This window comes from Bradyrhizobium sp. USDA 4454 (assembly GCF_054822705.1).
The window spans coordinates 572,013-629,683 of the sequence record NZ_JBTRCN010000001.1 but is presented as its reverse complement, the minus strand read 5'-3'; the positions used below and the strand labels follow the sequence as shown (position 1 = coordinate 629,683).

Genomic DNA, 57,671 nt, shown 5'->3' with positions numbered 1-57,671 from the left:
CAGGGAGATATCGGACTCGCGTCCGGTTGAGCCGGTACGCGCGGCGACCACGGCGAAATCGGCGATCGCGCCATCCGGCACGGGCTTCTTGACGCCGTTCAGCACGCCGGCATTGGCCGTGACCTTGACCGCCTTCGGCGACGGATTGCCCTTGCCCTCGAACAGCGCCAGCGTGCCGATCGCATCGCCCGAGGCGATCTTCGGCAACCACTTCTGCTTCTGGGCGTCGGAGCCGGCAATGAGGATCGCTTCGGCGGCGAGGTAGACCGTCGAGGAGAACGGCACCGGCGCCAGCGCGCGGCCCATTTCCTCGGCGATCACACAGAGCTCGAGATGGCCGGCGCCCGCGCCGCCGAATTGTTCCGGGATCGCGACGCCGAGGAAGCCCATCTCGGCGAGGCCCTTCCACAACGACTTGTCGTACGGCGCCTTGCCGTCGAGAACCTCGCGCACGGCCTTCGGCGGGCACTGCTCGCTGAGGAATTTCCGCGCCTCGTCGCGCATCTGCTTCTGTTCGTCGGAGAAATCGAAATTCATGGCGGGCTACCTTCTTGGTTCTTGTCGTTTCAATTGGCCGTCATTCCGGGGCGCGCGAAGCGTGAGCCCGGAATCCATCGGGCCGCAGATCATGCGGTACGATGGATTTCGGGCCTGCGCCCAAGAGGCGCATCCCGGAATGACGTGTTGAGAGAGCGTTGGCTTCATCACAACACGATCACCTCATCGCCGGGCTGGTCGGCGTACAGTTTCTCGACTAACGCGGCGCGGCGCTCGAGGCCGGCGCGCTGGTTGATGTAGCCCTTGTCGGTAAGCTCGTTGCCGTCGATCGACGGCGGCTCGGCCATCAGCATCGCGCGCGCGATCCGCATGCTGCTGCCGGTGGTGGAGGCGTTGTGCGCCCGCAAGCCCTTTTCGAGACAGGCGATCACGGCCGGATGCCGGATCACGTCCTCATAGCCGGCGTCAGCATTGCCGACGAGCTGGCGGCAGGCATGCAGGTTCGGCCAGCATAGCAGGCCGATGTACTCACGATCCTGTCCCGCAACCAGCGCATCATGCACGACCGGCGTCGCGGCGGCGATCGCGTCCGTGCGCAGCGAGCCGACATGCACGAAGGTGCCGGTGGTCAGCTTGAAATCCTCCACCACGCGGCCGGCAAAGATGATGCCCTGCAGCGGATCGTCGGGATCGACGAACACGCCGGCATCGCCGATGCAGTAAAAGCCTTCATCGTCGAACATCTTCGCCGTGAGGTCCGGCTGGCCGAAATAACCCGGCGTGACGTTGACGCCGCGCAGCCGCAATTCGTATTTGGCGCCGCACGGCACCATCTTCAGCTCGACGCCGGGAAACGGCAGGCCAATCAGGCCGACGCGCTCGGTGTCCCAGTAGGTGCCGGTCGAGGTCGGTGCGGTCTCGGTCGAGCCCCAGCCGGTGTAGAACACGATGCGCTCGCCTGTCGTCTTCACCGCCAGGGCCTGCATGCGGTCATAGAGATCGTCGGGTAGCCGCGCGCCGCCATAGGCCATGATCGAGAGGTTCTTGAAGAAGCTCGCGCACAGCGCCTCGTCCTTCTCCATGGCGGAAGCGAGCGCAGCATAGCCGGCCGGCACGTTGGCGTAATAGGTCGGCGAGACCTCGCGCAGATTCCGGATGGTTTCCTCGAACTGGCCCGGCATCGGCCGGCCGTCGTCGATATAGAGCGTGCCGCCATCGACCAGCACCGGATTGAACGCGGCATTGCCGCCCATGGTGTGATTCCACGGCATCCAGTCGAGCACGGTCGGGATCGGGCCATCGGATTCGCGCGGCCGCACCTGCATCATCATCGCCGCATTGGCACACATCATCTGCTGGGTGTTGATGACGGCCTTGGGCATGCCCGTCGAGCCCGAGGTGAACAGCAGCTTGCCTGTGGTCGCGGGCGTGATCTTCGCGATGGATTCGCCGACCGCAGCCGTCACCTTCGTTGCCGCGAGCTCGGCGAACGCCACGCTCTTGATGCCCTCGCAGGGACGCAGGACGTGAACCACCGTGATGCCGGTGAGGTCGAGCGCCCTGAGTGCCTTCTGGAAGGCCGGACCGTCCTGCACCATCACGACGGCAGGCTTGATCAGGTTGAACAGATATTTGAGCTTGAGATGATCCTGGCTCATCAGCGAATAGGCCGGCGATACCGGTGCGGCCGGCAGCCGCGCCTGCATCGCGGCCTGCGTCATCAGCGCGTGCTCGATCGAATTGCCCGAGAGGATCGCGACCGGCCGTCCTTCGCCGATGCCGAGATCGAGCAGGCCTTGCGTCAGCGCGTCGACGGTGCGCTTGGCTTCACCATAGGAGACCTTGCGCCACTGCCGATCGGGACCCCCGCGCTGCGCCAGCCAGATGCGATCCGGTGCCTGCGCCGCCCATTTGGCGAGATAGGCCGGGATGTGCGTCTCGTAGGCCTGCAGCGGAATCCGCGACTTCAGGATGACGGTGCCGTCGGCGCGCCGCTCGACCGCGATGTCACGTGCTAGCCAATCCACCTTGCGAAAGGCAGGTTTCGTCAGCATCGCCGCGCCTCCATCCATTTTGCGTCTCCCGGAATTCTTGTCCTTTTGCGGATCTGTTCTCAGCGCCTGATATAGACAGGCTTTCGTTTCTCGAGGAAGGCCCTGATGCCTTCCTGGAAATCTTCCGATCGGCTGCATAGCACCTGATTGCGATCCTCCATCGCAATCACGGCCTCGATCGAGGCGGCATCGACGCTCATGTTGATGCATTCCTTCGAGAGCCGAAGACCGACCGGCGAGGCCGTCATCATCGCCTCGACGTAAGGATTGGCCGCAGCATCGAGATCGGCGGCCTCGACCACCTCGGACACCAGGCCGACGGCAAGCGCGCGATCGGCATGGATGAAACGTCCGGTGAGGATCAGCTCCGATGCCACCGACACGCCGACGAGGCGCGGCAGGAAATAGCTGGTGCCGATGTCGCAGCCCCCTAGCCCGAGCTTGATGAAGGCGCAGTTCATCCGCGCGTTTGTCGCCGCGACGCGGATGTCGGCGGCGAGCGCCAGCGCAAAACCGCCGCCGGCGGCCGCGCCCTGCACCAGTGCGATGATCGGCTGCGGACAGCGCCGCATCAGCATCACGATGTCGGCAATGCGGCGCTGCGAGTCCAGCGACTCGGTGACACCGGGCGGCTCGACCTGCCCGCCGCGGCGGGCCATCGCGTGCTTGAGGTCGAGGCCGGCGCAGAAATTCGCGCCGGCGCCCTTCAGCACCACGACGCGGGTGTCGCGGTTGCGCTGGAGGCCCTGGAAGTAGCTATTGAGGGCGTCGATCAGCGCGGGATCGAGCGCGTTGAGGCTTTCCGGGCGATTGAGCGTGACCCAATCAACCCCGTCGTGATGTTCGATCAGCAGCGGATTTGTCACGCGTCACACTCCTGCATCTACGCTACGAGGTGCTCGTCATTGCGCCCTCTACCCTTGCGGGAGAGGGCATGTACGGCCACGCCGCGTGCTCACTTCGGAGAGGGGTGTTCGCGGAAAGAACCCCTCTCCCGGCAGCCTTCGCTGCCGCCCTCCCCCGCAAGGGGGGAGGGCAAGAGGCGGAAGCCGCGTTTACCGAGGCGCCATGCGGATGGCGCCGTCGAGGCGGATGGTTTCGCCGTTGAGCATCGGGTTCTCGACGATGTGGACGGCGAGGTTGCCGTACTCCGAGGCGTCGCCGAGGCGGGCCGGATGCGGCACCTGGGCGCCCAGGCTCTTGCGGGCTTCCTCGCTGAGACCCATCAGCAGCGGCGTCAGGAACAGGCCCGGCGCGATGGTGTTGACGCGGATCTTCAGGCTGGCGAGGTCTCGCGCGGCCGGCAGGGTGAGGCCGACGACGCCGCCCTTCGACGCCGAATAGGCGATCTGGCCGATCTGGCCTTCATAGGCCGCGACCGAGGCGGTGTTGATCGCAACCCCGCGCTCCTCGCCGATCGGGGCTTCGGTGGCCAGCCGCTCGGCGAACAGGCGCAGCACGTTGAAGGTGCCGATCAAATTGACGTTGATGATGCGGACGAACTTCGCCAGCGGATAGACGCCGTCCTTGCCGACGATGCGCTGCGAGCCGCCGATGCCGGCGCAGTTCATCAGCACGCGCGCGATGCCGTGCGCGGCCTCGGCCTTGGCGATCGCCGCCTTGATCGCGTCCTCGTCGGTGACGTCGGCATGCAGGGCAACGCCCTTCACCTCAGTGGCGACCTTCTCGGCGTTTTCCTTGTTCTGGTCGATCACGCCGATCCTGGCGCCCTTGGCGGCCATGGCGCGCGCGGTTGCGGCACCAAGGCCGGAGCCACCGCCGGTGATGAGAACGGCAACGTCTTTCAACTGCATGGGTACAACCTTTCCTTGGGCGTTTCTTCTCTAGACTTGAACTTGTTATCCAGCGGCGGCCGCTGCCGTTTTCTTATCGGGATTGAGCACGCCGCCGAAGATCAAGGCTTCCATGTGCTTGATGTATTCGCGGCAGACCTCGTCGGTGACCGGACCGACGCCGACCGCGCGCGACATCGCGTGGCGGCCGAAGAACAGGTGATCGCAGGCGCCGATCAGGCTGGTGTAGAACAGCACCGGATCGATCTTGCGGAATTCGCCGGCCTTGATGCCCTCGGCGAGCAGCCGGCGATGAAAATCCAGCAGCGGCGCGACGAAGAATTTCGACACCTCGTCCGCAGCCTCCTGCGAACTCTCGTGCAGGAGATAATGGATCAGCCGGTTCATGTATGGGAACTGGTGATAGGCGCGGATGATGCCGCCGATATGCAGCCGCAGCTTCGCCGACGGCGTGATCGGCTGGCTGATGAGATATTCGAGCTGCGAGATCTCGGTGGCGGCGTCGCGCGCCAGCAGCGCCAGCAACAGCCCGTCCTTGTTGCCGAAATGATATTTCACCAGCGCGGCGTTGACCCCCGACTTCTGCGCGATGTCGGACAGCGAGACCTCGATCGAGGCGCGCTCGATCATCAGCTCGCTGGCTGCGACCAATAGCTTGTCGGCGGTGGCATTTTTGCCAGCCTGAAGTTTCGTCGGTACGCTGGTATTCAACTGCGCTCTGATCCCGCTCTGTGTCCCGAGGCGTTCTCGGCTCAATCTTGGCTCGACGGACAATCGAGGTCGCACATAAGCCGATGGCGGGGCCGCACTCAAGAGTTAATTGATTGATTGACTAAATGCAGAGCCGCCCCTTAAATCCGGCCCAACTTACAAACCGCAATCCAGAAACATCAGGGAGATCAGACATGGCCGAGGCCTATATCGTCGCCGCCGCTCGCACCGCGGGTGGCCGCAAGGGAGGGCGTCTCGCCGGCTGGCATCCGGCCGATCTGGCCGCCACCGTGCTCGATGCGCTGGTCGAGCGCACCGGTATCGATCCCGCGCTGGTCGAGGACGTGATCATGGGCTGCGTGATGCAGACCGGCGAGCAATCCACCAACATCGCGCGGAACGCTGTGATGGCTTCGAAGCTGCCGGAGAGCGTGCCGGCGACCTCGATCGACCGCCAGTGCGGCTCCTCGCAGCAGGCGCTGCACTTCGCGGCGCAGGCGGTGATGAGCGGCACCATGGACTGCGTGATCGCCGCCGGCGTGGAATCGATGACCCGCGTGCCGATGGGGCTCGCCTCCTCGCTGCCCGCCAAGAACGGCTTCGGCCATTACAAGAGCCCGGGCATCGAAGCGAAGTATCCCAATATCGTGTTCAGCCAGTTCACCGGCGCGGAGATGATGGCCGAGAAGTACGGCCTGTCGAAGGATGAGCTCGACGAATTCTCCTTTGGCAGCCATCAGCGCGCGATCGCGGCCACGCAAGCCGGCCACTTCAAGGACGAGATCGTGCCGGTGACAATCACCCGCGCCGACGGCTCGACCGACACCCACCACATCGACGAGGGCATCCGCTTCGACGCCAGCCTCGACGGCATCAAGGGCGTCAAGCTGATCGCCGAGAACGGCAAGCTGACCGCGGCCAGCGCCAGCCAGATCTGCGACGGCGCCTCCGGCGTCATGGTGGTCAACGAGAAGGGCCTCAAGGCGCTCGGCCTCACACCGATGGCGCGCATCCATCACATGACCATGATGGGCGGCGATCCCGTGATCATGCTGGAAGCGCCGCTGCCGGCAACCCAGCGCGCGCTGCAAAAGGCCGGCATGACGATCGACGACATCGACCTGTTCGAGGTCAACGAGGCCTTCGCCTCGGTGCCGACCGCTTGGCTGAAAACCACCGGCGCCGATCCGGCGAGGCTCAACGTCAATGGCGGCGCGATCGCGCTCGGCCATCCGCTCGGCGGAAGCGGCACCAAGCTGATGACGACGCTGCTGCATGCGCTGAAGCAGCGCAACAAACGCTACGGCCTGCAGACCATGTGCGAAGGCGGCGGCATGGCCAACGTGACGATCGTGGAGCGGCTGTAAGAAGCAAAACGCCTCCACATCAATGGTGTCGTCCCGGCGCAGGCCGGGACCCATAACCACAAGTGTACGTGGTTATGGCGGGCTGGAGCCCCAGCTCGTTTCAACAATTAAGATCAGTAGTTATGGGTCCCGGCTTTCGCCGGGACGACCACCTCGTTTTTGGCGAGCATTAATGACGCATCCCTCTATCCACGCGCGCAACACCCCGAACAAGACCGCCTACCAGATGGCGGGGTCCGGCAAGGCGATCACCTATCGCGAGCTCGACGAGCTCTCGAACCAGGGCGCGCATCTGTTCCGCTCGCTCGGCCTCAAGCCCGGCGACCACATCGCGCTGCTGATGGAAAACCGGCTCGCCTTCATGGAGATCTGCTGGGCCGCGCAGCGCTCGGGGCTCTATTACACCGCGATCAGCCGCTATTTGACCGAAGAGGAGATCGCCTACATCATCAAAGATTGCGGAGCCAAGGTGTTCATCACCACCCCGCAATGCGCCGACAAGGTGAAGGGCCTGATCAAGGGCGAGCCCGGCGAGCCGCTGTTCTACATGATGGATGAGCCTGCGCCCGGTTTCCGCTCCTACGACAAGGAGGCCGCCGCGCAGCCGACCACGCCCATTGCCGACGAGGTCGCCGGCTACGACATGCTGTATTCCTCCGGCACCACCGGCCGGCCCAAGGGCATCAAGAAGCAGTTCGAGGGCAATCGAATCGACGTGCCGAACCCGTTCCTGCGGATTCTGACCGCCGACATGTGCGGCATGAACGCCGACTCGATCTACCTGTCCCCGGCGCCGCTCTATCACGCGGCGCCCTTGCGCTTCAACATGATGGCGACGGTGCTGGGCGGCACCTCCGTCATCATGGAGCATTTCGACGCCGAGGAATTTTTGAAGCAGGTCGAGACGCACAAGGTGACGCAGTCGCAGCTGGTGCCGACCATGTTCGTGCGCATGCTGAAACTGCCGGACGAGGTGCGCGCCCGCTACGACATCTCATCGCTGAAGGGCGCGATCCACGCCGCGGCGCCCTGCCCGGTCGACGTCAAGGCCAGGATGATCGACTGGTGGGGCCCGATCCTGATCGAGTACTACGCCGGCTCCGAAGGCAACGGCGTCACGGTCTCGACCTCGCAACAATGGCTGACCCATCGCGGCACAGTCGGCCGCGCCGTGGTCGGCAAGGTCAAGATCCTCGACGAGAACGAGGAGGAGGCGCCGACGGGGCAGATCGGCCAAGTCTACTTCGCCGACGCGCCCGCGTTCACCTATCACAACGATCCCGAGAAGACCAAGAAGGCCTATAACGCCAGGGGCTGGTCGACGCTCGGCGACGTCGGTTACCTCGATGAAGAAGGCTTCCTCTATCTGACCGACCGCAAGAGCTACATGATCATCTCCGGCGGCGTGAACATCTACCCGCAGGAGACCGAGGACGTGCTGATCACGCATCCCGCGGTCTCCGATGTCGCGGTGTTCGGCGTGCCGAACGAAGAGATGGGCGAAGAGGTCAAGGCCGTGGTGCAGCCGCACGACATCGGCAAGGCCGGCAAGGCGCTCGAGGCCGAGCTGATCGCGTTCTGCCGCCAGCACCTGTCGCCGATCAAATGCCCGAAGAGTATCGACTTCGAGCAGGAGCTGCCGCGCACGCCGACCGGGAAACTGGTGAAGCGGCTTCTGCGCGACAAATATTGGCCGAAGGCTCCGGCCAAGGCGTGAATCTCATAGGGTGGGTAAAGGCGCGATAGCGCCGCGCCCGCCCTCCATGCTCCGCTCGAGTTGGTGGGCACGCTACCACTCTACGAAGCTGACCTGGCCCAACAAATCCACTCTGACCTACAACTCCGCCGCCGGCTCGCAGACGGCGGAAGCCGCGGCGCGCAGATGCAGTTGGCCGTGCCTGCCATTGGCCGTGGTGGTCCACTGCGCATCGATCTGCTGAAGATCGTCCGACAGCTTGCCACGATGGCTGCCCTCGGTCTCGAACGCTCCATTGCCGTCGGGCGAACGCTCAAAAATCTCGACCTCGAGATCGGACAGCCGGATGAACATCTCTACAGCGATCTTCGTCACCTGACGGCCGGCTTCATATGAGCCGCAGCCGCGCGCTTCCGCATTCTGCTCGTTCAGAGCCTTGACCTTGTCGAACGTGATGACGACGTTCTGCACCGTGTTGTCGCCGTCCCACAGGAATTCACCGATATAGGCGCGTGGCAGTTTTTCGGTGAGCTCCATGATGTCGGCTGCGCGCACGGCAGACACCAGCGCAAGGCTGGCGGCCACGATCATCAGGCCGAGACGCGACATCGAGCCGGTCAGCTCTGCAATCCTCGCGTGGCGCATGCGGTATGCATCCCCTGGGCAAAGTTGCTATCGTGAAGCAATGGCCGTCAGCATACAGCAAAATGCGCTGGTTCTGCGACGATGCCCAACAGGTGATCTCAGATGGAAACGCTGCCCGACATCCCGCTCCCTTCTACCATCCGCTCGCGTTATGTCGATGGGATCAACGGCCTCACCATGCATGTGCTCGAAGCCGGCTTCGAAACATCGGGCCGGCCTTGCCTGTTGCTGCTGCACGGCTTTCCGGAGCTGGCATTCTCGTGGCGCAAGGTGATGCCGAAGCTCGCCGCGGCAGGCTATCACGTGATCGCGCCGGACCAGCGCGGCTATGGCCGCACCACGGGCTGGAGCGCGGATTACGACGGCGATCTCGCATCGTTCCGGCTGCCCAACCTGGTGCGCGATGCGCTCGGGCTGGTCGCAGCGTTCGGCTACACCCATGTCGATGCGGTGATCGGGCACGATTTCGGCTCGTCGGTCGCGGCATGGTGCGCACTGATCCGGCCCGACGTGTTCCGCGCGGTGGTGATGATGAGTGCGCCATTCTCCGGGCCGCCGTCATTGCCGTTCAACACGGCGAACGTGCCGGCGAAGCCCGCGGCCGAAGACCCTGTGCATCGCGAGCTCGCCGCGCTGCCGCGGCCGCGCAAACACTACCAATGGTACTATTCGACGTATCAGGCCAATGCCGACATGCATCGCGCGCCGCAGGGCGTGCACGATTTCCTGCGCGCCTACTATCATCACAAGAGCGCGGACTGGAAAGACAACAGACCGTATCCGCTGCAGTCATGGTCGGCGGGCGAGCTGGCAAAGCTGCCAACCTATTACGTGATGGATCTCGCCAAGGACATGGCCGCGACGGTGGCCGAGGAGATGCCGTCACGCGAGGCGATCGCCGCCAACCTTTGGCTGCCGGACCGCGAGCTCGCCTACTACAGCGCGGAGTATCAGCGCACGGGATTCCAGGGCGGCCTGCAATGGTATCGCTGCGGCACGTCAGGCGCGTTCACGGCGGAATTGCAGACCTGGAGCGGCCGCAGCATCGATCAGCCCTCGGCATTCATCTCGGGCAAGCAGGATTGGGGCACCTATCAGCGCCCCGGCGTGTTCGAGACGATGCAGACCAAGGCCTGCACCAACATGATCGGCTGCCACCTGGTCGATGGCGCCGGCCATTGGGTACAGCAGGAGCAGCCGGATGAGGTGAGCCGGCTGCTGCTGCAATTTCTTGGCAAGGTTGCCGAATTGAACCATAGCTGACGCCGCCGATATAGTTTAGAATAGTTCTAAACTTATCTTGAGGCGTCATCCCGTGAAGAATTTTGCCGATCTGACCGAGCGCGAGGTGCTGGCGGTCGCGATTGCCTCCGAGGAGGAGGACAGCCGGATCTACATGTCCTTCGCCGAGGACCTCGCTGGCCGCTATCCCGATACCGCGAAGATCTTCGAGGAGATGGCCGAGGAGGAGCGTGGCCATCGTCACCGGCTGCTCGAAACCTACGAACAGCGCTTCGGTCCGCATCTGCCGCCGATCCGGCGCGAAGACGTCAAGGGCTTACTGCACCGGCGTCCGATCTGGCTGACCAAGAACCTGCCGCTCGACACCATCCGCAAGGAAGTCGAGACCATGGAGCTGGAGGCCGCGCGCTTCTACGCCAAGGCAGCCGAGAAGGCCGAGGATACCGGCGTGCGCCGGCTGCTCGGCGATCTCGCCGAGGAGGAGAAGGGCCACGAGAAACTCGCGGTCAAGCTCACCGGCGAGATCCTCAAGCCCGACGTGCGCGCGGAGGAAGACCGCACGCGGCGGCGGATGTTCGTGCTGCAATATGTGCAGCCGGGACTTGCCGGATTGATGGACGGCTCGGTCTCGACCCTGGCGCCGCTGTTCGCCGCCGCCTTCGCCACCCATCACAACTGGCAGACCTTCCTGGTCGGCCTCGCTGCCTCGATCGGCGCCGGCATCAGCATGGGCTTTGCCGAGGCGCTGTCGGACGACGGCTCGCTGACCGGCCGCGGTTCGCCCTGGCTGCGCGGCCTCACCTGCGGATTGATGACGACGCTGGGCGGCCTTGGCCACACCATTCCCTATCTGGTGCCGGATGCCTGGCCGAATGCGTTCTGGATCGCGACCGCGATCGCCGGCATCGTGGTGTTCTTCGAATTGTGGGCGATCGCCTTCATCCGTTCGCGCTACATGGACACGCCGTTCCTGCAGGCGGTATTCCAGATCGTGCTCGGCGGCGCAATCGTGCTCGCGGTCGGCATATTAATCGGCGCGGCGTAGCAATGGTTCATTCTCCCTCTCCCCGTTCTTACGTCGTTCTTACGGGGAGAGAGGCTTCCCTCCGCAAATGTGATGTCGGAGAGACCTGTACCCCCTCACCCGGATTGCATCTTGCGATGCAATCCGACCTCTCCCCGCAAGCGGGGCGAGGTGAGGATGGCAATTCCGATCAAGCACGACGGCGGCGTCGCGGTTACAGCGCTTGCGGGCGGCAGCCAAACTGCCCATCATCGCGCCAACACCAGAACCGGGAGCACGCCGTGGCCAAATCGCAATGGAGTTTCAAGACCGCCGTCGAACTGTCGGCGGCGCTGCGCAAGAAAGAGGTCTCGGCCGTCGAACTCGCGGAAGATGCGATCGGCCGCATCGAGCGCCATGACGGCAAGGTCAACGCGGTCTGCGTGCGCGATTTCGAGCGCGGCCTCGCGGCGGCCCGCGCTGCGGACGCCGCAATCGCGCGCGGCGAGCACAGGCCGCTGCTCGGCATTCCCATGACCGTGAAGGAATCCTTCAATGTCGCGGGATTGCCGACCACCTGGGGCTTCCCGCCGCACAAGGATTTCACGCCGACCGAAGACGCGCTCGCGGTCCAGCGGGTGAAGGACGCCGGCGGCGTGATCCTCGGCAAGACTAACGTGCCGGTCGCCCTCGCCGACTGGCAGAGCTACAACGAGATCTACGGCACCACCAACAACCCCTACGACCTCGGCCGCACGCCGGGCGGTTCTTCCGGCGGATCATCGGCGGCGCTCGCCGCGGGCTACGGCGCGCTGTCGCTCGGCTCCGACATCGGCGGCTCGCTGCGGGTCCCGGGCTTCCACTGCGGCATCTATGCGCACAAGCCGACCTTCAATCTGCTGGCCTCGCGCGGCCACACCGCGCCGCCGGCGCCGCCGATCATCTACGAGCGCGACCTCGCGGTGATCGGCCCGATGGCGCGCGGCGCGGCCGACCTGGCGCTGCTGCTCGACGTGATGGCCGCCCCCGACCCGCTCGATGTCGGCAAGGCCTACAAGCTCGACCTGCCGGCGGCACGGCATACCAACCTGAAGGATTTCCACATCCTCGTCATCGACACCGATCCGGTGTTGCCGACCGACCGAGCGGTTCGCGGCAGCATCGACAAGCTTGCCAGCAATCTCGACAAGGCCGGCGCGAAGGTTTCGCGGTCGAGCCCGTTGCTGCCGGATTTCGCTGCGTCGTCGCGGCTCTATATGCGGATGCTGCTGTCGTTCCTCGCCGCGAGCTTCCCGCCCGAGGTCTATGCCGGCGCCTGCGCGGCAGCGGCGGCGCTGCCCGCCGACAACACGAGCCTGCAGGCCGAACGGCTGCGCGGCATCGCGCTCAGCCATCGCGACTGGGTGCAGGCGACCTACGCCCGCTCGCGGCTGCGCGCGCAATGGCGCGAGCTGTTCAAATCGTTCGACGCGGTGATCTGCCCGATCATGCCGACGCCGGCCTATCCGCACGATCATTCGCCCGACCAGGAGCAGCGCAAGATCCTGATCGACGGCGAGCCGCACGTCTACGCCGACCAGCTCGCCTGGCCCGGCATCGCGACCCTGCCCGGCCTGCCCTCGACCGCGATCCCGACCGGATTCGCGCCCGACGGGCTGCCGGTCGGCGTGCAGATCGTCGGCCCGTGGCTCGAGGACCGCACGCCGCTCAAGCTCGCCGAGCTGATCGAGCGCGAATTCGGCGGCTTCGTGCCGCCGAAGATGTTCGATGATTGATATGTGAGGACAGGAGAGACTGTCATTGGAGAGCGATGACGGTACCCAACCCGGTCACCGTCACCCTGAGGAGGCCGCGAAGCGGCCGTCTCGAAGGGTCGACGGCCCAGCTCGTGGCCGCGCATCCTTCGAGACGCGGCGCAAGCGCCGCTCCTCAGGATGACGGTTCCAGGACCCAGCTAAGCGCAGAGTAATGACGAACAGCAGAACCAGGGAGGGAAAACCAATGAACAACGATCTCGAGGAGCTGACAAAGCTCAACAAGGACTACGTCGATTCCGTACAGAACTGCGACGCCAAGCGCTTCGATGAAATCCTGGCGCAGGACTTCTACTGCACCAATCCCGACAAGAGCTTGGTCGACCGCACCGCCTTCCTGAAACAGACGGCCATCCCGGTGAAGATCAAGGGCCTGAAGGCCGAGGAGGTCAAGATCCGCATCCTCGGCGATTTCGCCATCATCCACGCGAAGACCAGCTACACCAACGCCGACGGTGAGCAGGCCTATGGCCGCTACACCGACTGCTGGGCGCGGCAGAATGGCAATTGGCTCGCGGTGTCGGCGCATGTGGCGCGGTAAGGCGGACGCTCGTAGCCTCACCCTCCGCTGTCATGCGGGGCATCCAGTACGCCGCGGCTGCGGTTGCTTCACGCAACTTCCGCCGCGGCGTACTGGGTCGCCTCAGCTGTCGAACATGATCACGCTGCGCAGCGTCTTGCCGGCCTTCATGTTGGCAAAGCCCTCGTTGATCTCGGAGAGCTTCAGCTTGGCCGAGATCCAGTCCTCGAGATGGAGTCTCCCGCGCATGTAGAAGTCGACCAGGCGCGGCATGTCGACGCGGAAATGGTTCGAGCCCATCGACGAACCCTGGATGCGGCGCTCGCGCAGGAAGTCGAAACCGTGGAGCTCGATCTTTTGACCGAACGGGATCATGCCGACGATCGTCGCGGTGCCGCCCGCCGCCAGCATGGCGAAGGCCTGCTCGGCGGTGTCCTTGCGGCCGAGCACCTCGAAGGAGTGCTGCACACCGCCGCCGGTGAGCTCGCGCACCTGCTGGACCACGTCGCCGCGAGCCGGGTCGACGATGTCGGTGGCGCCCAGTTTTGTCGCGAGCTGCAGCTTGGCCGGATTGGTGTCGATCGCGATGATGCGGCCGGCCCCGGCGATCTGCGCGCCGTTGATCGCAGCCATGCCGACGCCGCCGCAGCCGATCACGGCCACGGTCTCACCCGCGGTGACCTTCGCGGTATTCACCACCGCGCCGTAACCGGTGATGACGCCGCAGCCGATCAGCGCGGCGAGATCGAGCGGCATCTCCTTCTTGATCTTCACGATGGCGTTCTCGTGCACCAGCATCTGCTCAGCGAACGACGACAGATTGAGGAACTGATTGAGCTTCTCCTTCCGGCCCCACGACAGCCGGTTGGAGGCGCCGGGCAGCATCTTCACCGTGGTGTCGGTGCACAGCACGGTGCGGCCGGTGGTGCAATTGTCGCAGGTGCCGCAGAACACCGAGAGACAGGTCACGACGTGGTCGCCCGGCTTCACGTAGTTGACGTCGGAGCCGACCTTCTCGACCACGCCGGCCGATTCATGGCCGAGCACAGCGGGCAGCGGATGCGGATAGAGACCTTCCATGAAATGCAGGTCGGAATGGCAGAGGCCCGCGACCGCGGTGCGGATCAGGACCTCACGCGGCCCGGGATTGGGCACGCTGACATCCTCGATCACCAGCGGCTGATTGACTTCATGCAGGACGGCGGCCTTCATCGGAATTTCCTCTCATGTTTTTTGTTGTGCCCGCTCTCACCTCTCCGATGGGAGAGGTGAGACTGCGCTAGCGGCCGAAGATCAGCCTACGCTGCGAGGAGCAATTCGCCAACCTCGGCCATGCCGACGGCGCGATCGCCGAGCAGGTGCTCTGTGATCCTGCGCTGAACGGTATTTTCCGTTAGCCGGAACGGATCGCCCGGCATCACGCGGTGATCGATCACCATCCGTGACAGCAGCAGCCGGCGCGCGTCGCCGCGCATCTCGTGAATGCGTCCGCCTTCCCACGCCAGCGCCACGGCACTTGCGACATGATAGAGCAGGCTGGTGGCGCGCCGCGCATCGCCCTCATTGTCGATACGGCTTGCGACCTCGCGTGCAAACGCGATCGCGCGGTCGCTGAGATCGCGCAGCCGGCTTCGCCAGGCCTGCGGCACGTTGGCGCTGTCATCGAGCCGCGCGTGCAGATCGGCAGCGAGCGCATTGTCGGCACCGTGGCGCCCAACCGCGCGCTTCAGCGCATCGATCGCGACGATGTTGCCGGTGCCTTCCCAGATCGAGCCGAGATGCGCATCGCGCAGCAGCCGCGGCGTAACGAATTCCTCGATGTAGCCGATGCCGCCGCGCATCTCCATGGCGTCGCCGCAGACTTTTCGGGCATCACGGGTGGCGCGGAATTTCAGGGTCGGGGTCAGGATACGCAGCAGCGCTGCGGCATCCTGGCTGCCGGCCTCGGCGCGGTCGAGCGCGTCCGCGGTCAAGAAGCTCATCGACAGCGCCTGCTCGGTCGGCAGCATGATCTTCATCAGCTGGCGCCGCGCCAGCGGCAGGTCGATGATGCGCTGGCCGAACACGACGCGGCCGCGCGCTACGGTGATCGCGTCATGCCACGCACGGCGCATCAACGCGGTCGACTTCACGCCATTGGAGAGCCGCGACGAGTTCACCATCTCGGCCATCTGCACGAAGCCGCGGTCGAGCTTGCCGACCGCGTAGGCGATCGCGCCGTCGAACTTGATCTCGCCCGAGGCCATCGAGCGGGTGCCGAGCTTGTCCTTCAGCCGCACGATCCGGTAGTGGTTCTGCGAACCGTCATCGAGGAAGCGCGGCATCAGGAACAAAGCCGACGCCTTTGGTGCCCGGCCCCGCGCCGTCCGGGCGCGCCAGCAGCATCACCACCTTGGCATCGGCGTTCGAGCAAAACCACTTCTCGCCGTAGAGCCGCCAGTGGTCGCCCTCCTGCACGGCGCGCGTGGTGAGCGTGCCGACGTCGGAGCCGCCTTCCTTCTCGGTCATGAACTGGCCGCCCTGGGTCAGTTTGCTCATGTCGGTCTGGGTCAGTCCGTCCAAATATTTCGCCTTCAACGCCTCGCTGCCGAAATTCGCCAGCAGCTTGGCGCAGCCGTCGGTGACGTTGATCGGGCAGCCCATGCCGAATTCGGTCTGATTGAACAGGAACGTAAAGGCGTGCTTGGCCGCCACGGGATATTTGTCGGGCCAGCCCATGATGCCCTTGCGCAGCGACAGCGCATGAATGCCGAACTCGCCGAACGCGGCCTTCTCGATCTCGCGATAGGCCGGATGATATTCGATTGTTTGCACGTCGCGGCCGAACTTGTCGCGCTGGTGCAGCACCGGCGTATGCCGGTCGGCCAACCGCGCGTATTCGTCGAGCGTGCCACCGGCCAATCCGCCGAGCCGGTCGAGATGCGGCTCGATGTGGCGGAACAACGCTTCGGGCAGATGCAGTTTCAGAAGATCTGATAGCGCCGGATCGGCCCGGTAGAAATTCATTCCGGTGGTGTCGGGCGCCAACAGACCCGGCTGGCTGGCGGACGTTTTCGGATCCTGCTTGTGCGGCTGCATTGAATTCCCGGCTGCGGTGCTCATTTGTTTGTGCACGACTATCCTCCTCCGGCCGAGCAAAGGAAAGCCCAATGGATATTCCAGAATACAAGATCGCCCTGATCGTCGGCGCCGGCGCGGGCCTCAGCGCCTCGCTGACGCGGCTATTTTCGCGGGAGGGAATTCGGGTGGCACTGGGCGCCCGCAGCATCGAGAAGCTCGGCGCGCTCTGCACCGAAACCGGCGCGAAGGCCTATGCCTGCGACACCACCAAGGCCGAGGATGTCGAGCGGCTGTTCGGTCTGGTCGAGCGCGAGATAGGAACGCCTGATCTGGTGGTCTATAATGCCAGTGGCCGCAGCCGCGGGCCGTTCGTCGAACTCGTGCCGTCAGAGGTCGAGCAGGCGATCGCGGTCTCCGCGTTCGGCGGCTTCCTGGTGGCGCAGGAGGCGGCGAAGCGCATGCTGCCTAACAAGAAGGGCGCGATCCTGTTTACCGGCGCCTCCGCCAGCGTCAAGGGCTACGCACAATCGGCGCCGTTCGCGATGGGCAAGTTCGCGCTGCGCGGCCTGGCGCAGAGCATGGCGCGCGAATTGTCGCCGCAGGGCATCCATGTCGCGCATTTCGTGATCGACGGCGGCATCCGCAGCGCCGCCCGCACCGAGCCTGCCGACAAGCCGGACTCGATGCTCGATCCCGATGCGATCGCGTTGAGCTACTGGAACGTGCTGCAGCAGCCGCGCAGCGCCTGGACCTGGGAGCTGGAACTGCGGCCCTGGGTCGAGAAGTTTTGAGATGACGAATATCATGTAAACGCGTAGCGTAAGCAAAGGCGCGCTTGCGCCTTGCTCACCTTCGGCACTCAGCTCGCGATGGTGGGCACGCTTTGCTTTGCCCACCCTATGAAGCCTTTCACCGTCATTCCGGGATGGTGCGTAGCACCAGACCCGGAATCTCGAGATTCCGGGTTCGATGCTTCGCATCGCCCCGGAATGACGCAACAAACAAACGGGGAGCGACATGACCAGCGAAATCAAAATCGAGACGGGCACCGACGAACTGCTCTGCGTGATCCGCGACCGCGTCGCCATCATCACGCTGAACCGCCCGGATGCGCGCAACTCGCTGTCGGACACGCTGACGCCGGCGTTGCGCACGATGATCCGGACCTGCGGCGAGAACCCCGAAGTCGGCGTGCTGGTGGTCACCGGGGCCGGCAAGGCGTTCTGCGCCGGTGGCAACGTCAAGGGCATGGGCGCCAATCGCGACCCGAAGAAACTCGAAATGTCCTATGAGGACAAGGTCGCGGATCTGCAGGAGCGCCAGCGCCTGCTGACCGGCGCGCTCGCCTCGGTGCGCAAGCCGACCATTGCAGCACTTCCCGGCCCCGCGGTCGGCGCCGGGCTTGCGATCGCGATGGCCTGCGATATCAGGATCGCGGCGCAATCCGCCTTCATCTCGACCGGTTATCTGCGCGTGGCGCTGAGCGGCGATTACGGCATGGCCTGGCTGCTGACGCGGCTGGTCGGTACCTCGCGCGCCCGCGAATTGATGTTCACCTCGGAAAAGGTCGACGCCGCCAGATGCGAGCAGATCGGCCTCGTCAACCGCGTGGTGCCCGACGAGGCGCTGCAGGACGAAGCCTTCGCGCTGGCGAAGTCGATCGCCGAGGGCCCGACATTGGCGCTGCGCTACATGAAGGACAATCTCGACGAAGCGCTGCAATTCGATTTCGCCACCGCGCGCGACCACGAGGCCGAGCGGCTGATCCGCCTCACCACGACGGCCGATCACAAGGAAGCGGTGCAGGCCTTCATCGAGAAGCGCAAGCCGGTGTTTCGGGGGAGTTGAGCGCGTCTGCGCTCTCTTCCCCTTCCCCCTGAAAGGGGAAGGTCAGGGAGGTGAGAGCCTGTAGCCCGGATGCAGCGAAGCGAAATCCGGGGCGGCTTTCTCCATTGTGAGAGCTTTCCCGGATTGCGCTTCGCTGCATCCGGGCTACGGGATCAGGGCAATCACAAAGAAAAGGGCCCGGTTCTGGAGGGGCCAGAACCGGGCCTAGTCAGTCAAACCGCAAGCGAGGACATCGCGGCCAAGCGGGAAGTGGCGGCAAGCCGCCAGCTGGCACAGGGAATGTCTTGCGGTTCGACGTGGATCTCCTTGGCAAAGCGCACCAGCTTCCAGTCGCCGGGGCTCGCCGCAAAGGCGTAATCCGACTTGCGAGCGAGGCCGATCATCGCGGCGTTGGACCGCAGCGTATCGCCGAAGATGCGCTCGGCTCCAAAGGACGCCGCACGGCATTCGAGATTCTTCAATAGCGCCTTGCCAATGCCGTGGCCCTGCCACCGGTCATCGATCGACAGGCCGAACTCGACGCTCGACGTATCGGCATGGAAGGCGTAGCGCGCTTCGCCGACGATGGTCTCAAAGCCATCGACCAGCATCGTCGCGACCACCGTGAACCGGTCAGCCTCGCCGACATGGATGAATCGCTCGAGCTCCGTCTTCGGCAGCTCGCTCAGTGCGCCCAGGAAGCGGTTGTAACGTGACGCCGCGGAGAGCGAGCGGATGTAGCTCTGCAGCTCCTCGCGGTCGCGCGGCTCGACGAAGCGCACCTTGATCTCGCTGCCGTCCTTGGCGCGCAGCAGATCAGTGTATTGCTTGAGATCGTCGAGATGCAGCGCAGTCATGACACGCTCCTCGGGAGAAGAAATTGGCCGGCGCCCTTCGGTGGAAGCAGCGCCGGGCGGCGCATGATCCGCCGAAGTGTGAAGCGGCCGCGGTCATGCGCCTTGCTTAAGTTTGGAGCGCGACCGGACGCAAAACCGGCGCCCACTTTTGCTGGTCGCGCTCTGGCGGCCCATCAGGCCCGCCAGAACGGCTTCTCGGTCTCGAAAACGATGTCGCTGCGGGACATGCCGATGTCGTGCAGATCGCGCTCGGTCCACTGCGACAGCTCGCGGCGACGCTCGTAGCGCTCCCACCACACATGCAGGGTCTCGCCGACCTGGTGCAAAAGGCCCGGCATATGATGATTTGTCATCGATTCATGGGTGAAAATGGACATTTGCGGCTCCTCTCGGTAACCTGTTGGCGTTAATATCTGCGCCATTCGGCCCGCTCACAAACGACACTTTGTACCGTTTCGCATGAATTAAAGTCATGCACTTGGAGGCAAATCAGGGATGACCAGCCGGCTGCCTTCGCTGAACGGCCTGAGGGCTTTCGAGGCCGCCGCGCGGCACATGAGCTTCACGCTGGCGGCGTCCGAATTGAATGTGACGCAGACCGCGATCAGCCATCAGATCCGGCGGCTGGAGGAGGAACTCGGCGTCCGCCTGTTCATCCGCCAGAACCGCTCCCTGAGCCTGACGCCGGAGGCTGCGGAATACCTTCCCGGCGTCCGCGCCGCCTTCAATGACTTGAGACTAGCGACCGATCGCCTGCTGCGCCGCGACGACGATCATGTGCTGACGGTCTCGACCTTGGCCTCGCTCGCCGCCAAATGGCTGCTGCCACGGCTGTCGGCATTCCAGGAGGCGCATTCCGGCATCGACGTCCGCATCACCACCTCGACCAGCCTGGTCGACTTCCAGCGCGACAAGGTCGACGCGGCGATTCGCTATGGCCGCGGCCAATGGGCGGGCCTGCGCGCCGACTGGTTGATGGCGGACGAGCTGTTTCCGGTGTGCAGCCCGTCGCTGCTGCAGGGCAACAAGCCGCTGAAATGCCCCGAAGACCTCAGGGATCACGTGCTGCTGCACACCAGCAACGCCAATAGCGACGACTGGCGGCTGTGGCTGACCGCAGCAGGCCTGCCGACCGATATTTCCAAACAGCCGGGCGTGACCTTCGACCTGCTGTTCGTGACGCTCCAGGCCGCGATCGACGGCATCGGCATCGCGATGGGCCGCACCTCCTATGTGCAGGACGACATCGCCAAGGGCCGCCTCGTGGTCCCCTTCAAGATCGCGCTGCCGGCAGATGCGGGCTTCTATCTGGTCACGCCGCAGGGACGCGCCGATTCACCAAAACTCTCAGCCTTCCGCTCCTGGCTCGCCACCACGGCGCATTCGACGCCTTGATGCGGCGCACGCAGTTTTCTCCTAGGGCTTTTTTCCGATAGCAGCGACGCGATTTCGGGTTGGTCACGCCCAACAGGCGTGCCAAATTGCCGCATATGGCAGTTAACTGCCTTGGCCGGCGAGGCCATTTGCGCCGGCCGTTTTGCCACGGGGAGGAAAGGGCGTTATGTCGCAGTCGAGTTCATCGCAAGTCCCGCAAATCAAATCGCGCCTCGGCGCCATCCTGCGTGCGACCAGCGGCAATTTCCTCGAGCAGTTCGATTTCTTCCTGTTCGGCTTTTATGCGCCCCTGATCGCCAAGGCCTTCTTCCCCTCCGAGAACGAGACCGCCGCGCTGCTCAACGCGTTCGGCGTGTTCTGGCTTGGCGCCTTGATGCGCCCGGTCGGCGCGATCGTGCTCGGCGCCTATATCGACAAGATCGGCCGCCGCCAGGGCCTGATCGTGACGCTGGCAATCATGGCGGTCGGCACCGTCGTGATCGCGATCTGCCCGACCTATGCGACGATCGGCATTGCCGCGCCGATCATCGTGCTGATCGCCCGCCTGCTGCAGGGCTTCTCCGCCGGCGTCGAGCTCGGCGGCGTCTCGGTGTATCTCGCTGAAATCGCCACGCCCGGCAATCGCGGCTTCTACACCTCGTTCCAGTCGTCGAGCCAGCAGGTCGCGATCTTCGTTGCCTCGATCCTCGGCTTCATCCTGAGCGAGAGCATGCCGGCCGCGACCGTTGCCGCCTGGGGCTGGCGCATCCCGTTCTTCGTCGGCTGCCTGATCATCCCGGTGATCTTCTTCCTGCGCCGGACGCTGGAGGAGACCCCCGCATTCCTGGCGATGAAGAAGCATCCGACGGCGCGCGAGGTGTTTGCCTCGGCGCTCGCCAACTGGCGCATCGTCATCCTCGGCATGATGATCGCGGTGCTGACCACGACGACGTTCTACTTCGTCACCGTCTATACGCCGACCTTCGGCAAGGCCGTGCTGAAGCTCTCGACCCAGGACGCGCTGCTGGTGACGCTGCTGGTGGCGGTAACCAATTTCATCTGGAATCCGGTCGGCGGCGCGCTGTCCGACCGGCTCGGCCGCAAGCCGGTGCTGCTGGCGATCGCTTGCCTGTCGCTGGTGACGGCCTATCCGGCGCTGCACTGGCTGGTGACGGAACCGACCTTCGGAAAGATGCTGGCGGTCGAGATGATGTTCTCGTTCTATTTCGGCGTCTACAGCGGCACCATGCTCGGCGCGCTGGTCGAGATCGTGCCGGCGCATGTCCGCACCACCTGCTTCTCGCTGGCGTTTGCGCTGGCGGCCGGCCTGTTCGGCACCTTCACGCCGTTCGCCTCGACTTGGCTGATCCAGCAGACCGGCGACAAGGCCTCGCCCGGCTACTGGCTGATGTGCGCCGCGGTGCTCGGCATCGTTGCCGCGCTGATCGTCTATCGTGGCGGCCAGACCATCGAGCAGCGCGAGACGGTCGCGGCCTGAGCGTCCGCATGCAATCGGGGCGGGACTCCTGATTTGAGCATGATCTATCGGAAAACCGCTACACACTTTTCCGGATCATGCTCATTCGCCTGCCCCTGTTGCTTTCCATGCCAACAACGATAACAAGAGCGCATGGTTGATCTGACGCGCAGGTTCGACGTGCTGGTGATCGGCGGCGGCAATGCCGCGCTTTGCGCCGCGATCAGCGCACGTCGCGCCGGCGCCTCGGTGCTGGTGCTGGAAGGCGCCCCGAAATTCTACCGCGGCGGCAATACCCGGCACACCCGCAACATGCGCTGCGCCCATGACGCGGCGACCGAGATCCTCACCGGCCCCTACACCGAGGAGGAGTTCTGGAAGGATTTGCTGCTGGTGACCGGCGGCCAGACCGACGAGGAACTGGCCCGCTTCATGATCCACGAGTCCAAGGACATCTTGAACTGGATCGTCGAACAGGGCGTGCGCTGGCAGCCCTCGCTCGGCGGCACGCTGAGCCTCGGCCGCACCAACTCGTTCTTCCTCGGCGGCGGCCGCGCCATGCTGAACGCGCTCTATCGCACTGCGGCGCAGATCGGCGTCGACATCCTCTACGATGCCGAGGTGATCGATCTCACGATCGAAGACGGCATGTTCCTCGCAGCGCAGCTGAAGCAGCCGGTCGGCGGCCGGACCGAGGTGCGCGCCTCGACGCTGGTTGCAGCCGCCGGCGGCTTCGAGGCCAATATCGAATGGTTGAAGGAGTATTGGGGTGAGGCCGCCGACAATTTCCTGATCCGCGGCACGCCCTATAACCGCGGCGCGATCCTCAAGATGCTGCTGGCCAAGGGCGTGCAGGAGATCGGCGATCCGACGCAGTGCCATGCAGTGGCGATCGACGCCCGTGCGCCGAAATTCGACGGAGGCATCATCACCCGCCACGACTCGGTCGTGTTCGGCATCGTCGTCAACAAGCATGCCGAGCGCTTCTACGACGAAGGCGAGGACATCTGGCCGAAGCGCTATGCGATCTGGGGCCGTCTGGTCGCAGCGCAGCCCGACCAGATCGCCTACATCATCTTCGATTCGACCGTGGTGACCAGCTTCATGCCGACGCTGTTTCCGCCGATCGCGGGCGCGACGATCGCCGAACTCGCCGGCAAGCTCGAGCTCGACGCGACCGCGCTGGAAAAGACCATCACCGACTTCAACGCCGCGGTGCAGCCCGGCACGTTCGACCACACCGTCCTCGACGACTGCCGAACCGAAGGCATCACGCCGGCCAAGACGCATTGGGCGCGCAGGATCGAGACGCCGCCCTACCTCGCCTATCCGGTGCGGCCCGGCATCACCTTCACCTATCTCGGCACCCGCGTGAACAAGCAGTCGCGGATGCTGATGAAGGACGGCAAGCCGTCCGCCAACATGTTCGCCGCCGGCGAGATCATGGCCGGCAACGTGCTCGGCAAGGGCTACGCCGCCGGCATCGGCATGACCATCGGCAGCGTGTTCGGCCGCGTCGCCGGGCGGGAAGCGGCGAAGAATGCGCGGAATTGAGGGCGAGGCTGGCGCGATGCACGGGACGAGGACATTGCAGGAAGCCGACCGTCTGATGACGGTGTGCAATTCCTGCCGCTATTGCGAGGGCCTGTGCGCGGTGTTTCCCGCGATGGAGATGCGCCGCGCCTTCTCCGACGGCGACCTCAACTATCTCGCCAACCTCTGCCATTCCTGCGGCGCCTGCTACACCGACTGTCAGTTCTCGCCGCCGCACGAATTCAACGTCAATGTGCCGAAGACGCTCGCGGTGGCGCGCGCCGAATCCTATGCCGCCTATGCCTGGCCGCGCGCCTTTGCCGGCGCGTTCGCGCGCAACGGCCTCGTCATCAGCCTGGTCGCGGCGCTCAGCGTCGCCGCCTTCATCTTCGGTTTTGCCGCGATCAACGACCGCGGCGTGCTGACCGGCATCCACAGCGGCCCCGGCGCGTTCTACAAACTGATGCCGCACAATGCGATGGCCCTATTGTTCGGCTTGGCCCTGCTCTACGCCATCCTGGCGCTCGCGATGGGTGTTCGCGCGTTCTGGCGCGATATCGGCGAACCGGTCGGCAGGACAACGGATGCGAAATCGCTGTTGCAGGCGGTGCGCGATGCCGGCGAGTTGCGCTATCTCGACGGCGGCGGCGTCGGCTGCCTCAACGAGGATGACCATCCGACCGATCGCCGCAAGCTCTATCACCATTTCACCTTCTACGGCTTCCTGCTGTGTTTCGCCGCGACCTGCGTCGGCACGCTGTACCACTATCTGCTGGCGCGCGAGGCGCCCTATGCGTGGTGGGACCTGCCGGTCGTGCTCGGCACGCTCGGCGGCATCGGCCTCGTGGTCGGCCCGATCGGACTGCTCAGCGAAAAATGGAAGCGCGATCGCGTGCTGGTCGATGAGCAGGCCATGGGCATGGACACTGCGTTCATCCTAATGCTGTTCCTGACCAGTATCAGCGGCCTTGCGCTGCTGCTGTGGCGCGAGACCGCCGCGATGGGCCCGCTGCTGGCGCTGCATCTCGGCGTGGTGTTCGCGCTGTTCATCACCATGCCCTATGGCAAGTTCGTGCACGGCATCTACCGCTTCGTCGCGCTGGTGCGCTACGCGCGGGAACGGCAGATGATGGCGGAGTGAACTCCACCCCGTCATTCCGGGGCGCGCCGCCCGAACTCGGGTTTACCCGAGTTCGGCAAATATTGAGTGTCCAAGTCGGCAACAGCCGACTTGGATGACGCGAACCCGGAATCCACCGAGCCACATGCGCAGACGGATAAATTGATTCCGGGCTCGCCGCTGCGCGGCGCCCCGGAATGACGAGTGATCAGAGATCCACCACCACGTAATCGCTTTCCACCGCGACCTTGATGGTCTCGGCAACATAAGGACCCTTCACCACATTGGTGCCCGGCTCGACGCTGACCGGATAGGCGCGCACCCGGAAGCGGCGCGGGTCGCAATAGGACTGGCCGGTGCGGATGTCGAACTCCCAGCCGTGCCAGGGACAGCGCAGGATCTCGCCGAGTTTTGTATATTCGATCTCGCCTGGGTCGGATGATGATGCTAACCCGATCAGCGGCCCCTCGCACAGCGCCGCGCCCTGATGCGGACAGCGGTTCAACAGGCCGAAGAACTCGCCCTTGACGTTGAACACGGCGATCGGCCGTCCGTCGATCTCGAGGAACTTTCGCGACCCCGGCGGCAGTTCATCCACCGGGGCAATCACATGACGCGCCATTAGTTGTTCTCACGCATGATCTGATTCGAAAAACCGGTTCCCACTTTTCCGGATCATGCGATACCGTACAGCTGCTTGGCATTGTCGAGATAGAACGCCTGGCGGTTGGCGTCGCTGACGCCGGCCGGCAATACGCGCGACGGCTCATCGTAGTCCCAATGCGGGTAGTCGGTCGCGAACAGCAGCTTGTCCCAGCCGATCCACTCGATGGTCTGGAACAGATGGTCGCGGCTCTCCGGATCCTCCATCGGCTGCGTGGTCCACCAGATGTGGTCGCGGATGTAGTCCGACGGCTTGCGCTTCAGATGCGGCACCTCGGCGTGCAGCCGCGCAAACACCTTGTCGAGCCGCCAGGCCAGCGACGGCGCCCAGCCGAACCCGGCCTCGACCATCACCATCTTCAGTTTGGGGAAACGCTCGAATACGCCCTCGAGCACGAGGCTCGCCAGCGCGGTCTGCTGGCACTGCGAATGCCCGACCATCTCCTCGATGTAAAAGCTCGGCCAGCCCGACGCGGTGATCGGGTTGCCGCCGAAGCCGAAGGCGTGCACGCCGATCGGCAGCCCCGCCTCCTGCGCCGCCTCATAGATTGGCCAGTAGCGGCGCTGGCCGAGCGGCTCGACATTGCGGCTCAAGAGCAGCACCTGGACGAAATTTTTGTCGCCCGCGCGCTTGCGGATTTCGGCCGCCGCCGACACACCGTCCTCATTCGGAACCACGACCGAGCCTTTCAGCCGTGAATCCTGGCTGGTCCATTTCTCGATCTGCCAATCGTTGATCGCCGAACAGATCGCTCCGGCGAGATCCTGGTTTCGCAGGCCCTGCCCGGTGTTGAGCGGGTTGAGCACGCCGAGTACGACATTGTTCGGATCGAGATGCTGCTTCTGCATGAAGGATAGCGACGAGCCCTGCGGGCCGCCTTCCGGCGGATAGGCATCGCGGCGCGACGCGTTCGGCTGCGCCTTCGGATAAGGCGGGCCCTCCATCATGCCCTGATAGGCATGGACGCCAAAGGTCTCAAGATGCGCGTGCCAGCGCTTGGCGAGGTAGGGATACAGCTCGTCCTTGGTCGCGCGTGCCGGATGGATGTCGCAATCGGCGATCGCGGTCTTGATGCTGGTTGACGATGCCGCTTCCGGGCGTTCACGAATCTGGACGTTCATCGCGTCGTCTCCCTTTCTTTAGGCATGATCTGATCCGAAAACCGGACTCCACTTTTCGGGATCATGCCTCACCTTGAGGCGCGGATAGGTCGCATGCGGATTGTCGATCATGATCTTGCGGACCAGAGCCGGCGGCAATCCCTGCGGCAGCACCTCGTCACCGTCGAACTGCCAATGCGGATAGTCGGTCGAGAATAGGATCAATTCGTCCGACTGCATATGGTCCAACACCCGGTTCAGCGTGTCACCGTCCGGCGGCGCATCGACCGGCTGCAGCGAGAAGCGGATGTTGCTCCGCACAATCTCCAGCGGCGGACGGTCGACCCACGGCGTCTCCATCCGCACACCGCGCCAGAACTTGTGCAGCCGCCACAGGAATGGCGGCAGCCAGGTAAAGCCGGACTCCAGCATCACCATTTTTAAGGCCGGATGGCGCGCGAACACGCCCTCGACGATCAGGCTGGTGAGCTGGGTCTGGAACGCCTGCGTCTGCGCGACATAGTCCTCGATGTGATAGGACCCCCAGCCGACCGAGGTCGGCGGGTTATGATAGGCGCTGCCGGCATGGATGCCGATCGGCAGGCCGAGCCGTTCGGCCGCCGCGTAGATCGGCCAGTAGTGCCGCTTGCCGAGCGGCATGTCGCCCATCACGAGCATCAGCACCTGCACGAAGCGCTTGTCCTGCGCACAGCGCTCGATCTCGGCGACCGCCTTCTCGATGCTCTGCACCGGAATAACGATCGAGCCGCGCAGGCGCTCGTCCTTATCGAGCCATTCCTTGGCGAGCCAGTCGTTCAGCGCGCGGCAGAAGGCATCGGCCATGTCCTCGGAGAACACCATCTGCACGCCGTAGAGCGGATTGCAGATGGCATAGGCGATGCCGAACCTGTCGAGCGCCTGGCTTTGCATGTCGGCAAGGCTTGATCCCGGCTTGCCTTGCGCGGGCCGCCAGTCCGGACGCGACGAGATCGGCGAATTGGTCGGATAGGATTGCGAGATCAGATCGGTCATGCCGCGCGTCGTCACCTGGTCGCGCCAGTAGTCGTTCATATACGGCAGCAGGCTGGTGAGGTGAGGCACGGCGGGATGCAGATCGCAATCCACGCCGCCCGCGATCGGCGACGTCATCAGGTTTCCTCTGCGAGTTTCCTCCGCGCGCGCTCGCGACAATCTGCCGGGCGGCGCCTGGTTGTTGTCCGGCATTCAAGCAGCCCGGGAGGCGCGCCGCAACTCGGCAGAGGCCGATGCGGTGTGCTAGGAAGGCAGAACGCCCCACGGGATTTTCATGGCAGTTTTCAAGGCAAGCAACGAGAAAGAGCGCCGATGAACGCACTCACATCCATCGCCGGACAGGTCGCCGCAAAGCTGATCGCCAACAAGCAGACCATTGCGGTCGCCGAATCGTCTACCGGCGGACTGATCTCGGCATCGCTGCTGGCGGTGCCCGGCGCGTCGGCCTATTTCCTCGGCGGCGGCGTGATCTATACCCGCGACGCGCGGCGCACGCTGATGGATATCTCCGACGATGCGATGCGCGGCCTGCGCTCCTCGTCGGAACCCTACGCACAATTGCTGGCGCGGCAGATCCGTGCGCGCCTTTCGACCGACTGGGGATTGTCGGAGACCGGCGCCGCCGGCCCGACCGGCAACCGCTACGGCGACGCCGCCGGCCACAGCTGCATGGCGGTAGCAGGACCCCGGCAGCAGGTGATCACGCTGGAGACCGGCGACAACGACCGCGCCGCGAACATGCAGGCTTTCGCGAAAGCGGCGCTGGAGTTGTTGTTGAACAACCTCGAGCGGTGATCGCGCGTTACACTCGACGACACCGGATCTTCGCCACGGGCTCGACCTCTCCCCGTCATCCTGAGGAGCGCGTAGCGCGTCTCGAAGGATCGACGGCCACCAGCGGGGCCGTGCATCCTTCGAGGCTCGCTTCGCTCGCACCTCAGGATGACGGGTCAATTATCTCGCGTGAGGAATCCTACTTCTCGCGGAACGAGCGCATGAACTGGTCGTGCAAGGGCTTCATCAAATACGACATCATGGTGCGGTCGCCGGTCTGCACGAAGGCTTCCACCGGCATGCCCGGGATAATCTTCACCTCGCTGCCGAGGCGCGCGACCTCTTCCGGCGGCATCGAGACGCGGATGGTGTAGTAGCTCTGCCCGGTGCGCTGGTCGGTGTTGACGTCGGCGGAGACGCGGGTGACGACGCCGTTCAGCTCGGGCGTGGTGCGCTGGTTGAAGGCGGAGAGCCGCAGCACGGTCTTCTGCCCGACCTGCAGCTTGTCGATGTCCTGCGGATTGACCTTGGCCTCGACCGACAAATCGTCGGCCTTCGGCACGATCATCATGATCGCATCGCCCGCGGTGATGACGCCGCCGACGGTGTGCACCGTCGACTGCAGCACCACGCCGTCCTGCGGCGCGCGGATATCGATGCGGCGAAGCTGGTCCTCGGCGGTGACCTTGCGCTCGACGAACTCGCCGATCTTGTCGTTGGTCTCGCGCAGGTCCTTTGAGACCTCGGACAGCATGTCCTTGTCGACCTGGATGATCTGCAGCTCTGTCTCGGTGATCTTGCCCTTGGCCTGCGCGCGCGAGGCGATGTACTGCGCGCGCTCGCCGGAGAGCCGCGCCGCGTCACGCTCGAGCGTGGTCAGGCGGGTGATCTGCACCAGATGCTGCTCATAGAGCTGGCGAACGCCGACCAGCTCCTGCTGCACCAGCGCGATCTCCTTGTCCTTGGCGGTCTCCTGCGCCTGCAGGCCGGAGATTTCCTCGTTGAGCTGGGTGACGCGCTCGCGCAGCTGCGCCTTCTGGCCGGTGCGGCCGTTGACGCGCACCTCGAACAGTTTGGTCTCGCTCGACATGATATCACGGACGTCGGGATCGTTGGTCTGCTCCATGAGCTGCGGCGGGAAGACGATCTTGTTGCGGCCCTGCTGCTCGGCCTCGAGCCTTGCGGCGCGCGCGTAAAGTCCGTTGAGCGTCTTGACCACGATCGCAAGGCTCGCCTTCACGACGGTCTCGTCGAGGCGCACGACGATATCGCCCGCCTTGACCACGTCGCCATCGCGCACCCGCACCTCGCCGACCACGCCGCCGGTCGGATGCTGTACCTTCTTGACGTTGGATTCGACCACCACCGAGCCCGGCGCGATCAGCGCGCCGGAGATCGGCACCGTCGCGGCCCAGCCGCCGACGCCGCCGCCGAGAACAAGGATCACGACGAGGCCGACGATGAGGTGTTTCCTGATCGAGGCATGTGCATTGCGCGGTTGATCGGTCATGGTTTGGCCACTCCCGCATCGGCGACGATCTTGATCGGCGTCGGCACCGGCGGCGCGACCCGTTGCAGCACCTGCGCCAGCACCGTCTCCTTCGGGCCGAAGGTCTGCATGCGGCCGTCCTTCAGCACCAGCAGCTGGTCGACGCCCTCGATCCCGATCGGCCGGTGCGCGACCACGATAACGATCGCGCCGCGCTCGCGGGCGCCCCGCACCGCGCGGGTCAGCGCCTCGTCGCCCTCGCTGTCGAGGTTGGAGTTCGGCTCATCCAGCACGATCAGGAACGGTTCGCCGTAGAGGGCGCGCGCCAGCGCGACGCGCTGGGCCTGGCCGGCCGAGAGCGCGCTGCCCTGCTCGCCGACCTGGGTGTCGTAGCCCTCGCGCATCTTGATGATCATCTCGTGCACGCCGGCTTCCTTGGCCGCCGCGATGATGCCGTCGGATTTGGCGTCGGGATCGAACCGGCAGATGTTCTGCGCGACGGTGCCGGCGAACAATTCGACGTCCTGCGGCAGATAGCCGATATGGCGTCCGAGCTCGTCCGACGACCATTGATCGAGTGCGGCGCCGTCGAGCCGCACCTTGCCGCGCGCCGGCACCCAGACGCCGACCAGCGCCCGGATCAGCGACGACTTGCCCGAGCCGCTCGGACCGATCACGCCGACGCCGCTGCCAGCTTCGACGGTGAAGCTGACGTCCTGCACGATGACGCGCTGATCGCCCGGCGCGACCATGGTCACGACCTCGACGGACAGCTTCTTCTCCGGCGCCTGCAGCAAGGTCTGCCGAGGCCGTGCCGGAATCTGCTGCAGCAGGCGGTTGAGGCGCTGCCAGCTCTGCCGCGCGGCGACGAAGCTCTTCCAATGCGCGATCGCGAGATCGACCGGCGCCAGCGCCCGCGCGCTCAGGATCGAGCCGGCGATGATGATGCCGCCGGTGGCCTCCTGATGGATCACGAGCCAGGCACCGACCGCAAGCACGGCGGACTGCAGCATCATGCGCAGCACCTTGGCGACCGCACCGAGCCCGCCGGTAACGTCGCTCGCATGCTGGTTGCCGGACAGATATTCCTCGTTGGCCTCGTTCCAGCGCTTGTTCATGCGCCCGGCCATCCCCATAGCCACCAGCACTTCGGCGTTGCGGCGGCTGGACGCGGCGAGATCGTTGCGGCGTGCCGCAAGCGACATCGCTTCCTTGGCCGGCGTGCGCGACAGGTATTCGGTGATCAGCGTCAGCATCACCAGGATGACGGCGCCGATCAGCGCGGTGACGCCGAGCAGCCAGTGAAACGCGAAGCAGATCGCCATGTAGAACGGCAGCCAGGGTAGATCGAAGAACGCGCCGGGGCCCATGCTGCCGAGGAAGGAGCGCACATTGTCGAGGTCGCGCAGCGGCTGCAGGCCCTCGCTGCGATTGCCGGCCATCAGCGGCAGCCGCACGATGGTGTCGAACACCCGCGCATTGAGCGCCTCGTCGAGCGAGGTGCCGACGCGGCCGAGGATCCGTCCGCGCAGCAGGTCGAGCACGCCCTGCGCCATGTAGAGCACCGCGGCAATGACCACGAGGCCGACCAGGGTCGGAATGCTGCGGCTCGGCAGCACCCGGTCGTAGACCTGCAGCATGAACATCGAACCTGTCAGGTACAGCAGGTTGATCATGCAACTGATGAGGCCGACGCCGATGAAGGCACTGCGGCATGCGCGCAGCGCCTCAGCCAGTTCGGAACGCCGGACAGCGGGCGCGGCTGCCATAGAAACTGATCTCTGCAAAACAAAAGAGTTACGTGATCACCACGTTGTACAGACGTTTGCGATCACCGTCCATTTCAAGTCGCGCCGACCAGAGCACGGCTCGCGCCCTATTTTTGTGATCCTACAGACAGTTGACGGAATAATTAGGGTTAACCGGCCACGGGACCCGGCGCGGGTGCAGGCGCGCTTCTCGGAAAGGGCACGAGAATGACCGACATCGACACCCGGCCGATCTCGCCATCGACATCGAGCAGCACCCCGCTCCCGACGCCAAGCCCGGCCGCCGCCCGCCAGCGCGCCTCGGCGCGAACCCCGATCCAGGCGCCCCGCGGCGGCCTGAACAGCTGCACCGCGAGGTTCGGGTTGGGGTCGGCCACCACGTTCTGCACCGGGCGCGCGATGCCGTGGGTCCAGTCGGCTGGACCGAGCACCCGCGCCAGCGGGCCGGCATCCGCGATCACGCTGTGATGCATCTGAAACCAGGCGACATCGCCGCCGGCGCGGGCCTCCATCGCGTCCATGAACCAGCTGCGGCCATGCACGGCGTGCAGACTGCGCAGCGGAAACACCATGGGATCGACGGGTTCGGCTGCGCTTTCGTGAAAGCCGGGGATTTCGACCGCGCGTTCGCGCGACAGCGTCACCCGCACCGTCGCGCAGGGCTGCTCTTCGCCCGCCGGCCAGAGCGTGTTGTCGACGACGCTGACCCGGCCGCCTTCGGTCACGACGGAGATTTGCGTGCGCAATTCCGCCATCGGCGTCGGCCGCAGGAACCAGGCTGAAGCCGCGATCGCGGTGCCCCAGTCGCGCGCGCCGGCCATGGCCTCGATTTCGCCGGTCAGCAGGCTCGCGACCGCACCGCCCTGCAAGCCGGCGAACGGCCCCGCCGCCAGCGCCGCGGGTTTCCAGTGATGAGGCGTGGCTGTCGGTTCGAAGATGGCCAAGATGGGCAGTCCGAGAGGTGAGCAGGATTGAGCGTTCGGTCAATCTGATCCAAGAATAGCGGCCATGACAAAAGGCCATTCGTCACCTGAGGTGAGCAGGATTCACCCATTGGATGCCCCCGACCCGCGGGCGATCCCGCCGCTGACGGCGCTGCTCGCCTTCGAGCGCGCGGCGACCCAGCTTAGCTTCCGCCGCGCCGCGCGCGACCTGTCGCTGAGCCCGTCGGCGATCAGCCACCAGATCCGCGGGTTGGAGCAGCAGTTCGGCAGCAAGCTGTTCGTCCGTGGCGCGCGCTCGGTGCGCCTGACCGAGGACGGCGAGCGCTATCTCGCAAAGGTCTCTGTAGCGCTGGCGACGCTGCAGGAGGCGGGCCGTGATATGATGCGGCAGCGCAGCGAGGCCGGCGGCGAGCTCTGGATCAGCTCGCTGCCGTTTTTCACCAGCGCCGTGCTGCTGCCGGCGCTGCCGGAGTTCAGGCGGCGTCATCCGCAACTGACGCTGCGGATCGAGGCCACGCATCAATATGCCGACTTCAACGGCTCGCGCGTCGATGTCGCGATCCGCTACGGGCGGGAACATGCCGCCGGGCTGAAGGTCGAGCCGCTGGTTGAGGTCAAGGGATTGCCGGTCTGCACGCCGGCGCGGGTCAAGGCAGGGCTTCGGGCCCCGGCCGACCTGGCGCGCGAGGTGCTGATCCATGTCACGACGCAGCCGCGGGCGTGGCCGACCTGGCTGAAGGAGGCCGGGCTGCCGCATCTCGCTCCGCGCGGGCACCTCTGGCTCGACAGCGTGCCGGCGATGCTGGAGGCCGCCGAGCACGGGCTCGGCGTGGCGCTGGCGATGGCGCCCCTGATCAAGGCGCGGCCGGGCTTCGGCAAGAAGCTGGTGGCGCCGTTCGCGTTCGAGCCTCTCCACAGCGAGACGATCTATCTGGTCTCCCGCACCGAGCAGGCCCGCGACCGCCGGATCGCTGCGGTGCGACGCTGGATCAGCGATGCGGTCGCGCGGGCGAGCTAGACCGTGGCGGACGCCGGCTCTGCAAGGACGCAGCGCGCCTGATGGCTGGGTGCGACCTGCACGTTCGGCGGCAGGCTTTCGCTGCAACGCGGCTCGGCGAACTTGCAGCGCGGTGCGAAGGAACAGCTGGCCGGTGCGTGGTCGAGCGACGGCGGCGTGCCCGGGATGGTCTCCAGCCGCTGGCCGCGCATCGCGCCGTGAATGGTCGAGGCCACCAGCCCCTTCGCATAGGGATGCACCGGCGTGCGCACGATGTCCCGCAGCGCGCCCTGCTCCACGATTTGTCCGGCATACATCACCGCGACCCGGTCGCAGATCTCGATGGCGACGCCGATGTCGTGGGTCACGAAGATGACCGACATGCCGAACTCGCGCTGCAGCTCGCGCAGCAGCAGCAGGATCTGGATCTGCACGGTGGCATCGAGCGCCGTGGTCGGTTCGTCCGCAAGCAGGATCTTCGGCTTGCAGGCCAGCGCCAGCGCGATCATCGCACGCTGGCGCATGCCGCCCGACATCTCGTGCGGATAGGAGTCCAGCCGACGCTTGGCGGACGGGATCCGCACCACTTCGAGCATCTCGAGCGCACGCGCCGTCGCCTCGCGCTCGCTCTTGCCCTCGTGACGCATCACCGTCTCTGCGATCTGGCGGCCGATGCTGTAGACCGGATCGAGCGCCAGCGCCGGCTCCTGGAAGATCATCGAGACGGTCTGGCCGCGGAATGCGGACAGCGCCTCGTCGTCCATCGCCAGCACCTCCTGGCCCAGCACCTTGACGCTGCCGGAGATCTGCGTGCGCTTCCGCGGCAGCAACCGCATCAGCGCGCGCAAGGTCACGCTCTTGCCCGAGCCGGACTCGCCGAGCAGCCCCAACACCTCGCCCTCGCCGAGCGACAGGCTGAGATCGTTCACGGCATGGACCGTGCGATCGCCGGTGAAGCGGATGTTGAGGTTGTTGATCTCGACGAGATTGGTCATGCGAGCCGCTTTGTCATGTGAGTCTCGGCACCCTGGCGTGGAAATCGGTCGCGCGTTGGAACGCCGCGCCGATCCGAAGCAATGTGGCTTCCTCGAAGGAGCGGCCGATCAGCTGCATGCCGACCGGCAACCCCGCCTTGGTGAAGCCTGAAGGAATCGAGAGCGACGGCAGGCCGAGATAGTTGACCGGTCTCGTGAACCGCGTCAGCCGCTGCAGCACCGCGTCGGCGCCCGGACCGTTGCCGACATCGCTCTCGGCAATGGTCGGCGCCGGCACCGGCGACGACGGCGCGATCACGGCATCGATGCCGCTGACTGCCGCATTGTGCGCGGCGAGCGCAGGGCCGCGCCAGCGCATCGCTTCGAGATAGGTGACCGCCGGAATGGTCAGGCCGTTCTGCAGCCGCATCAAGACCTGCGCGCCGTAATCCTGCGGCCGCTCGATCATCCAGCGCTTGTGGAAAGCGGCGGCCTCGACCGCGAGCACCAGTTGCGAGGCCGAGGAGAGCTGGCGCTGATCGGGCAGCTCGACCTTGACGATCTCGGCGCCCTCCTTCTTCAGGGTGGCCACCGTCTCGTCGAGGATGCGCGCCACTTCGCCATCGAGATCGTCGACATAGAACGCGGTCGGAACGCCGATCTTCATGCCCTTCAGCGACTGTCCCGTCGCGGCGATGTAGTCGGGCACCGGCTGCGTCGACGCGGTGAGATCCTCGGGGTCGGCGCCGGCCATCAGGCCGAGCAGCAGCGCGCAATCCTCCGCGGTCTGCGCCAACGGGCCCACCGTGTCGAGCGACTGCGACAACGGCATCGCGCCGGCGCGGCTGACGCGGCCGACCGTGGTCTTCAATCCCGTGACGCCGCAGAAATGCGCCGGCATGCGGATCGAGCCGCCGGTGTCGGAGCCCAGCGCGGCAAAGGTGAGCCGCGCGGCGACCGCCGAGCCTGAGCCCGACGATGAGCCGCCGGTGATGTGCTCGGTATTCCAGGGATTGCGCACCGGGCCGTAATGCACGTTGTGCCCGGTCGGCCCGAAGGCGAACTCGACCATCTGCAACGAGCCGAGCCGCACCTGCCCGGCATCCTTCAGCCGCTGCAACGCCGTCGACGTCGTCTTCGGCACGAAGTCGCGGCGGATCAGCGACCCGCAGGTCACGACCTTGCCGGCCTCGTAATACATGTCCTTGTGCGCCAGCGGCACGCCGTGCAGCGCTCCCTGTCGGTTGCCCTTGGCGAGCGCAGCATCGGCTTCGCTCGCGGCGGCCAGCGCCTGTTCGGATTCGACCGCCATATAGGCGTTGAGGCGCGGCTGCCACTCCGCAATGCGGTGCAGCACGGCGCGGGTCACCTCATGCGAGGAAACTTTCTTGTCGGCAATCGCCTTGGCGACCGCAGTGAGCGTCATGAGGGCCGGATCGGAGCTCATTTCGACACCTTTGAGATCTGCGCCAGCAGGAAACTCGCAGGTTCGAGATCGAACGGCAGCGTGCCGGCGATCGGTGCAAAGCCGTCGAAGGCCGGCCCGATCGAATTGGCGATGCGGGTGGCGACCTCGTCGTCAGCAGGTACATCGGCAATTTGCGCGATCACCTTGACGTCCTTTGCAGTGGGTCTTGTCATGCCGCGTTTTCTCCTTTTGCTTTTGCCGGCGCGCGGCTGTGCCCCGAGCCGGGAATGGCCATGTAGCACGCCGCTTGATGGCCCATTGTATCGAGATCGCTGAGTTTTGGCGTGACGTTTGCGCAGAGCGGCTCCGCAAACGGGCAACGAGTGTGAAACCGGCAGCCCGACGGCGGATCGATCGGATTGGGTGGATCGCCCGAGATCGGCGGCACCTCGGTGCGCTTGTCGGGATCGGACGACGGCATCGCCGCGAGCAGCGCGCGGGTATAGGGATGCGCCGGCGTGTCCCACACCGCATCGACCGGGCCGAGCTCGACGACCTCGCCGAGATACATCACCAGCACGCGGTCGGAGATGTAGCGCACGACGTTGAGATCATGGCTGATGAAGAGATAGGTCAGGCCGAACTCGCGCTTGAGGTCGGCGAGCAGATTGAGCACCTGCGCCTCGACCGATTTGTCGAGCGCGGAGACCGCCTCGTCGAGGATCACCAGCCGCGGCGACAGCGCCAGCGCGCGGGCGATGTTGACGCGCTGGCGCTGGCCGCCGGACACTTCGTGCGGATAGCGGTTGGCGAAGATCTCGGGCCGCAGGCCGACCTTGCCGAGCAGCTCGCGCGCCAAGGTCCGCGCCGTATCGTCGGCCATGCCGTGGACCTTCGGTCCGAAGGCGATGGATTCCTCGATGGTGAGGCGCGGATTGAGCGAGGCGTAGCTGTCCTGGAACACCATCTGCACGCCGCGCCTGAGGTCGCGCAGCGAGAGCGCCCGGCCGACCGGCCTTCCGTCATAGATGATGTCGCCGGCATCGCGCGTCATCAGATGCATCAATAGCCGCGCGGTGGTCGACTTGCCGCAGCCGGATTCGCCGACGATCCCGACGGTCTCGCCCTTCATGACCGAGAAGGTGACGTCGTCGACCGCTCGCACGGTCTTGCGCGGGCTGAACAGGGTGCCGCGCACCGGGAAATGCTTGGTCAGGCCGTTGACCTGCAACAACGGCGCGGCACCGCCGATATCGGCGACTGGCTCCAGCATGGCGGTGGGAGTTGTTGGATCGATCATGTCGGGCACGCAAGGATTACCTCTCCCCACCGGGGAGAGGTCGGCGCGCAGCGCCGGGTGAGTGTCTTGGGTCCCATGAGAGAGCGTACCCCCTCACCCAGATCGCATCTGACGATGCGATCTGACCTCTCCCACAAGGGGACAGGTGAACCGCCGTTGCGGAGAGAGCTTGCGAGTATCGGCATCGCACTAGTTCCTGATGTCCATGGCGCTGCGCATGCCGTCGCTGAGCAAATTGAAGCAAATCGAGACCGCGAAGATCATCGTGCCCGGCAGCGCCGCGACCCACGGATTGACATAGATCGCGGTGCGCAGCGTGTTCAGCATCAAGCCCCATTCCGGCTCCGGCGGTTTTGTACCCAGCCCGAGGAACGACAGGCCCGCGGCCAGGATCATCGATACCGAGATCAGGCCCGTGGCATAGACGAAGATCGGACCGAGCACGTTGCCGAGCATGTGCACGCGCATGATGGTGAAGGGACCGGCGCCGGACGCGCGCGCGGCCTCGACGAAATCCATGTTGCGCACGCCGGTGGTGACGCTTTCGGCGACGCGGGTGATCTGCGGCACGAATACGATGGTGAGCGACACGATCGAATTGGTGATACCAGCGCCGAGCGCACCCGAAATCGCGATCGCCAGCAGCACCGACGGGAAGGCGTAGAACACGTCGACGGTGCGCATGATCGCGGTGTTGAGCTTGCCGCCGACATAGCCGGCGACGAGGCCAAGCGAAGTGCCGATCACGAAGGCGAAGATCACCGGCAGGATGCCGATCACCAGCGACAGCCGTCCGCCATAGATCAGCCGCGCCAGCATGTCGCGGCCGAGCTCGTCGGTGCCGAGCGGGAAGCCCGGCGTACCGATGTGGCGGAGGCGGCGGATCATCGAGCCCTGGTAGGGATCGGCAAGATGCAGCCACGGTGCCAGCAGCGCCGAGGCAAAGATCAGCACCAGGATGAAGGCGCAGGCCATGCTGACCTTGTCACGCCGGATGCGGCGGGCGACGGTTGCCCAATAGCCGCGCGCCTTGCTCGCGGGAGCGGCCTGCAATGCGGTATCGCTCATTGCACTCATGAGGTGGCTCTCTTTCGGAGCATGATCTCCGCGCAAACGCGTTCCGCGTTTGTCGCGAGGGAAAACCGGTCCCCACTTTTCCGGATCATGCTCTAGCTCCGCTTGATGCGCGGATCGATCGCGGCCTGCGCGATGTCGACCAGGAGATTGAGCAGCACGAAGAACAGCGCCAGTACCAGGATCGTGCCCTGCAGCAGCGGCAGGTCGCGCTGGAAGATCGCGGAGTTCAAGAGCAGGCCCGAGCCGGGCCAGGAGAATACCGTCTCGATCAGGATCGAGCCGCCGAGCATGTAGCCGAGTTGTAGCCCCATCACCGCGAGCGCGGTCGGCGCCGAGTTCTTGATCACGTGACGGAACACCTCGGTCTCGCGCAGACCCTTGGCGCGCAGCGCCTCGACGAAATCCTGGCTCAGGATGTCGCCGGTCAGCGCGCGCACCGTGCGGGTGATGATGCCCATCGGGATCACCGAGGTGGTGATCGCCGGCAGCACCAGATAGCGCAGATGCTCCCAGTCCCACGCCCAGGCGCTGGAACCGCCGGGACCTGCGCCGACCGCGGGCAGCCAGTTGAGCTGCACCGAGAAGATGATGACCAGCACCATGCCGAGCCAGTAATGCGGCAGCGACACGCCGGCGATGGCAAAGGAGGTCGCGACCTTGTCGACCCAGGTGTCGCGGAAATAGCCGGCGATCAGGCCAAACAGCAGGCCGAGCGTGAAGCCGATCATCGCGGCCGCGATCGCCAGCATCACGGTGTTGCCGACCGCGCGCATCACCTCGCTCAGGACCGGACGCCCGGTTGCGATCGAATTGCCGAGATCGCCATGGATCGCGCGCCACAGCCACAGGCCAAACTGCACCGGCAGCGGGCGATCGAAGCCGTAAGCCGCGCGCAATTGCGCAGCGAGTTCCTGCGAGGCATCGGCCGGCAGCACCGCGACCAGGGGATCGCCGGGCGTGATGTGCACCAACAGGAAGCACACCAGCGCGACGCTGAGCACGATCGGAATGATGTAGACGATTCGTCTGGACGTATAGGCGAGCACGTTGGGTTCTCTCTTCCTTCTCCCCTTTGTCGGAGAAGGTGGCGCGCAGAGCGCGCCGAATGGGAGGTTCGATCCGCGGCGACAGTCATTTCACAGCAAGGACGATCGCCCGCGGAGGCAACCGCTCACCCGGCTTCAGCGAAGCCACCCTCTCCCACGAGGGGAGAGGGTGCGCTGAGCAAGCCATCAGTTATCTCACGGCGCGACCGACACCGGCGAGAAGTCGACGAACCAACTCTTCGGCTGCACGAAGCCCTTGACCTTCGGGCTCATCGCGCGCGGGGCGACGTCGTGCGCGACGTAGAGGAACGCGGCGTCATCGACCGAGGCGGCGTGCAATTCGGCGAGCGCGGCATCGCGGGCCGCGGGATCGAAGGTCTGGCGGGCCTTCTTCACCAGTTCGTCGAACTTCGGATTGTTGATGAAGCCCCAATTGTTCGAGACCGGCGGCGCCATGCCCGATTGCAGGAAGCGCACCAGCGCGAAAAACGGATCCATCGCCGCATAGGTGACGTTGGTCGCATTCGATCCGTTGGCCGACGGATCCTTGGCGCCGCGCCGCCAGTTGGTGAACAGCGTATTCCACTCGATGACGTCGAGCTGCACATCGAAATAGCACTCGGCCAGGGCCTGTTGCAGGTACTCGTTCATCGGCAGCGGCAGCATCTGGCCGGAGCCAGACGCCGAGGTCTGGATCTTGACGGTGAGCTTCTTGTTCGGACCGAAGCCCGCCTCCTGCATCAGCTTCTGCGCGGCCGGCTTGTCGTACTTGATCTGGAAGGTCGGGTTGCCGCGCCAGGGATGGCCGGGCTCGAAGGTGCCGGTCGCCGGCACCATCAGGCCCGCGAGCAGGCCGTCACGCAGGCCTTCGCGATCGACGCAGAGATTGGCGGCCTTGCGGACGCGGATGTCGTTCCACGGCGAGCCCTCGACGCGCGAGAACTGCCACGGCCAGACATGCGGCTCCTCGTTGGAATAGAGATTGAAGCCGCGCTGCTTGATCTCGGGCAACGCATCCGGCGCCGGCGCCTCGATCCAGTTGACCTGGCCGGACAGCAGCGCCGCGGTGCGGGCGTTGGCCTCCGGCATCGGCAACAGCACCATCTTGTCGGTCTTCGGCACGCGCGCCTTGTCCCAGTAGTTCTCGTTCTTCACCAGCTCGAGCCGCTCGCGCGGGGTGAAGCTCGACATCTTCCACGGCCCGGTGCCCGACGCGTCCTTGGCGAACGCGGCCCATGCGGCCTGCGACTTCGCCTTGGCATCGGCGCCCTCGGCCTTGTCGTAGAATTGCTGCCACTTGGCCGGGCTCGCCATGAACAGGTTGGTGAGGTTGATCGGAAGGAAGCTGTCCGGCTCCTTGGTGGTCAATTCCACGGTCATGTCGTCGATCTTGCGCGCCGAGACCAAGGTCGGCATGCGCGAGGCGGTGACGCCGACCTGGCTCGGATCGAATTGCGCCGCGTCCTGCTTCAGAACCTTGTCGACATTCCAGACCACGGCGTCGGCATTGAACGGCGAGCCGTCGTGAAAGCTGACGCCTGCACGCAGCTTGAAGGTCCACTTGGTCTTGTCGGCATCGTCGACCTTCCACTCGGTAGCAAGGCCCGGGATCAGCACGCTCGCCTTGTCCGACGAAGACAGGTCCCACATCGTGAGCGCGTCATACATCGTGAGACCGGTGAAGCGATTGCCCTCAAAACCCTGGTCGGGCTGACCGAGCGTGCGCGGAATATCGGCAGCGGTCATGCCAATGCGCAGCACGGTCTCGGCACCGGCGATCGCCGGCACGCCGGCCGCTATCGCGAGCGCCAGCATGAATGCCGTCGCATTGGTCTTCCTGTTACGCATCTCAGCAACCCCTTCGAAGTCTGGTGACGTTTTGGTGATTATTTCTTGGGCAAGCGTATGCAATGCCTGTGCCAAGGGGAATAGTTCTTCAGCAAAATACCGCTGGGCGCGTCAATTCTTCCCACCTTCGACTAAGACGGCGCAAAGCTGCCTATTCTGGCATCATGCTTGCAAGTTTTCGGTTCCGACTTCCCACCAACGGAGCCTTTCATATGCGTGCGCGCAATTCGATCCTGATGGCGGCAATGGCGCTTGCCCTGACCGCGGGCTGGCCGGCCTTGTCGGCGCGGGCGGAGTCCATTGTGCGCTACGGCATTTCGATGGCCGATATTCCGCTGACGACCGGCCAGCCGGATCGCGGCGCCGGCGCCTATCAGTTCACGGCCTACACGATCTACGATCCGCTGGTGGCCTGGGACATGGACGTGGCCGACCGGCCCGGCAAACTGGTGCCCGGGCTTGCGACCGAATGGAAGGTCGACGACACCGACAAGACCAAATGGCGCTTCACGCTGCGCAAAGGCGTGAAATTCCACGACGGCAGCGACTTCAACGCCGATGCCGTGATCTGGAATCTCGACAAGGTGCTGAACGACAAGGCGCCGCAATTTGACAAGCGGCAGAGCGGGCAAGTCAAGACCCGCCTCCCCTCGGTTGCGAGCTACGCCAAGATCGACGACTTCACCATCGAGATCACCACCAAGACGGTCGACTCCTTCTTCCCTTACCAGATGCTCTGGTTCCTGGTCTCGAGCCCCGCGCAATATGAAAAGCTCGGCAAGGACTGGGACAAGTTCGCCAGCCAGCCCTCCGGCACCGGCCCGTTCAAGCTGACCAAGCTGGTGCCGCGCGAGCTCGCCGAGCTGACCAGGAACCCGGACTATTGGGACAAGAAGCGACTGGCGAAGGTCGACAAGCTGATCCTGATCCCGATGCCGGAAGCTCTGACCCGCACCAATGCGCTGCTGGCCGGCCAGGTCGATTTGATCGAGACGCCGGCGCCCGATGCCGTGCCGCAACTCAAGGCCGCCGGCATGCGGATCGTCGACAACGTGACGCCGCATGTCTGGAACTATCATCTGAGCGTGCTGCCCGGCTCGCCATGGACCGACATCCGCCTGCGCAAGGCACTCAATCTAGCGATCGACCGCGACGCCGTGGTCGGCCTGATGAACGGCCTCGCCAAGCCTGCCAAGGGCCAGGTCGACCCGTCGAGCCCATGGTTCGGCAAGCCGACCTTCGAATTGAAGTACGACCTCGCGGCCGCCAAGAAGCTGGTCGAGGAAGCCGGCTATTCCAAGGACAAGCCGCTGAAGACCACCTTCATCATCGCCCAGGGCGGCACCGGGCAGATGCTGTCGCTGCCGATGAACGAGTTCCTGCAGCAGAGCTTCAAGGAGATCGGCATCGATATCGACTTCAAGGTGGTCGAGCTCGAGACCCTTTACTCGCACTGGCGCAAGGGCGCGGCCGACGAGATGAACGCCGGCATCACCGCCAACAACATCGCCTATGTCACCTCGGACCCGCTTTACGCGATCGTGCGGTTCTTCCATTCCGGCCAGGTGGCGCCGACCGGCGTCAACTGGGGCGGCTACAAGAACCCGAAAGTCGATGCGCTGATCGACGAAGCCAAGCAGACCTTCGATACCGCCAAGCAGGATGCGCTGCTGGCGCAGGCGCACGCGCTGATCGTCGACGATGCCGCGCTGGTGTGGGTGGTGCACGACACCAATCCGCACGCGCTGTCACCGAAGGTGAAGACCTTCGTGCAGGCGCAGCACTGGTTCCAGGATCTGACGCAGATCGGGGTGGAGTGAGTTTGTTGCCGGTCGCGCAAATCTCTCCACCGTCGTCCCGGCGAAGGCCGGGACCCATACACCGCGGCCGGCGCAATGGGCACGCGGCAAGACGATCTTGGGTCCCGGCCTTCGCCGGGACGACACCGGGTTCGTGGCGTCTATTTCGTCGTCAGGCCGGGACGACGGTGGATTAGCGCCTACTTCGTCGTCAACGCGAACGCGCCGTTCCAGTCGGGCGGTGGCGGGTGCTTCTCGAAATTGCGGATGCGCGCCTCGTAGAGATTGTAGAGCGACTGCAGCGCCCGGGCATCGTCGGTCTTGCGGCCACGCTCGATCGCGGCGAGCGCGCCGTCCCAATCGCGGCCGCGGTAGCAGGCGAGCATCTCGATGGTCAGGTTGCGCAGCCGCTGGAAGCGGCCGGAGTTCGCCACGTCCTCGCGGCCGGCAATCGCGTAGATCACCTCGGGCTCCTTCTTGCCCTTGACCATGATGAAGTCGAGCTCGAGGATCGCGAATTGCTCTTTCACCGCCAGCGCAGTCTTCGATCCCACGATGATCGGGAAGCCGTATTCCTTGGACTGGCCCTCCAGCCGCGAGGCCAGATTGACGCTGTCGCCGAACACCGAATAGTCAAAGCGGACGTCGGAGCCCATGTTGCCGACCACACAGGTGCCGGTGTTGAGACCGACGCCGATGTTGAGCGGTACATAGACATGGCCGCCGTCCTTGGCCTCCTGCTCGCGCGCGCGGTTGAGGTCGTCGACGCGCTCCAGCATGTCGAGAGCCGCGTCACAGGCGTTGAGCTGGTGCTGCTTGTCGTCGAGCGGCGCATTCCAGAACGCCATGATGGCGTCGCCCATGTATTTGTCGATGGTGCCCTTGCGGGCGAGGATCGCGTTCGACAGCGGCGTCAGGAAACGGTTCATCAGCGCCGTGAGGCCTTGCGGATCGCTCTTGTAGGTCTCCGAGATCGAGGTGAAGCCGCGCATGTCCGAGAACATGATGGTCATCTCGCGCTCCTCGCCGCCGAGCACCAGCCGTTCCGGCGACTGCGCCAGCTGCTCGACCAGCGCGGGCGACATGTACTGCACGAATTGCGACCGGATCTGCCGGCGCTGCTGCTGCTCGCGCACGAAGGCGGAGAAGATCAGCGTCAGGTAGATCGCCGTGGTCGACATCAGCGGATAGGTGAAATCGATCAGCAGCCGGTGCTGGGAGTAGAAATACCAGGAGGTGCCGGTCAGCACCGAGGCGAACATTCCGCCGACGACGACCAGCGTGATCGGCCCGAACTTCGGCGCGAAGGCGATGACCAGCAGCCCCATGATCATCGCGGCGAGGAATTCGATGGCAATACCGTAGCTCGGCTGCGAAACCACGTCGCCGGTCAGCGCGCTCTCCAGCACCTGGGCATGAACCTCGACCCCGGGCATGGCCGGCGTCACCGGTGTGGTCTTGATGTCGTTCAGCCCGACCGAGGAGGTGCCGATCAGGATCAGCTTGCCGGCGATCCGGTCCGGCGGGACCCGGCCATCCAGCACGTCGACGGCCGAGACATAGATCGAGGGGTCGCGGCGGGCGTAGTGGATCCAGAGCTGGCCGTAGAGGTCGGTCGGGATCGCAAAGCCCTTGATGCCGAGGCTCTGGATGCCGCCCTTGTCGGCCTTGATCAGGATGGTGCCGGAGCCGCTCGCCACCCGCAGCATTTCGAATGTCAGCGACGGCATGGTGATGCCCTGCGCGACCATCATCATCGGCACCCGCCTGACGATGCCGTCGCGCTCCGGCCTGATCGTGAACAGGCCTCGTCCGGCCGCGGCCTCCTCGAGCACCGGCACGTTGCGCAACAATCCCGGAAACTGGAACATGAAGCGCTGCGGCTCCTCGCCGAGCATCGCAAGCCCGGTCACCGGCAGCTTTTCGTTGAGGTCGGCGCGCACATTGGGTCCGCCGGATTCGCCGAGCACCACGCGCGAGTTCCTGATCGCCCCGGCGAAGATGCTGTCGTTGCTGGGTAGCTGCCGCAGCCGGGCACGCATCTCCTCGTCGAGATTGCTGAACGTATCGGCCGCGATATCCGGGTTGAGACGGTCCGGCTCGGAGAACACCGCGTCGAAGGCGATCACCACGGCACCGAGCCGGGTGAGATTGATGACGATGTCGGCGAGCCGCGTCCGTGGCCAGGGCCATTGCCCGAGCCGGGGATCGGCGAGGCTCCTCTCGTCGATATCGACGATGGTGACGGGCCGCGCGGTTTTCTGGCGGGGCTCGATCACCTGGAAGGTGTCGAACGTCCTGACCCGAAGCTCCTGAACCGGAGCGGGATCAACGATCCGCAGCGCGGCAATGCCGATCAGCAGCGCGACGCAGGCCAGCCGCGCATAGCCGAAGCGCCGCGCGAACCACCGTCGTATCGCCTTCAGCCGTTTCATGCCGTCTGGATATCACGCGCGGAAGATTGTTCCAATCGAGCAGACGTTGCGCAATGCAGGATTTGGCCGGCTTTTCGGGAGGCCGGCGCTGGTCACGTATAACTAATGATGAAGTCGTTCTGGGACAGACTCGCCTTCGCGATGTTGTGCAACGTGATGGTGTCCGCACTGTCGATCGTGATCAGCGTATCCGCCGAATTCGTCGGCGAGGTCGTCACATTCTGATCGAACCAGCTGCTGAAGGTGCTTGTCGAGACGATCGTGGACAGGTCGATCTGGTCCTGGCCCGGCGTGAAGTTCAGGATCGTGTCGTGATTGAAGTTCGACGCAAACACGAACTTGTCCTGGTAGCCCGATCCGAAGAACACGTCCTTGTCGCTGGTGCCGGTCAGCGTCACCGGCTGGGGCGGATCTTGCTGGACGTTGAAGATCAGATTGACCGTATCGCTCGCGCCGCTTCCGTCGGTCACGGAGAGCGCGATCTTGTCGGTCGCCGGCGGCGTCTGGCCGGGGTTGTAGACGAGACCCGGCGATCCGAGCGCGGTGTTGATATCCGAGAGATGGCCGAGCAGCGTCGGCGGCGCGACGCTGCTGCCCGAACCGGGGTCGGTCGCGGCCGCCAGGGTGAAATTCTCGTTGGCGCCGGCATCGACATCGGTGACCGTCAGGCCGGAGATCGTTTCGGTGCCGTTGGCATTGTCGATGATGTTGATGTTGTCGGCATGGATCACCGGTGCGTCGTTGGCGCCGACGACATCGACCGTCAGCGTCGCCGTCCCGGTCGCGCCATGCGCATCGATGGTCTCGACAGTGAACGTGTCGGCATAGGTGCCCTTGGCCAACGCGTTGATCGCGGCGTCATTGGGGATATAGCTGTAGCTGCCGTCCGCATTGACCGTGAGCGAACCGTAGAGGCCGGTGATCGCCGAGTTGACCGCGACATGGTTCGAATCGAGGGCGGCATAGGTCAGCGTCGCGGTCTCACCATCGTCGACGTCATGGCCATGCAGCGTGCCGGTCAGCGGGCTGAACGTATCGTAGGCCGCGGTGTCGGTCAGCGTGCCGGCATTGACGTCGGCAAGCGTCGGCGCATCGTTGGCGCCAGTGATGGTGATCGTCACCGGCGTCGTGATGACGCCGCCATGATGATCGTCGATCTGGATCGTGTAGGTCAGCGTCAGCGTCTCGCCGACGGCAAGGTAGTCGAAGTTCTGGTCGGCGGCCGAGAACGTCCAGTTGGACGATCCGGTCACCCCGCCGGTCGCGTCCGTCAAGGTGCCCAGCGACAGCCAGTTCAGGACGGTGGACTCGTCCTCGAGCAGGCCCGCGGTCGCGCCGGTTTCGGCCACCCCGGTGATGCTCAGCGTGTGCGTGTCGCTGAGATCCGCGTCGGTGAACGTCACGGCGCCCGACGCGGTATCCGGATTGGATGACCCGGTGGTGTCGGGCTGCTCGGGAATGGTGGCCGCCTGTGCGTCGGAGGTGACGACCGGCGTGTCGTTGCTGCCGACAACTGTGACCGTCACCGGCTCGCTGATCACGCCGCCATGGTGGTCGTCGACCTGGATCGTGTAGGTCAGCGTCAGCGTCTCGCCGGCGGCAAGGTAGTCGAAGTTCTGGTCAGCGGCCGAGAACATCCAGGCCTGCGATCCCCCCACATGGCCGGTCGAATCGGTCAGCGTCCCCAGCGAGAGCCAGTTCAGGACCGTCGATTCGTCATCGGGCAGGCCGGTGGTGGTCCCGGATTCGCTCACGCCGGTGATGGATACGGTGTGGGTGTCGCTGAGATCGACATCGGCGAACGCCACCACGCCGACCGCCATGTCCGGCGTGGATGAACCGGTCGTGTCGGGTTGCTCCGCGACTGTCGCGGCCGGCGGCTCCGACGTGAAGGTCGGGACGTCGTTGGTGCCGGTGATGGTGATCGTGACGGGCTGGGTGACGACGCCGCCATGATGATCGTCGACCTGGATCAGGTAGGTCAGCGTCAGCTTCTCGCCGGCCGCGAGATAGTCGAAATTCGCGTCGGCAGCCGAGAAGGTCCAATGGCTGGATCCGGTGACGCCGCCGGTCGAATCCGTCAGCGTGCCGAGCGACAGCCAGCTCAGGATCGTGGCCTGATCGGGCAGCCCCGTGGCGACGCCGGTTTCGGTGACACCGGCCACGGTGACGCTGTGGGTGTCGCTGAGGTCGACATCGGTGAAGGTCACGGTGCCGGACGCGGTATCCGGCATCAGCGAACCGGTCACGCCTTCGGCCTCGGTGATGGCGGCCGCCTGCGTCGGCGACGTGATCACCGGCCTGTCATCGGTGCCGACGATCGTGATCGTGACCGGAAGCGTGACGACCCCGCCATGATGATCGTCGATCTCGATCGTGTAGGTCAGCGTCAGCGTCTCGCCCACGGCGAGATAGTCGAAACTCCTGTCGGCCGCCGCGAACGTCCAGGCGCGCGCTCCCGTGACGCCATCGGTCGAATCGGCCAGCGTGCCCAGCGACAGCCAGCTCAGCACGGTGGCATGGCTGGCAAGGCCCGTGGTGACGCCGGCTTCGGTGACGCCGGTGATGCTGACCGTGTGCGTGTCGGTCAGGTCCGCATCGGTGAAGGTCAGCGTGCCGTGCGCGGTATCAGGCGCGGCGGAGTTCGTCGTCCATGGCAGCTCGGTGATCGAACCTGCCTGCGCCGAGGACGTCACCACCGGCGTATCGTTGGTGCCGGTGATCGTGATGGTGATGGTCTTGAAGGCGGTCTCGTTGCTCGGCGCGTAATTGTTGTCGACGCGCACCAGATAGGTCAGCGTCAGGGTCTCGCCGGCGGCCAGGAAGTCGAAGGCGCCGTCGGCAAGGCTGTAGGTCCAGGTCGCCGAGCCGAAGTTGGTGTTCAGCGGATTGGGATCGAGCTGCAACGGAATCTCGACGGCCTGGATCGCTGCCAGTTGCGCCGCCGTCAGCGACGCGGTGACGTCGTTGCCGCCGGCGTCGCGGTAGCTGAACGCGCTGAAATTGACCGCTGCAGTCGGCTTGTCGCCGAGATTGACGTCGACCCATGTGATCTGGCCGGTCGCCGTGTCGAACTGCTCGCTATAGGTCTGGCCGGCCAGTTCGGTGAACGTCCCGTTCTGCGTCACGACGTGCGGCGCACCGGGGGCGTGGTCAGTCTTGGCTGACGGGGCCTGCGGCCCGGCATCGCCGGTCAAGGCCAGCAGGAAGCTTATCGGCAGGATCACGTCGCCGGTCGCGAATTTGAGGCTGGTCGTGATCGGGACGACGCTGTCGGTGAAGTTCGTCGTGAGCTTGGTGTTGGAATTGTTGTTGTCGGTAAACTTCAGCGCGAAGACGTCCGAGATGAGCTTCTGCGCATCGGCCGACAGTTGCGCCGACGAGACGAAGCTGACGCTGCCCTGGCCATTGACGATGGTCTGGGTGCCGGCCTGATCGACGGTCGCGATCGGATTGAGCGTCGTCTTGTCGAACAGGATGTAGGAGCCGGTGGTGCCGTCAGGCTCGACCAGCACCTGGAACTTGGCGGGCGGCACGCCACCCGAGCCCTGCACGTCGAAATCGATCTCGACCAGCACGGCGGTGCCGCGAATGCCCATGGTCGCGACCGGCGTATCGACCTTCATGTCGCCATGCTTGGCGGTCGCGCCGGCCACGAACGAGATGGTGCCCGAGACGAGGCTCATCAGCGACGAATTGCTCGACCCGTTCGGGTCGAAGATCATCTCGTTCAGCACCATCTTGGCGTTCGGCCCGAGACCGAACACGGTGCCGTCGATGAAGGTGATGCCGAGCGTCGAGTCGCTGCCCGACTGCACCACGTCGCCCTTGTTGACGTTGTCGCCCTGGTTCAGGACGACGGCGACGCCGTTGCGGACGGCGGTGGCGCTGCCCGTCAGCTTGGTGACGTGGCCGATGACCTTGGCCGGCTCCGCGGCACCGCCGGCCTGGGCATATTGGGTGTAGCCGGTGAGCGCATTGACGAGCTCGCCGGTGAGATGCGCGCCATCAGGCGACGCCAGGGCCGCGCGCTTCTCGCCCTTGAAGTAGTCGTGCAGGACGAGTTCTCGATCGTCCTTCGAGATGACGAGATCGAGCCCGGTCCGCTTGAAGTCGCCGGTGAACAGCAATTGCCCGTCGTCGACCGTGATCGCGCCGGGCGGCGCATGCGAGGTAACGCTTTCGACGTATACCGGTCCGCGGACATAAGTGTCCGCGCTCGGCGAATGGCCGTCGAATTTCCCAACAAAGTTCACTGCGGATCACCGCGCGAGGGTTAATATTGGTAAAGTATCCGAATGATTACGCTTGCATATCATCGGATAAAGCTTGGCGAAACCATCCTTTGCTTTCGCAAGGTGCTCTGGTCGCGCGGTTTGAGCGGGTGTGACTTGGCTCACTCTTAGAAGAGTTGTGTAGTCAGAACTTACCTGACGGTACCATGAGATAGGATTCGAGCCAAGATGCGTACTGAGCCACGTATTCGTGGTATTGATTGGCATTTCTCTACTTGCCTTTATTTCCCCACAGCCCCGAGAGGGCATTTGACCCGATTTTCCCGGCTAAAGCTGTGACTTGGCTTACAAATCGCAGCTATCCCGTGCGCGGACTGGCCGGTTTAACCAGAAGGCAAGGGTGAGGCGTTTCGCGGTGGAAAAAGGTTCGCCGGTTCGTTTCACAAACCGGTAAAGTTTTCGGGACCCCACGCAGACGCCCTTCAGCCTGCTGTCCGGATTCCCCACATCTTAAGTCGATTCGAAGGGATCGCCCGTCATGCTCGCGCATGAAACGATCCGGTCGCGTGTGCGGTGTAGTGTCCACCCGCCGATGAGCGGACAGGGGGTGTCACATGGGAATGTCGCTTCGCTCATTCGCACTGCGCGCTGTGATGCTGGGCTTCGGCCTGGCCTTGGCTGCGCCAATTGCCTCGCTCAATGCCGCCTCGCTGCTTTCGCCCGGCCCGGCATCGCTGCTCAGGAAGTCGGCCGAGCCGTTCGGCCTGTCGACCAGCCTGCTTGCCGAAGGCGGCCTGCACGACAAATGGCTCGGCGTACAGCGCCAGCTCGCCGACGAACTGGTGCAGTTGGCAGCCTGCGAGAGCAACCGCGCCGGTTGCGCGTCGCCGGAGGCGCTGCGGTTCCTGGCGATCATCGACGCCGGACGGGCGCGCCACGGCCGCGCCCGGCTCGGCGAGATCAACCGCGCCATCAACCTGGCGATCCGCCCAAGCAACGATCTGGCGACCTATGGCGAGCCCGACGTCTGGGCCACACCGCTTGCCACCTTCGCCCGCGGCAGCGGCGACTGCGAGGACTATGCGATCGCGAAATTCGTGGCGCTCGCCAAGGCCGGCGTCGCACCGGCGGATCTGCGCATCGTCGTCATGCATGACCTGCTCGGCGGCGAGGACCATGCCGTGGTCGCGGCACGGCTCGACGGCCACTGGCTGACGCTCGACAACCGCCGCATGGCGATGATCGAGGACAGCGACGTCAGGAGTTTCCGGCCGACCTTCGTGATCGACCAGAATGGCGTCAGCCGCTACGTCGACGCGCCGCTGGTCACCGAAGCCGCATGGCGGCCGGCGGCGCGGATGAACTGACTAGGTCATTCCGGGGCGATGCGAAGCATCGAACCCGGAATCTCGAGGAATGCCCGGCTGCAAACCCTCAGAACATCAAATTGTCCTTCACGAGCACCCAGCGGCCGCCCTTGACCTGCTGCACCTGGGTGATGGTGTTGGCGAGATGATCGGTCTTGGAGAACTTGGTCGGCGGCGAGCTGAAGATATCGAGGAACTTGTCGCCTGACTCCAGCGCGTCCAGCATCTTCTGGCCGGTGAGATCCTTGCCCGCCTTCTGCGCATAGAAGGCGAAGGTCATCACCGCGTTGTAGCCGATGATCGCCTGCGTATTGGCGTCGGAGTTGAACATCTTCTTGTAGTTGAGCAGCCAGTCCTTCACCTTGCCCTTGGCCGTGTCCTCATAGGGAATCTCGAAGCCTGACGCCGCATAGAGCCCTTCGACGGCGTCCTTGCCGAGCGCCGGCACCTCGAGCACGTTGGTCGGCGTGGCGCCGAGGAAAGTGACGTCCCAGCCGAGCTTCTTGGCCTCATTCATCGCGCCGATGGTCTCGCGGATCACGGTGCCGAGCACGACGAGGTCGCAACCGTCGGACTTCATCTTGGCGACCTGCGCCGAGAAGTCGGAAGCGCCGCGCTTGTAGCTCGTGACCGAAGCCGGCTGCACCTTCATCGCAGCGAGCTGCTGGGTGAAGCCGTCGAGCACGTTCTTACCGTACTCGTCGTCCTGATGCATGATGCAGGGCTTCTTGAAGTTCTTCCACTCCATCATGTATTTGAGCGCGGCGCGCGTGCTCTCGACATAGGGCAGGAGGTTGTTGAACTTCAGCCGCTCCTGCGGCTTGGCGGGATCGAACTTGAAAGTGAATTCGGCGGCGGTCAGCGGAAACAGCTGCAGCACGCCGGCATCGAACAGGATATCCTGCGCGGCGAGCACGGTCGGCGAGCCCATCGGGCCGATCATCGCGAACACCTTGTCGCGCTCGACCATCTTCTGCGAGGCCAGCACGGCTTTCTTCGGGTCGTAGCCGTTATCCTCCAAAATCATCTTGATCTTGCGGCCGTTGATGCCGCCGCCGGCGTTGATCTCCTCCACCGCCATCTTCATGCCGTTCGACACCGGCACGCCCCAGACCTTGATCGGGCCGGACAGATCCTGATGCGTTCCGATCACGATCTCGGTCGGCGAGATGCCTTCATTGGTGACTTTGGTCTGGGCTGCGGCCGGCAGACAGGTCAGCGCCAGCGCGCTCACCGCAAGGCCCAGCGCCTTCAGCGATTTCGACATTGCAGTCTCCTCCTTCACAAAGGCCCATGTTGAGCGAAGGGTCGGGCCTGCTCGCTCCCTCGCCAATTCGTTCGTCGAACCTTCCTTTGAGCATGATCTATTCGGAAAACCGCTTCGCACTTTTCCGGATCATGCTCTATGCGACCGCCCGCGCGCCATACATGGCGTCGATCTCGGCCGCGTAGCGCTTGTTCACGAAGCTGCGCTTCAGCTTCATGGTCGGCGTCAGCTCCTCGTCCTCGGGCGTCAGCTGGCGTTCGATCAGATAGAATTTCTTGATGGTCTCGACGCGCGCGAATTTCGCGTTGACCGCCTCGACCTCGCGCTGGATCAGGTCCTGGATCTCGCGGGCGCGGCACAGGCTCGCGTAGTTGGTGAACGGGATGTCGTGGTCCTGGGCGTATTTCTCGACATTCTCCTGATCGATCATGATCAGGCAGGTGAGATACGGCCGCTTGTCGCCGATCACGACCGCATCCGAGACATAGGGCGAGAACTTCAGCTGGTTCTCGATCTCGGACGGCGTGACGTTCTTGCCGCCGGAGGTGATGATAATGTCCTTCATCCGGTCGGTGATCCTGACATAGCCTTCATTGTCGATCGCGCCGACATCGCCGGTGTGCAGCCAGCCCTTGGCGTCGATCGTCTCGGCGGTCTTCTCCGGCTGGTTGAGATAGCCCATGAACAGGAAGTCGCCCTTGATCAGGATCTCGCCCTTCGGGCAGATCATCACCTCGCCCCAGGGCGCGGCCTTGCCGACCGAGCCGAGCTTGATGCGGTCCGCCGGCATCATGGTGGCGACGCCGCAATTCTCGGTCTGGCCGTAGACCTCGCGCATGTCGATGCCGAGCGCGAGGTACCAGCGGATCAGATCCGGCGAGATCGGCGCGGCGCCGGTCAACGCGATCCGGCAGCGGTCGAGCCCGAGCATGCGGCGGATGTTGCGGAACACCAGCCAGTAGGCGGCGCGGTTGGCGAGCCGCAGCGACAGCGGCGGCGGCGCGCCTTCCAGCCGATACTCAGTCATCCGGTTGCCGATCGCGAGCGCCCGGGCATACACCCAGTTCTGGAACGGGGTCGCGTCCTTCAGCGCGATGGTGATGCCGGAATAGAACTTCTCCCAGATCCTGGGCACTGCGAGGAACGCGGTCGGCTGCACCTCGCGCAGATTGTCCGGCACCGTCTCCGGGCTCTCGGCGAAATTCATCACTGAACCCAGCGCGAGCGAGATGTAATAGCCGCCGACCCGCTCGGCGACGTGGCAGAGCGGCAGGAACACCAGCCGCTCCTCGCTGTCGGTCGAGGGATAGAGATCGTTGGCGTGGCGCATCTGGTGCGTCACGCTGCGGTTGGAATGCATCGCGCCCTTGGGCGGGCCCGTGGTCCCCGACGTGTAGACCAGGATCGCGAGATCGGAAGCAGTGCGGCTGCCGGTCATCTCGTCCCACAGCGCGTCATTGCCCTGCGCATGATTGCGGCCGAGCGCGGTGAATTCGGCGAGCGACAGCACCATCGGATCGGAGAAGCCGGAAAGCCCCTCCATGTCGAACACGACGACCTTTTCCAGGGTCGGGCAGCGCGACCGGCAGGCCAGCACCTTATCGAGCTGTTCCTCGTCCTCGACGAAGATCACCCGGGTGCGGGAATCATTGACGAGATATTCGACCTGCGCGGCCGAGTCGGTCGGGTAGATGCCGGACGACACGCCGCCGGCGCACAGGATGCCCATGTCGGCATAGACCCATTCCGGCACCGCGTTGGCGACGATCGAGGCGACGTCGCCGGGGCGGAAGCCGGTCGCGCGCAGGCCGAAGGCGATGTCCCTGGAGATCTGCAGCCATTCGCGCCAGCTGGTCGGCTGCCAGATGCCGAACTTCTTCTCGCGGATCGCGGGCCTGTCGCCACGCGTTTGCACCGCGAGCAGAAAGCTCCTCGCGATCGTGTCGGCAACTGTCAGCACCGCTGGTCCTGCCATGCGCGCTCCCTCCTCTGCCGCCTGTCTCGCGCGCCGGGTTGTGGTGCCGGTCTTGGTGGCGAAACAGGCCCGAAATCTAGCTCCAACGCTTGCTCAACGCAGCGCCGACTTTCGTCGACGCCAACCTTCCCCAGCGCCAATTTTCAGCGCCAGGTCTTCCTAACGCCAGATCTTCCTACCGCCACGTCTTCTTCTTTTTCCAGCGCCGCTCGCCCCGCGCGCCGGCTTCCTTGGCGCCGAGATAGAACTCCTGGATATCGGGTGAATTCATCAGCCGCTCGCAGGTGTCGTTCATCACGACGCGGCCGATCTCCAGCACATAGCCGTAATGCGCCGTCTCCAGCGCGATTTTGGCATTCTGCTCGACCAGCAGGATCGACATGCCCTGCTCCTCGTTGACCCGGCGGATGATAGTGAAGATCTCCTTCACCAGGATCGGCGACAGCCCGAGCGACGGCTCGTCCAGCAGCAGCAGCGTCGGCCGGTTCATCAGCGCCCGCCCGATCGCCAGCATCTGCTGCTCGCCGCCGGAAAGCTGTCCGGCCGGCTGGCCGAGCCGCTCCTTCAGCCGCGGAAAATAGCCGTAGACGCGCTCGAGGTCCTGCGCCACACCGTCGCGGTCCTTGCGCAGATAGGCCCCCATCATCAGGTTCTCGCGCACCGACAGGAACGGAAACACCTCGCGCCCCTCCGGCACGTGGCTGAGGCCGAGCCGCACGATCCGGTCGGCCTCCATGCGCTGGATCGGCTTGCCGAGGAATTCGATCGAACCCTTCTGCGGATCGAGGATGCCGGAGATCGTCTTCAGCACGGTGGTCTTGCCGGCGCCATTGGCGCCGAGCAGCGTCACGATCTGGCCGCGCGGCACCTCGAGGCTGATGCCGCGGATCGCCATGATCGGCCCGTAGTAGCTTTCGATGTTGGAGAGCTTCAGGATGATGTCTGACGTGCTCATGCCATCATCCTCATGCGCCCAAATACGCTGCGACGACATCGGGATGGTGCTGCACCTCGGACGGGGATCCCATCGCCAGTACGCGGCCGTAGTTCAGCGCGATCACGCGGTCCGAAACCCGGTTGACCAGCGTCATGTCGTGCTCGACCATCAGCACGGTGATGCCGAGCTCGCTCTTCATGTCGCGGATCCAGAACGACATGTCGTCGGTCTCCTCGACATTGAGGCCGGACGACGGCTCGTCGAGCAGGATCAGCTTCGGCTCCGAGCACAGTGCGCGCGCCAGCTCGATCACCTTGCGCACGCCGTAGGGCAGACCCGAGATCAGCTTGTCGCGGTACGGCTCGAGATCGAGGAATTCGATCACCTGCTCGACCCGGCGGCGATGCGCCTTCTCGCCGGCGCGGACGCTTCCCAGGAACAACAGCTCTTGCCAGAGCTGCGTGGTGGAATGCCGATGCCGGCCGACCAAGAGGTTGCTCAGCACGGTCGCATTCTCGAACAGCTCGATGTTCTGGAAGGTGCGCGCGATGCCGAGCTTGGCGATATCGTAGGCCGGCTGTTGGGTGATGTCCTGATCCTCGAAGAAGATCTTGCCTGAGGTCGGCGGATAGATCCGCGAGATCAAATTGAAGATCGAACTCTTGCCGGCGCCGTTCGGTCCGATGATCGAGAGGATCTCGCCCTTCTCGACCGCGAAGCTGACGGCGTCGACCGCTTTCAGGCCACCGAAATGCAGCGACAGGTTCTCGGCGCGGAAATAGCTCATCGGTTCCGCTCCGATTTCACATAGATCTTCTGCCGCTTGAAGGTCGCGCGCTTGTACAGCGGGAACAGCTGAAAGAAGAGCTTGATCTTGAGCCAGCGGCCGTACAGTCCCAAGGGCTCGAAGAGTACGAACACCACGATAATGATTCCGTAGATCGCGCCTTTCAGCCCGTTGGCGGAGGCGAACGCTGCGACCGCATCCTGGATGTGGCCCGCGCGCTCGGTGCCGGCGCCGAGCGTCGCCGCGGCGCTCGCGATCACGCCGGGCATGTCGTCCTTCAGATAGGTCAGGAACGGGTCGATCATGACCAGGAAGATCGCGCCCAGCACCGCGCCGTGCAGGCTGAACGTACCGCCGATCAGGATCACGATGATGAATTCGATCGAGAGCTGCAGCGTGAACATCTCGGGCGAGATGAAGGAGAGCTTGTGGGCGAACAGCACGCCGGCGAAGCCGGTTATAGCAGCCGAGATCGCGAACGACTTCACCTTGTAGAGCGCGACATTGATGCCCATGCTGCGCGCCGCGGTCTCGCTGTCGCGGATCGCGACAAAGGCGCGGCCGGTCGGCGAGCGCAACAGGTTGAGGGTGCCGACGATGGTCAGCACCAGCACCGCGAGGCAGAGGTAATAGAAGGTCGGGCCGTCGCGCGACATCGTGGTGCCGAACAATTGTATGGCCTTGACCCGCATGCCCTCATTGCCGTGGGTCACGCTTTCCCAGCGCGCCAGGATCTCCTCGACGATGAAGGCGAACGAGATCGTCGCGATCACGAGATAGATGCCCTGCAGCCGCAGCGCCGGAAAGCCGACCAGCGCGCCGACGACGCCGGTCAACAGCCCCGCGGCGAGGAAGTAGACGGGGAACGGCACGTTGAATTGCTGAAGATAGGCCGCGGTGTAGGCGCCGATCGCGAGAAACGCGGCGTGTCCCAGCGAGGCCTGCCCGGTGAAGCCGGTCAGGATCAAGAGCCCGACGCCGACGGTCGCATAGATGCAGACGAAGACGAGCTGGCTCATCAGGTAGCTGGAGAGCACGTAGGGCGCGATCAGCAGCACCGCGAGCAGCAGGCCGTAGGAATAGACGTAGCCGGAATGCGGAAGCAGCCTGATGTCGTCTTCGTAGTCGGTCTTGAAGAGAAAGCGCATGCGTTGCCTCTCAGACCTTCTTGCGGACATGAAGGCCGAACAGGCCCTCGGGCTTGAGCAGCAGCACCGCGAGCAGCACGATATAGGGCGCGACGTCCTTCCATCCCTGCGGCAAATAGAAGCCGGCCATGCTCTCGATCACGCCGATCAGGACACCGCCGACCACCGCACCGGGGATCGAGCCGAAGCCGCCAAGCACCGCGGCCGGAAACGCCTTCAGTCCCAGCACCAGCCCGACATTGGAATGGATGAACGTGATCGGCGCCAGCAGCACGCCGGCGCAGGTCGCGACCGCCGCCGAGATCGCCCAGACGATCGAGACCACGCGCTTGACCGGGATGCCCATGTAATAGGCAGCCAGCATGTTCTCGGAGCTGGCGCGCATGGCGGTGCCGAGCGCGGTGCGGTTGAAGAACAGATAGAGCAGCGCGCACAGGATGATGGTCGCCGCGATCACCGACAGCTTGTCGTAGGCGAGCACCAGGCTGCCGATCCGCAACACGCCCTGGCTGAACGGGGTCTCGATCTTGAAGTCGTCGGTGCCCCAGATCATGCCGGCCACCGAGCGCAGGAAATAGCCGAGCCCGATCGTCGCCATGATGATGGAGAACTGCGGATAGCCGAGAATCGGCCGCACCACGACCCGCTCGGCCAGCATGCCGAACAGCGCCATGCAGATTACCGCGC

The 57,671-nt window shown here is 64.7% G+C and carries 46 protein-coding genes and 1 pseudogene (2 of these 47 cut by a window edge); 16 read left to right on the top strand and 31 right to left on the bottom strand.

Going from position 1 to position 57,671, the window contains the following annotated elements; genetic code table 11:
• The 5 genes from ACVIW0_RS02825 to ACVIW0_RS02805 form a co-directional block, all read right to left on the bottom strand.
• On the bottom strand, positions 1-537 hold the start of the coding sequence (locus ACVIW0_RS02825) for an acyl-CoA dehydrogenase family protein (RefSeq protein ID WP_461350941.1). 591 nt of this gene lie to the left of the window's left edge; 537 of the gene's 1,128 nt are visible here — the first part of the coding sequence; the start codon lies at positions 535-537; its stop codon lies beyond the left edge, outside the window.
• Positions 538-704: 167 nt separating this feature from the next.
• Positions 705-2,570 (bottom strand): AMP-binding protein, encoded by a 1,866-nt coding sequence (locus tag ACVIW0_RS02820; protein ID WP_461350940.1) that lies wholly within the window; start codon positions 2,568-2,570, stop codon positions 705-707.
• A gap of 41 nt (positions 2,571-2,611) precedes the next feature.
• The gene (locus tag ACVIW0_RS02815; protein ID WP_461350939.1) at positions 2,612-3,418 is read right to left on the bottom strand and encodes an enoyl-CoA hydratase/isomerase family protein; all 807 of its coding nucleotides are present in this window, start codon (positions 3,416-3,418) and stop codon (positions 2,612-2,614) included.
• 189 nt (positions 3,419-3,607) lie between these two features.
• Positions 3,608-4,366, bottom strand: a complete 759-nt coding sequence (locus ACVIW0_RS02810) for an SDR family NAD(P)-dependent oxidoreductase (RefSeq protein WP_461350938.1) — start codon at positions 4,364-4,366, stop codon at positions 3,608-3,610.
• 45 nt (positions 4,367-4,411) lie between these two features.
• Positions 4,412-5,077, bottom strand: a complete 666-nt coding sequence (locus ACVIW0_RS02805; protein ID WP_461350937.1) for a TetR family transcriptional regulator — start codon at positions 5,075-5,077, stop codon at positions 4,412-4,414.
• Positions 5,078-5,271: 194 nt separating this feature from the next.
• Between ACVIW0_RS02805 and ACVIW0_RS02800 the strand changes: the two genes are divergently transcribed.
• Positions 5,272-6,444, top strand: a complete 1,173-nt coding sequence (locus ACVIW0_RS02800) for an acetyl-CoA C-acetyltransferase (protein WP_461350936.1) — start codon at positions 5,272-5,274, stop codon at positions 6,442-6,444.
• A 172-nt stretch (positions 6,445-6,616) separates the two neighbouring features.
• Entirely contained in the window at positions 6,617-8,161 is a 1,545-nt protein-coding gene (locus ACVIW0_RS02795; RefSeq protein WP_461350935.1) for an acyl-CoA synthetase, read from the top strand.
• Positions 8,162-8,278: 117 nt separating this feature from the next.
• Here the strand turns inward: ACVIW0_RS02795 and ACVIW0_RS02790 are convergent, their stop codons facing one another.
• A complete protein-coding gene (locus ACVIW0_RS02790; protein WP_461350934.1) occupies positions 8,279-8,785 on the bottom strand; it encodes a hypothetical protein in 507 nt (168 codons plus the stop codon).
• Positions 8,786-8,887: 102 nt separating this feature from the next.
• On the opposite strand from ACVIW0_RS02790, the gene ACVIW0_RS02785 reads away from it, so the two are divergent.
• The 4 genes from ACVIW0_RS02785 to ACVIW0_RS02770 all read left to right on the top strand — a co-directional run bounded on the left by ACVIW0_RS02785 (position 8,888) and on the right by ACVIW0_RS02770 (position 13,385).
• Entirely contained in the window at positions 8,888-10,048 is a 1,161-nt protein-coding gene (locus ACVIW0_RS02785; RefSeq protein ID WP_461350933.1) for an alpha/beta fold hydrolase, read from the top strand.
• A gap of 52 nt (positions 10,049-10,100) precedes the next feature.
• Positions 10,101-11,072, top strand: coding sequence for an iron exporter MbfA (gene mbfA / locus ACVIW0_RS02780; RefSeq protein ID WP_461350932.1), 972 nt, complete (start codon positions 10,101-10,103; stop codon positions 11,070-11,072).
• 260 nt (positions 11,073-11,332) lie between these two features.
• Positions 11,333-12,805 (top strand): amidase, encoded by a 1,473-nt coding sequence (locus tag ACVIW0_RS02775; RefSeq protein WP_461350931.1) that lies wholly within the window; start codon positions 11,333-11,335, stop codon positions 12,803-12,805.
• Positions 12,806-13,031: 226 nt separating this feature from the next.
• Positions 13,032-13,385 carry a nuclear transport factor 2 family protein gene (locus tag ACVIW0_RS02770; RefSeq protein ID WP_461350930.1) on the top strand — a complete coding sequence of 118 codons (354 nt, stop codon included), beginning with the start codon at positions 13,032-13,034 and terminating at the stop codon, positions 13,383-13,385.
• A 102-nt stretch (positions 13,386-13,487) separates the two neighbouring features.
• Here ACVIW0_RS02770 and ACVIW0_RS02765 read toward each other — a convergent pair whose 3' ends face one another.
• A complete protein-coding gene (locus tag ACVIW0_RS02765; RefSeq protein WP_021081445.1) occupies positions 13,488-14,576 on the bottom strand; it encodes a Zn-dependent alcohol dehydrogenase in 1,089 nt (362 codons plus the stop codon).
• Between the two features lie 86 nt (positions 14,577-14,662).
• Positions 14,663-16,442, bottom strand: a pseudogene (locus ACVIW0_RS02760) (acyl-CoA dehydrogenase family protein).
• A 71-nt stretch (positions 16,443-16,513) separates the two neighbouring features.
• Here ACVIW0_RS02760 and ACVIW0_RS02755 point away from each other — a divergent pair.
• Positions 16,514-17,215, top strand: a complete 702-nt coding sequence (locus ACVIW0_RS02755; protein ID WP_461350929.1) for an SDR family NAD(P)-dependent oxidoreductase — start codon at positions 16,514-16,516, stop codon at positions 17,213-17,215.
• Positions 17,216-17,441: 226 nt separating this feature from the next.
• Entirely contained in the window at positions 17,442-18,272 is an 831-nt protein-coding gene (locus tag ACVIW0_RS02750) for an enoyl-CoA hydratase (protein ID WP_461350928.1), read from the top strand.
• 212 nt (positions 18,273-18,484) lie between these two features.
• Here the strand turns inward: ACVIW0_RS02750 and ACVIW0_RS02745 are convergent, their stop codons facing one another.
• Both ACVIW0_RS02745 and ACVIW0_RS02740 read right to left on the bottom strand, forming a co-directional pair.
• On the bottom strand, positions 18,485-19,108 hold the full coding sequence (locus tag ACVIW0_RS02745; RefSeq protein WP_461350927.1) for a GNAT family N-acetyltransferase: 624 nt from the start codon (positions 19,106-19,108) through the stop codon (positions 18,485-18,487).
• A 173-nt stretch (positions 19,109-19,281) separates the two neighbouring features.
• Positions 19,282-19,485 (bottom strand): DUF1127 domain-containing protein, encoded by a 204-nt coding sequence (locus tag ACVIW0_RS02740; protein ID WP_050629523.1) that lies wholly within the window; start codon positions 19,483-19,485, stop codon positions 19,282-19,284.
• 118 nt (positions 19,486-19,603) lie between these two features.
• Here ACVIW0_RS02740 and ACVIW0_RS02735 point away from each other — a divergent pair, with 118 nt between their 5' ends.
• From ACVIW0_RS02735 to tcuB, 4 genes are all read left to right on the top strand, one after another.
• Positions 19,604-20,503 (top strand): transcriptional regulator GcvA, encoded by a 900-nt coding sequence (locus tag ACVIW0_RS02735; protein WP_461350926.1) that lies wholly within the window; start codon positions 19,604-19,606, stop codon positions 20,501-20,503.
• 166 nt (positions 20,504-20,669) lie between these two features.
• Positions 20,670-21,980 carry a tricarballylate/proton symporter TcuC gene (gene tcuC / locus ACVIW0_RS02730; RefSeq protein WP_461350925.1) on the top strand — a complete coding sequence of 437 codons (1,311 nt, stop codon included), beginning with the start codon at positions 20,670-20,672 and terminating at the stop codon, positions 21,978-21,980.
• Positions 21,981-22,112: 132 nt separating this feature from the next.
• Positions 22,113-23,513 carry an FAD-dependent tricarballylate dehydrogenase TcuA gene (gene tcuA / locus ACVIW0_RS02725; protein WP_461350924.1) on the top strand — a complete coding sequence of 467 codons (1,401 nt, stop codon included), beginning with the start codon at positions 22,113-22,115 and terminating at the stop codon, positions 23,511-23,513.
• A gap of 16 nt (positions 23,514-23,529) precedes the next feature.
• Entirely contained in the window at positions 23,530-24,633 is a 1,104-nt protein-coding gene (gene tcuB / locus ACVIW0_RS02720; protein WP_461357229.1) for a tricarballylate utilization 4Fe-4S protein TcuB, read from the top strand.
• 187 nt (positions 24,634-24,820) lie between these two features.
• Here tcuB and ACVIW0_RS02715 read toward each other — a convergent pair whose 3' ends face one another.
• The 3 genes from ACVIW0_RS02715 to ACVIW0_RS02705 are packed head-to-tail and all read right to left on the bottom strand — an operon-like array spanning position 24,821 to position 27,525.
• Positions 24,821-25,234, bottom strand: a complete 414-nt coding sequence (locus ACVIW0_RS02715; protein ID WP_016846808.1) for a Rieske (2Fe-2S) protein — start codon at positions 25,232-25,234, stop codon at positions 24,821-24,823.
• Between the two features lie 53 nt (positions 25,235-25,287).
• Positions 25,288-26,397: an amidohydrolase family protein gene (locus ACVIW0_RS02710; RefSeq protein WP_461350923.1), complete on the bottom strand. Its 1,110-nt coding sequence runs from the start codon at positions 26,395-26,397 to the stop codon at positions 25,288-25,290.
• An 18-nt stretch (positions 26,398-26,415) separates the two neighbouring features.
• Entirely contained in the window at positions 26,416-27,525 is a 1,110-nt protein-coding gene (locus ACVIW0_RS02705; RefSeq protein WP_461350922.1) for an amidohydrolase family protein, read from the bottom strand.
• Between the two features lie 195 nt (positions 27,526-27,720).
• On the opposite strand from ACVIW0_RS02705, the gene ACVIW0_RS02700 reads away from it, so the two are divergent.
• A complete protein-coding gene (locus ACVIW0_RS02700) occupies positions 27,721-28,203 on the top strand; it encodes a CinA family protein (protein WP_461350921.1) in 483 nt (160 codons plus the stop codon).
• Positions 28,204-28,381: 178 nt separating this feature from the next.
• On the opposite strand, the gene ACVIW0_RS02695 is transcribed toward ACVIW0_RS02700, so the two are convergent.
• The 3 genes from ACVIW0_RS02695 to ACVIW0_RS02685 form a co-directional block, all read right to left on the bottom strand.
• Positions 28,382-29,692 carry an HlyD family type I secretion periplasmic adaptor subunit gene (locus ACVIW0_RS02695; RefSeq protein WP_461350920.1) on the bottom strand — a complete coding sequence of 437 codons (1,311 nt, stop codon included), beginning with the start codon at positions 29,690-29,692 and terminating at the stop codon, positions 28,382-28,384.
• Positions 29,689-31,440, bottom strand: a complete 1,752-nt coding sequence (locus tag ACVIW0_RS02690) for a type I secretion system permease/ATPase (protein ID WP_461350919.1) — start codon at positions 31,438-31,440, stop codon at positions 29,689-29,691. Before ACVIW0_RS02690 ends, ACVIW0_RS02695 begins: the two co-directional genes overlap by 4 nt.
• A 149-nt stretch (positions 31,441-31,589) precedes the next feature.
• The gene (locus tag ACVIW0_RS02685; protein ID WP_461350918.1) at positions 31,590-32,384 is read right to left on the bottom strand and encodes an acyl-CoA thioesterase domain-containing protein; all 795 of its coding nucleotides are present in this window, start codon (positions 32,382-32,384) and stop codon (positions 31,590-31,592) included.
• Positions 32,385-32,493: 109 nt separating this feature from the next.
• On the opposite strand from ACVIW0_RS02685, the gene ACVIW0_RS02680 reads away from it, so the two are divergent.
• Entirely contained in the window at positions 32,494-33,402 is a 909-nt protein-coding gene (locus ACVIW0_RS02680; RefSeq protein ID WP_461350917.1) for a LysR substrate-binding domain-containing protein, read from the top strand.
• Here the strand turns inward: ACVIW0_RS02680 and ACVIW0_RS02675 are convergent.
• From ACVIW0_RS02675 to ACVIW0_RS02645, 7 genes are all read right to left on the bottom strand, one after another.
• The gene (locus tag ACVIW0_RS02675) at positions 33,399-34,376 is read right to left on the bottom strand and encodes an ABC transporter ATP-binding protein (RefSeq protein ID WP_461350916.1); all 978 of its coding nucleotides are present in this window, start codon (positions 34,374-34,376) and stop codon (positions 33,399-33,401) included. The genes ACVIW0_RS02680 and ACVIW0_RS02675 overlap by 4 nt on opposite strands.
• Before the next feature lie 13 nt (positions 34,377-34,389).
• A complete protein-coding gene (locus ACVIW0_RS02670; protein WP_461350915.1) occupies positions 34,390-35,802 on the bottom strand; it encodes an amidase in 1,413 nt (470 codons plus the stop codon).
• The gene (locus ACVIW0_RS02665) at positions 35,799-35,996 is read right to left on the bottom strand and encodes a hypothetical protein (protein ID WP_461350914.1); all 198 of its coding nucleotides are present in this window, start codon (positions 35,994-35,996) and stop codon (positions 35,799-35,801) included. Before ACVIW0_RS02665 ends, ACVIW0_RS02670 begins: the two co-directional genes overlap by 4 nt.
• Entirely contained in the window at positions 35,993-37,063 is a 1,071-nt protein-coding gene (locus ACVIW0_RS02660) for an ABC transporter ATP-binding protein (protein ID WP_461350913.1), read from the bottom strand. Before ACVIW0_RS02660 ends, ACVIW0_RS02665 begins: the two co-directional genes overlap by 4 nt.
• A 189-nt stretch (positions 37,064-37,252) precedes the next feature.
• Positions 37,253-38,140, bottom strand: a complete 888-nt coding sequence (locus tag ACVIW0_RS02655; protein WP_461350912.1) for an ABC transporter permease — start codon at positions 38,138-38,140, stop codon at positions 37,253-37,255.
• 92 nt (positions 38,141-38,232) lie between these two features.
• Positions 38,233-39,186 carry an ABC transporter permease gene (locus ACVIW0_RS02650; RefSeq protein ID WP_461350911.1) on the bottom strand — a complete coding sequence of 318 codons (954 nt, stop codon included), beginning with the start codon at positions 39,184-39,186 and terminating at the stop codon, positions 38,233-38,235.
• Positions 39,187-39,381: 195 nt separating this feature from the next.
• On the bottom strand, positions 39,382-41,001 hold the full coding sequence (locus ACVIW0_RS02645) for an ABC transporter substrate-binding protein (protein ID WP_461357228.1): 1,620 nt from the start codon (positions 40,999-41,001) through the stop codon (positions 39,382-39,384).
• Positions 41,002-41,246: 245 nt separating this feature from the next.
• On the opposite strand from ACVIW0_RS02645, the gene ACVIW0_RS02640 reads away from it, so the two are divergent.
• A complete protein-coding gene (locus ACVIW0_RS02640) occupies positions 41,247-42,854 on the top strand; it encodes an ABC transporter substrate-binding protein (protein WP_461350910.1) in 1,608 nt (535 codons plus the stop codon).
• A 179-nt stretch (positions 42,855-43,033) separates the two neighbouring features.
• On the opposite strand, the gene ACVIW0_RS02635 is transcribed toward ACVIW0_RS02640, so the two are convergent.
• Together ACVIW0_RS02635 and ACVIW0_RS02630 are read right to left on the bottom strand one after the other, a co-directional pair.
• Entirely contained in the window at positions 43,034-45,268 is a 2,235-nt protein-coding gene (locus tag ACVIW0_RS02635; protein ID WP_461350909.1) for a CHASE2 domain-containing protein, read from the bottom strand.
• 92 nt (positions 45,269-45,360) lie between these two features.
• Positions 45,361-49,524, bottom strand: coding sequence for a VCBS domain-containing protein (locus ACVIW0_RS02630; protein WP_461350908.1), 4,164 nt, complete (start codon positions 49,522-49,524; stop codon positions 45,361-45,363).
• 593 nt (positions 49,525-50,117) lie between these two features.
• On the opposite strand from ACVIW0_RS02630, the gene ACVIW0_RS02625 reads away from it, so the two are divergent.
• The gene (locus ACVIW0_RS02625) at positions 50,118-50,870 is read left to right on the top strand and encodes a transglutaminase-like cysteine peptidase (protein WP_461350907.1); all 753 of its coding nucleotides are present in this window, start codon (positions 50,118-50,120) and stop codon (positions 50,868-50,870) included.
• Between the two features lie 67 nt (positions 50,871-50,937).
• Here ACVIW0_RS02625 and ACVIW0_RS02620 read toward each other — a convergent pair whose 3' ends face one another.
• From ACVIW0_RS02620 to ACVIW0_RS02595, 6 genes are all read right to left on the bottom strand, one after another.
• Positions 50,938-52,137, bottom strand: coding sequence for an ABC transporter substrate-binding protein (locus ACVIW0_RS02620; protein ID WP_461350906.1), 1,200 nt, complete (start codon positions 52,135-52,137; stop codon positions 50,938-50,940).
• A gap of 136 nt (positions 52,138-52,273) precedes the next feature.
• Entirely contained in the window at positions 52,274-54,112 is a 1,839-nt protein-coding gene (locus tag ACVIW0_RS02615; protein ID WP_461350905.1) for an AMP-dependent synthetase/ligase, read from the bottom strand.
• Between the two features lie 175 nt (positions 54,113-54,287).
• Positions 54,288-55,067: an ABC transporter ATP-binding protein gene (locus ACVIW0_RS02610; protein WP_461350904.1), complete on the bottom strand. Its 780-nt coding sequence runs from the start codon at positions 55,065-55,067 to the stop codon at positions 54,288-54,290.
• A gap of 10 nt (positions 55,068-55,077) precedes the next feature.
• Positions 55,078-55,836, bottom strand: a complete 759-nt coding sequence (locus tag ACVIW0_RS02605; protein WP_461350903.1) for an ABC transporter ATP-binding protein — start codon at positions 55,834-55,836, stop codon at positions 55,078-55,080.
• Positions 55,833-56,984 carry a branched-chain amino acid ABC transporter permease gene (locus ACVIW0_RS02600; RefSeq protein ID WP_461350902.1) on the bottom strand — a complete coding sequence of 384 codons (1,152 nt, stop codon included), beginning with the start codon at positions 56,982-56,984 and terminating at the stop codon, positions 55,833-55,835. The genes ACVIW0_RS02605 and ACVIW0_RS02600 overlap by 4 nt, the downstream gene beginning before the upstream one ends.
• A gap of 10 nt (positions 56,985-56,994) precedes the next feature.
• Positions 56,995-57,671 carry the 3' portion of a branched-chain amino acid ABC transporter permease gene (locus ACVIW0_RS02595; protein WP_461350901.1) on the bottom strand. It continues 199 nt past the right edge of the window, so the window shows 677 of its 876 coding nt (coding positions 200-876); its start codon lies beyond the right edge, outside the window; its stop codon occupies positions 56,995-56,997.

Bases quoted from the DNA above. Each gene is read 5' to 3' on its own strand.
- ACVIW0_RS02610 (WP_461350904.1), bottom strand. From the start codon at position 55,067: ATGAGCACGTCAGACATCATCCTGAAGCTCTCCAACATCGAAAGCTAC.
- ACVIW0_RS02640 (WP_461350910.1), top strand. From the start codon at position 41,247: ATGCGTGCGCGCAATTCGATCCTGATGGCGGCAATGGCGCTTGCCCTG.
- ACVIW0_RS02705 (WP_461350922.1), bottom strand. From the start codon at position 27,525: ATGACGTCGCCGATCGCGGGCGGCGTGGATTGCGATCTGCATCCCGCC.
- ACVIW0_RS02710 (WP_461350923.1), bottom strand. From the start codon at position 26,397: ATGAACGTCCAGATTCGTGAACGCCCGGAAGCGGCATCGTCAACCAGC.
- tcuA (WP_461350924.1), top strand. From the start codon at position 22,113: ATGGTTGATCTGACGCGCAGGTTCGACGTGCTGGTGATCGGCGGCGGC.
- ACVIW0_RS02690 (WP_461350919.1), bottom strand. From the start codon at position 31,440: ATGGCAGCCGCGCCCGCTGTCCGGCGTTCCGAACTGGCTGAGGCGCTG.
- ACVIW0_RS02700 (WP_461350921.1), top strand. From the start codon at position 27,721: ATGAACGCACTCACATCCATCGCCGGACAGGTCGCCGCAAAGCTGATC.
- ACVIW0_RS02715 (WP_016846808.1), bottom strand. From the start codon at position 25,234: ATGGCGCGTCATGTGATTGCCCCGGTGGATGAACTGCCGCCGGGGTCG.
- ACVIW0_RS02635 (WP_461350909.1), bottom strand. From the start codon at position 45,268: ATGAAACGGCTGAAGGCGATACGACGGTGGTTCGCGCGGCGCTTCGGC.
- ACVIW0_RS02625 (WP_461350907.1), top strand. From the start codon at position 50,118: ATGGGAATGTCGCTTCGCTCATTCGCACTGCGCGCTGTGATGCTGGGC.
- ACVIW0_RS02750 (WP_461350928.1), top strand. From the start codon at position 17,442: ATGACCAGCGAAATCAAAATCGAGACGGGCACCGACGAACTGCTCTGC.
- ACVIW0_RS02790 (WP_461350934.1), bottom strand. From the start codon at position 8,785: ATGCGCCACGCGAGGATTGCAGAGCTGACCGGCTCGATGTCGCGTCTC.
- ACVIW0_RS02605 (WP_461350903.1), bottom strand. From the start codon at position 55,836: ATGAGCTATTTCCGCGCCGAGAACCTGTCGCTGCATTTCGGTGGCCTG.
- ACVIW0_RS02660 (WP_461350913.1), bottom strand. From the start codon at position 37,063: ATGATCGATCCAACAACTCCCACCGCCATGCTGGAGCCAGTCGCCGAT.
- ACVIW0_RS02675 (WP_461350916.1), bottom strand. From the start codon at position 34,376: ATGACCAATCTCGTCGAGATCAACAACCTCAACATCCGCTTCACCGGC.
- ACVIW0_RS02670 (WP_461350915.1), bottom strand. From the start codon at position 35,802: ATGAGCTCCGATCCGGCCCTCATGACGCTCACTGCGGTCGCCAAGGCG.
- ACVIW0_RS02785 (WP_461350933.1), top strand. From the start codon at position 8,888: ATGGAAACGCTGCCCGACATCCCGCTCCCTTCTACCATCCGCTCGCGT.
- tcuC (WP_461350925.1), top strand. From the start codon at position 20,670: ATGTCGCAGTCGAGTTCATCGCAAGTCCCGCAAATCAAATCGCGCCTC.
- ACVIW0_RS02795 (WP_461350935.1), top strand. From the start codon at position 6,617: ATGACGCATCCCTCTATCCACGCGCGCAACACCCCGAACAAGACCGCC.
- ACVIW0_RS02620 (WP_461350906.1), bottom strand. From the start codon at position 52,137: ATGTCGAAATCGCTGAAGGCGCTGGGCCTTGCGGTGAGCGCGCTGGCG.
- ACVIW0_RS02600 (WP_461350902.1), bottom strand. From the start codon at position 56,984: ATGCGCTTTCTCTTCAAGACCGACTACGAAGACGACATCAGGCTGCTT.
- ACVIW0_RS02645 (WP_461357228.1), bottom strand. From the start codon at position 41,001: ATGCTGGCGCTCGCGATAGCGGCCGGCGTGCCGGCGATCGCCGGTGCC.
- ACVIW0_RS02765 (WP_021081445.1), bottom strand. From the start codon at position 14,576: ATGAAGGCCGCCGTCCTGCATGAAGTCAATCAGCCGCTGGTGATCGAG.
- ACVIW0_RS02820 (WP_461350940.1), bottom strand. From the start codon at position 2,570: ATGGATGGAGGCGCGGCGATGCTGACGAAACCTGCCTTTCGCAAGGTG.
- ACVIW0_RS02735 (WP_461350926.1), top strand. From the start codon at position 19,604: ATGACCAGCCGGCTGCCTTCGCTGAACGGCCTGAGGGCTTTCGAGGCC.
- ACVIW0_RS02740 (WP_050629523.1), bottom strand. From the start codon at position 19,485: ATGTCCATTTTCACCCATGAATCGATGACAAATCATCATATGCCGGGC.
- ACVIW0_RS02810 (WP_461350938.1), bottom strand. From the start codon at position 4,366: ATGCAGTTGAAAGACGTTGCCGTTCTCATCACCGGCGGTGGCTCCGGC.
- ACVIW0_RS02695 (WP_461350920.1), bottom strand. From the start codon at position 29,692: ATGACCGATCAACCGCGCAATGCACATGCCTCGATCAGGAAACACCTC.
- tcuB (WP_461357229.1), top strand. From the start codon at position 23,530: ATGCACGGGACGAGGACATTGCAGGAAGCCGACCGTCTGATGACGGTG.
- ACVIW0_RS02745 (WP_461350927.1), bottom strand. From the start codon at position 19,108: ATGACTGCGCTGCATCTCGACGATCTCAAGCAATACACTGATCTGCTG.
- ACVIW0_RS02615 (WP_461350905.1), bottom strand. From the start codon at position 54,112: ATGGCAGGACCAGCGGTGCTGACAGTTGCCGACACGATCGCGAGGAGC.
- ACVIW0_RS02770 (WP_461350930.1), top strand. From the start codon at position 13,032: ATGAACAACGATCTCGAGGAGCTGACAAAGCTCAACAAGGACTACGTC.
- ACVIW0_RS02755 (WP_461350929.1), top strand. From the start codon at position 16,514: ATGGATATTCCAGAATACAAGATCGCCCTGATCGTCGGCGCCGGCGCG.
- ACVIW0_RS02800 (WP_461350936.1), top strand. From the start codon at position 5,272: ATGGCCGAGGCCTATATCGTCGCCGCCGCTCGCACCGCGGGTGGCCGC.
- ACVIW0_RS02665 (WP_461350914.1), bottom strand. From the start codon at position 35,996: ATGACAAGACCCACTGCAAAGGACGTCAAGGTGATCGCGCAAATTGCC.
- ACVIW0_RS02655 (WP_461350912.1), bottom strand. From the start codon at position 38,140: ATGAGTGCAATGAGCGATACCGCATTGCAGGCCGCTCCCGCGAGCAAG.